We start from the raw sequence: 54359 nt of genomic DNA on the forward strand, positions 1-54359 counted from the left end.
GCGTTAGACTGTGTCATGACCTGCCTCCCTCAATAGTGGCTCTGCGTTTAGGTCCCTCCTCAACGTAACCCACGACGTTGAGGAGGGGCAGGTCAATCCATGATGTCTACGCGACACTCCCGCTGTTTTCACGCCGACTTGTGAAGAACCAAAAAAGTCCCCCGGGGGCTTGTCCTCGGCCTTCCATGAAGCTATATAGCCAGCAGGCAACGGTCGTTGCCTGCTGGCGCTTCAGGTTCCGCACCCGGGACGGGAAGCGATCGTATGCTCCGCCGGACCTTGCAGCGTTCGGCCCCGGGCCATGGGAGGACGTCGCATGAGCCATGAACCCCTTCTCGACACCACCGACGATGACGATCAGGACTATCTGGAAGCGGTCAATGACGACTACGGTCGCGTCCGCCCCAGCAGTCGTGCCGATACCCTGAGGGCCCGCCGACGCGTGGAGGCCCTCATCGAGGAGCGCCGCCTGCGCCGCGCCATCGAGGACGACTGGGCCCTCGAGGAAGAGGAAGAGTAACCCCTGCCCTCGGCCCGGGGACGCTGGCCTTTGGCGGCCCCGGGCTCTATCATCGTGGCCACTGAAACCCCCCAACAAAGTGGCTTTCCATGGCGCAATACGTCTACACCATGAACCGGGTGGGCAAGGTCGTGCCCCCCAAGAAGCAGATCCTCAAGGACATCTCGCTGTCCTTCTTCCCGGGCGCCAAGATCGGCGTGCTGGGCCTCAATGGCGCGGGCAAGTCGACCCTGCTGCGCATCATGGCCGGCGTCGACACCGAGTTCGAGGGCGAGGCGCGCCCCATGCCGGGTATCAACGTCGGCTACCTGCCCCAGGAACCGGCGCTCGACGACGACAAGAACGTCCGCGAGACCGTGGAAGAGGCCCTGGGCGAGATCAAGGAGGCCCAGGAGAAACTCGACGCCGTCTACGTGGCCTATGCCGAGCCGGACGCCGACTTCGATGCCCTGGCCAGCGAGCAGGCGCGCCTGGAGAACATCATCGAGGCCTCCGACGCCCACAACCTGGACCGCAAGCTGGAAGTGGCTGCCGAGGCCCTGCGCCTGCCGCCCTGGGAGGCCCGCGTCGGCCACCTCTCCGGCGGCGAGCGGCGCCGTGTGGCGCTGTGCCGCCTGCTGCTCTCCAGCCCCGACATGCTGCTGCTCGACGAGCCCACCAACCACCTGGATGCCGAGTCCGTAGCCTGGCTGGAACGCTTCCTGCACGACTACAGCGGCACCGTGGTGGCGATCACCCACGACCGCTACTTCCTCGACAACGTGGCCGGTTGGATCCTCGAGCTCGACCGCGGCCAGGGCATCCCTTTCGAGGGCAACTACTCGGGCTGGCTCGAGGCCAAGGAGAAACGCCTGGAGAAGGAGGCCAAGCAGGAGGCCTCGAAGAACAAGGCGATCAAGCAGGAGCTGGAGTGGGTGCGCAGTAACGCCAAGGGCCGCCAGGCCAAGAGCAAGGCGCGCCTCAACCGCTTCGAGGAAATGCAGTCCGGCGACTTCCAGAAGCGCAACGAGACCAACGAGATCTACATTCCGCCCGGTCCGCGCCTGGGCGACAAGGTCATCGAGTTCCACGATGTGGCCAAGGCCTTCGACGGCCAACTGCTCTACGAGGACCTGACCTTCACCGTCCCCAAGGGGGGCATTGTGGGGATCGTCGGCGGCAACGGCGCGGGCAAGTCGACCCTGTTCAAGCTGATCACCGGCACCGAGCAACCCGACGGCGGCGAGGTGGTGATCGGCGAAACCGTCAAGATCGCCCACGTCGAGCAGCTGCGCGACGCCCTGGATGACAAGCAGACGGTGTGGGAGGCGGTCTCCGACGGCCAGGACATCCTCAACATCAACGGCTACGAGGTCTCCTCGCGGGCCTACGTGGGCCGCTTCAACTTCAAGGGCAACGACCAGCAGAAGCGCCTGAGCGAGCTCTCCGGCGGCGAGCGCGGTCGCCTGCAGCTGGCCCAGACCCTCAAGCAGGGCGCCAATGTGCTGCTCCTCGACGAACCCTCCAACGACCTGGACATCGAGACCCTGCGGGCGCTGGAGGAGGCCCTGCTGGCCTTCCCCGGCTGTGCCCTGGTGATCTCCCACGACCGCTGGTTCCTCGACCGCATCGCTACCCACATCCTGGCCTTCGAGGGCGAGTCCCACGTGGAGTTCTTCGAGGGCAACTACACCGAGTACGAGGCGGACCACAAGAAGCGCGTCGGCGACGACACCCCGCACCGCATGAAGTACAAGCGCATCGACGCCTGACCGGCTTCGCCGGCGCGGTAAGCTGTAAGCCTGAAGCTGGAAGAAACCCCACGACCGCGAGGTGCGTGGGGTTTTTTTCATTTCACTTCCCGCTTCCAGACGTAGGCCCGGTAAGCGACAGCGCACCGGGCGAGTAGTGGCCAACTCACGCCACTGGAGGCTCCATAAGCCAGATGCGCCTTCGGCTTATCTGGCCTACAAACCCGACATCCGTCCATCAGCGTCAGTAGAACCCGGGCTCGCTCCTGGGTCGGGTCTTGAAGCGCCGGTGTAGCCACAGATACTGCTCGGGGTGCTTGCGAATGGCGGCTTCGATGAAGGCGTTGACCTTGGCCGCGTCGGCTACCTCGTCGCCGCTGGGGAAGTTCTCCAGCGGCGGCAAGTACTCCAGTGTGTAGGTACGGTTGTCCGGATTGCGGTGGAAGATCAGTGGCATGACGGGCGCCCCGGTCATACGGGCGATCTTGGCAGTGAGCTTGATGCTGGCTGCCTCAATGCCGAAGAAGGGGGCGAAGACGCTGACGTCGCGGCCGAAGTCCTGGTCCGGGGAGTACCAGACATGGTGCCCGGCCTTGATCCGTCGCACCACGCCGCGCAGGTCATGACGGTCGATGGAAATGCCGAAGATGCGGTTGCGCGCGCGGGTCATGAAGCGCTCGAAGAGCGGGTTGTCGTGGGGGCGATAGACCACATCCGCGGGGAAGAACAGCGAATGCAGGGCGCCGCCCAGGTCCAGGGTCGAGAAGTGCACACCGATGATCAGTGCCCCCTTCCCTTGCGCCTGCACCCGGGCCATGTGCTCCTGGCCCTTGAAGGTGACCCGGTGGCGCAAGTGTTCAGGGTCGCGGCACCAGCCGGTGGCGGTCTCCATGATCCCGATGCCGTTGGCGATAAAGGTCTCGCGGACCAACCTCTGATGCTGCTCGTCGTCCCGCTCGGGAAAGCAGAGCCGCAGGTTAGTCTCGGTGATATGCCGGCGGCGTTTCGCGAAGCGCCAGGCGGCCAGACCGATCGCCTTGCCGACCCAGAGCTTGAGGCGCCAGGGCAGCCAGGCGGCAACATGCATCGAGCCGATGGCCAGCCAAACCGGCCAGTAGCGGGGATGGGCGAAGGCGGTCTTGGTGGTAGCGTCCCTGGACATGCGGCTTCCCGTGCTGCGGTGATCAGTGCGCGCCATGATAGCGCCTGGGTACCCTCGGCAGCACCCCGGTGAGCAGGGTGTAGCTGATGGTGTCGCAATGGCGTGCCACCTCGTCCACGGACAGCAGTGCGCCGTTCGTGGCGCGCCCCCAGAGCACCACCTCGCTGCCGATGTCGGCCTCGGGAAGCTCGGTGAGATCCACCGTCAGCATGTCCATGGAGACCTTGCCGGCGATGGCCGTGCGTTGTCCGTCGACCAGCACCGGGGTGCCGTCGACCGCATGCCGGTCATAGCCGTCGCCGTAGCCGCAGGCGACCACGCCGATCCGCGAGGGGCGTGGCGCCCTCCAGCGCCCGGCATAGCCCACCGGCTCGCCCGGGGCGAGTTCGCGCACGGCGATGATTGCGGAGCGCAGGGTCATCACCGGCGCCAGGCGACGGCTCGCCTCGCTGGAGGCCTCCAGCGGGTCGCTGCCGTAGAGCATCACCCCCGGACGGTTCCAGGCGCCATGCGCCTCGGGCCAGGCCAGGGTGGCGGGCGAGTTGGCGAGGCAGGTGGGCGCCTCGAGCCGTATCGCCAGGTCGTCGAGCAGCGCGAGCTGGCGCCGGAAGTAGTCGGGCGCCAGGGCATCGGCGGTGGCGAAGTGGCTCATCAGGTGCAGGTCGCAGGCGCAGTCGGGCGCCGCGACGAGACGCGCCCAGACCACCTCGGCCTGTTCCGGCGGGAAGCCCAGCCGGTGCATGCCCGAGTCCACCTTGACCCACACCGGGATGGGGTGCGCGGGGCGATAGGCGAGCAGCGCCTCCAGCTGCCAGTCGGTGTGCACCGCGATCCACAGCCCCAGCGCCTCGACTCGCTCGAGCTCGGCGGCCTCGAAGATGCCCTCGAGCAGCACGATGGGCACCGTGATGCCCCCCTCGCGCAGGGCCTGCGCCTCCTCGAGGCAGGCCACGGCGAAGGCCGGCGCCAGGCCCTCGAGCGCCCGGGCACAGGCCACGGCGCCATGGCCATAGGCATCGGCCTTGATCACGGCGACGGCGCGGCTGTGGGGGGCCTGGTCACGGGCCAGGCGATAGTTGTGACGCAGGGCGTCGAGGTCGATGTCGGCGATCAGCGGCCGGGCCATGGTCGGGGTCCTGGGGCAGTGGCGTGCCGGTGCCGGAGGGGCCTCCGGCACGCGACGTCACTCGAAGATGGCATCCAGCGAGAGGCCCTGCTTGTCGAGCATTCGGCGCAGCTTCTTGAGCGCTTCCACCTGGATCTGGCGGACCCGTTCGCGCGTCAGGCCGATCTCCTCGCCGACCTGCTCGAGGGTCGCGGCCTCGTGGCCGCGCAAGCCGAAGCGGCGCACCACCACCTCCATCTGCTTCTCGGTGAGCTCGGCCAGCCATTCGTCGACATGCTGGCGCACGTCGCCGTCCACCAGGGTGGACTCGGGGCCCTGGTCGTTGTCGTCGGCCAGGGTCTCGATCAGCGGCTTGTCGCTCTCGCTACCCATCGGGTAGTCGACGGAGGAGACGCGCTCATTGAGGCCCATCATCTTCTTGACGGTCGCCACCGGCTTGTCGAGATGGTCGGCGATCTCCTCGGCCGTGGCCTCGTGATCCAGCTTCTGGGTCAGCTCACGGGCCGCCCGCAGGTAGATGTTGAGTTCCTTGACCACATGGATCGGCAGCCGAATGGTGCGGGTCTGGTTCATCAGCGCCCGCTCGATGGTCTGGCGGATCCACCAGGTGGCGTAGGTGGAGAAGCGAAAGCCACGCTCGGGATCGAACTTCTCCACCGCGCGGATCAGGCCCAGGTTACCCTCCTCGATCAGGTCGAGCAGGGTGAGGCCACGATTGAGATAACGCCGGGCGATCTTCACCACCAGGCGCAGGTTCGACTCGATCATCCGCGAGCGGCCCAGCGGGTCACCCTTGCGCGCCAGGCGCCCGAAGAAGACCTCTTCCTCCGGCGTCAGCAGCGGCGAGAAGCCGATCTCGTTGAGGTAGATCTGGGTGGCATCGAGGCTGTGACGCTGATGGCGATCCTCGCGACTCAGCGCCTTCTCGAAGGCCTCATCGTCGCCGACCACCGCCTCCTCGTCCTCGATGTCCTCCCGCTCATCCTCGCTCTCGACAGCGTCCTCGTTCGCCTCGTTGGCGGATGCCAGATGCACATCCTGAAGATCCCGTTCAAGCATGCTCATCGATTGCTACCCCATGGTTGCGACCGGGCGTCGTGGGTCCATGGCCGGACGATCGACGCGCGAAGTTATTATTGTGCGGTACCTCGTCCGTCCTACATCCGATGCTGGCCGACCGTCAGGGTCAGGGTCAGCGGGCAGGCAGAAACTCGAGGGGATCCTGAGGCTGGCCGTCCTTGCGCACCTCGAAATGCAGCCTGACATCCTCGGCATCACTGTCGCCCATGGTGGCGATGACCTCGCCAGCCTCGACCACATCATTCTCCTTGACGTTCAGGGTGTCGTTGTGGGCATAGGCACTCAGGAACTGGTCGTTGTGCTTGAGCAGAATCAGGTTGCCGTAGCCCCTGACGCCGCTGCCCGCATAGACCACGATTCCCGGGCCGGCTGCCTTGACAGGTTGCCCCTTTTGACCCGCGATATCAATGCCGGCGGTGATGCTTCCGCCCTCGCCGAAACGACCGACCACGTCACCCTCGAACGGCCACTGCCAGGCCACCTCATCCACCGGGGTGTAGCGGCGCCCGGCGCGCTGCTCGGCGGCCGGCTCGCCGGCGACCGAGGTCCCGGCATCAGCGCCACCGTCGTCTGTCTCCGACGACGCCCTGGCCGTCTGGGCCGCCTCGTCCTCGGCCGTGGCGTCGGGCGCGGCGCTCGGTTCGGTGCTGCGCTGTGCCGCCGCGCCGGTGGCCTGCTCTTCCTCCGCGTCCTCCGCGCGCGACACCCGTTCACGCCGTTCGGCCAGGTCGCGCTCGCTCAGGCTGCCGTCCGCTCCCGGGCTCTCGTAGCTGTAGACCGGTCCCGGCCCCTGGTCGGCGCCCGAGACGGCATCGGCGCTTTCCGTCGTTGATGGGCTGGCCACGGCCGCCTGACTGGCCCCCCGGGGCGAGTCGTCCGCCTCCTGACGCTCGGCCGAGAGGCGGCGGTTACGTTCGATGGCACTCTCGTCGGGCATCAGCCAATCGAGCTCCTCATCGCTCCCCGATGCCTCGCCGCCGAGACCGGTGGCCACGACCCCACGGCCGCCGGCCGCGTCCTCGCCGCCGCCCTGGCCGGAGGCCGCGGTGGCGCTGCCCTCGCCGCCCAGCACCAGCCGCTGACCGGGCTCGATGCGGTAAGGAGGGCCGATGCGATTGAGGCGGGCCAGGTCGCGGTAGTCCATGTCATAGCGCCAGGCGATGCCGTAGAGCGTGTCGCCGGCTTCCACGGTGTAGTCGGCGGGCGTCGCATCCGCGCGGCTGGCCGACAGGTCGCGGACCTGTACCGGCCCGCTCTCGCCCTGCTGGGCGGCACAGCCGGCGAGCGCCAGGGCCAGGCCAGAAATCAGAAATACCTTATGCATCGGAGCCTTCCTCCTTGTCAGCACCTTGTCGAGAACCGGATGTCGCCGGCCGATTGGCCCGGCTGATCAGCAGCACCAGGGCCGCACCGGCCAGCATCAGGGCCACCACCGCCGGCAGCCGGGCAGGGTCGCCGGTCAGCTCGGCGAAGTCGGCCGGGGTCAGGTAACGGTAGTCGAGGGGAATCATCTGGCCCTCGGAACCCAGTTGGTAGCGTACCAGTTCGCGCCATGGCCAGAGTACCGGCAGCGAACCGATGATGAAGCCGACCAGCAGCTGCAGGGTTGCGGTGTGATGGTGGCGCAGCAGCCAGGAGAGCAACCGCGAGAAGCCGAACAGGCCGATCAGGCAGCCCGCCCCGAACAGCCCGATCAACCCCAGGTCGAAGCCGCGGATGCCCTGCATCACCGTGCCATAGAGACCCATGGTCAGCAGCAGGAAGCTGCCCGACACACCGGGCAGCAGCAGGGCACTGATGGCGATGGCCCCGCCCACCACCAGCACCAGGTCGGGATTGCCGAGCTGGGTGACCAGCGGCATCAGCGACGGCAGGCCGTGGGCGAGCAGCAGGCCAGCGGCGAGCGGCAGCAGGTGCCACCATTTCCAGTCGGCCGGATGGCGGCTGACGACCACCGCCGAGGCGGCCACCAGGCCGAAGAAGAAGCCGTTGAGCAGCTGAGGGAAATCGTCCATCAACCAGACGACCAGGTGGGCCACGCTGAACAGGCTGATGGCGATGCCGGCCAGCAGCGGTAGCACGAAGGCCAGGTTGAGATGCACCACCAGCAACGCAAGGCCGCCGCGACGCCAGGCGACGAAGGCGCTGGGGCCGAACTGTTTGATGCTGTGGATCAGCTCCTCATAGATGCCGGTGACGAAGGCGATGGTGCCGCCGGACACACCGGGCACCGCATCGGCGGCCCCCATGCCGGCGCCCCTGAGAAAGATACCGAGATGACGCTTCAACAGCGGACTCCTTTCATCGAATGACGCCTTCCAGCAGCGGCACGAACCGCACCGCTTCCAGCCGCTGTGTCTCGAAGCCATCACCGCTGCGGCGCACACGGGTCAGGGATTGCCGGCCATCCGGCTCGGCCAGCGGCGTGATCAACACCCCCCCGTCGCCGAGCTGGGCGAGCAGCGGCGCGGGCAACTCGCTGGCACAGGCGGTCAGCAGGATCACGTCGAAGGGCGCCTCCTCCGGCCAGCCATGGCCACCATCGGCGAGGCGCAGCCGGGTATTGCGAACCTCGAGCAGGCGCAGGCGACCTCCGGCACGGCGATGCAGGGCATTGATCCGTTCCACCGACCAGAGTTCCTTCACCAGCCGCGACAGCACCAGGGTCTGGTAGCCAGAGCCGGTGCCCACCTCCAGCACCCGGGACGGCGCCTCCTGGATCACCAGCTCGGTCATGCGTGCCACCATCCACGGCTGGGAGAGGGTCTGGCCATGACCGATGGGCAGCGAGGTGTCCTCGTAGGCACGATGCGCCAGGGCCTCGTCGAGGAAGAGATGACGCGGCTCCCGGGCCATCACCTCCAGGACCCGTCGGTCATGGATCCCCTGGTCGGCCAGGCGGCCGATCATGCGGTCCCGGGTTCGCTGCGATGTCATGCCGACACCGCGCAGCAGTTCAGGTGAGTGCATCCAGCCAGTCCTGCACGTCGTCGCGCGCTGCATGCCGGGTCAGGTCGGTCTGCAGCGGCGTGATGGAAACATAGCCCGCCTCGACGGCGGCGAAGTCGGTGTCCGGGCCATCGTCGGCATTTTCGCCCACGGTGGCGATCCAGTAGCGCAGCCGGCCCCGTGGATCACGAACCTCCAGGGGGCGCGCTGCCGGGCCGCGATAGCCCATCCGGGTGACCCGAAAGCCCTGGATCTCGCTCCACGGCAGGTCCGGCACGTTGACGTTGAGCAGGCTGCGCGGCGGCAGCGAGAGCTGGTCGGCCGCCCCGACCAGGCTCGCCGCCACCCGTCCGGCGGTCTCGAAATGGCGCGCCCCCACCAGCGACATGGCGATGGCCGCCATGCCCAGGTTGCGCCCCTCCATGGCGGCGGCCACGGTGCCGGAGTAGAGCACGTCGTCGCCGAGGTTGCCACCGTGGTTGATGCCCGATATCACCAGGTCGGGCTTCTCGTCCCAGACGCCGTTGACCCCCAGGTAGACACAGTCCGCGGGCGTACCGTCGACGCTGTAGAAGCCGTTGTCGAGTGAGGAGAGCGCCAGCGGCCGGCTCAGCGTGAGGGAGTTGCTGGCCCCGCTCTTGTCGCGATCCGGCGCGACCACACGCAGCCGCGCATGAGGCAGCAGGGCATCGTGGAGGGCGCGCAGCCCCGGGGCATGCACCCCGTCGTCATTGGATAACAGCAGTCGACGCATCACAGGCTCCTGTCGGTAGGAGGGGCCCCAAGGAAGGGATGAGAGATCAGTTCCCGCAGCACGGCGGTGGCGAAGGCTCCCCGCGGCAGGCTAAAAGCCAGCCAGAGCTCGCCGTCGCCGCGTGTCAGCCGCGGCTCGCCCAGGCGCAGCCGCAAGGCCCGGCGGGCCAGGCGAACGCCGGCGCGTTCGAGCCCGCCACACAGCCCGGGGTAGCGCGCGACCAGAGCGGCCTCGTGGGCCCGGGCCGCGCCGGCGGCACGCGACGTGCCGACGCCCCAGAGTATTCCGGCGGGATGCAGGTCGAGGCGCCGGGCGCGCTCGCCAAGCTCGGCGGCATCGTCGGGCGCGACGTCGAACTGGCTGGCACTGCCGTCGAGCATCACCACCTCGCCGGGCAGCGGCATGGCCCAGCTGTGGTCGCGCACCCGGGCCGCCAGCAGCTCGTTGAACAGGAAGCTGCGGGCCGCCGAGAGCAGCATGCCCTCACGATCATCGCGCTTGCGCCAGCCGCGGGCCAGCACGGCCCGGGCACGCTGCAGGTTGCGCCCGTCCGCGCCGAAGCGCTGGGGGCCGACGTAGTTGGCGACCCCCGCGTCGCAGAGGCGCTGCCAGCGCGCCTCGAGCCCCGGGTCGGCCACGGCCGCCCCGGTGATTCGTAAGTGGAAGCGATTGGCCCGGTGCACGCCGCGCTTTAGCTTGCGCGGATGGCGGGCCTGGTCGAGCACCCGGATGCCACGCTCGGCGAGTCGCGCCACGAGCCCCTCGGGGGCCTCGCGGCCGGGCAACTGCACGGAGAGCCATTGGCGGGTCACGGCGACGCGGTCCTTCATGCCCGAGTAGCCGACCACTTGCGGCGAGACCTCGCAGAGCCGGGCCAGCTCTCGGGCCACCATGGCGGTGGTCAGGTCGCGCTTCTCGATGAACAGCCAGAGGTGCTCGCCCTCCCCTTCCGGGGCAAAGTCGAGGGCCTCCTCGACCCGGAAGTCCTCGGGAACGGCGCGGTAGTCGCCGGATGGCGGCACGCCGAACTCGCCCTCCAGCACCCGCGGCCAGGCCGGCGGCCAGTCGATGGCATCCTGGACGCCGGGGGAGCCGACCTCACTCACCGGCCGCCTCCCCGTCGCGACGCACCAGCAGCGCCACCGCCTCGGCGGCGATGCCCTCGCCGCGGCCGGTGAAGCCGAGCCGTTCGCTGGTGGTGGCCTTGACGTTGACCGCGCCTCGGCCAACACCCAGGTCGTCGGCGATATGTCGTGCCATGGCGTCGATATGCGGCGCCATCTTCGGCGCCTGGGCGATCAGGGTGGCATCCAGGTTGCCGACCCGATAGCCGGCCCCGTCCACCAGCCCGGCGACATGGCGCAGCAGGGCACGGCTGTCGGCGCCGGCCCAGGCCGGGTCGGTGTCGGGGAAGTGGCGGCCGATGTCGCCCAGCGCGCAGGCGCCCAGCAGGGCGTCGCAGAGCGCATGCAGCAGCACGTCGCCGTCGGAGTGGGCGACGAATCCCCGGTCGAAGGGAATGGCGACACCGCCGACCATCAGGTGGTCGCCCTCGCCGAAGCGGTGGACATCGAAGCCGTGGCCGATTCGCATCATGTTCGTTTTATACCTGTTGCTGGGCAGACAATATCAAGGCCGCCAGGGCCAGGTCCTCGGGATGGGTGATCTTGAGGTTGTCGCGACGCCCGCCGACCAGCCGCGGCGAGAGGCCCGCCGCCTCCACCGCCGAGGCCTCGTCGGTGACGGCGACGCCCCGCGCCAGCGCATCATTCAGGGCGCGACGCAGCAGGCCATGGCGGAAGCCCTGGGGGGTATAGGCGTGCCAGAGGCCCTCGCGGGCCTCGGTGGCCCGCACCCGCCCGGCGCCGTCGTCGCGCTTCATGGTATCGGCCACCGGGGCCGCCAGCAGCCCGCCCACGGGGTCGTCCACAATGGCCGCCAGCAGCCGCGAAAGATCGTCGACGGTGACGCAGGGCCGGGCCACGTCATGGACCAGCACCAGGTCATTCTCATCGGCCTCCGGGGCGATGGCCGCCAGGGCGTTGACCACCGAGTCGACGCGCTCGGCCCCGCCAGGCACACGCCGCCAGTCGGCGAAGGGCACCCAGCCCGGGTCGAAGTGGCCATCGTCAGGGTCGAGGCAGAGGCAGAGCCGGGCCTCGGGGAAGGCCGCGTGGAGGCGCGCCAGGGTGCAGGCCAGCACCGGCCGGCCGGCCAGCGGCAGGTACTGCTTGGGGCGGTCGGCGCCCATGCGTCGCCCCTGCCCCGCGGCAGGCACCACCAGCCACGGGCGACGGCTCATTGGCCAGCCTCGGCGCCGGATGCCGGCATGCCCACCAGGCCGGCATTGGCCTCGAGACCGGTGGTCTCCACCGCCACGCCGGGCACCCAGAAGAACTGCTCGTCGCTGCGCACCATGCCGATGTCGCTGCGGGCCCGCTCCTCGATGGCATCGAGGCCGGTCTTGAGGTCCACCACCTCGGCGGCCAGGCGCGCATTGCGGGCGCGTAGCGGCTGGTTTTGTTCCTCCAACACGGTCACCCGCTGGCGCACCTCGGTGAGCTCGCGCATGCCGCCCTCGCCGAGCCACAGCCGGTACTGCAGCAGCGCGAGCAGGATGATGAGCACGATGGCCAGCCACTTGAGCATGCAGGGAGTCCGTCACGAGGTTGCCGATGGCGGGCATTATGCCAGTTTCGCCGCCTATCGGCAGGGTTTAGGAGCCTTCCCGGAAGGGCAGCGCCGCCTCGGCCGCCCGGCAGTAGGCCTCGACATGGGCCCGCTCCTCGGCGCAGAAGCGCGCCACGGCGTCGCCCAGTCGCGGGTCGGCGATATGGTGCAGCGAGGTGAGCCGCCGCGGAGCGAAGCCCCGGGCGAGCTTGTGCTCGCCCTGGGTGCCGGGGTCGAAGGTGATCAGGCCGCGTTCGAGACAATGCTCGATGCCCTGGTAGTAGCAGGCCTCGAAGTGCAGGCAGTCGGCCAGTACCTCGCTGCCCCAGTAGCGCCCGTAGAGGGTGCGCGCGCCCTGCAGGCAGAGCGCGGCGGCCACCGGGGCGCCGTCGCATCGGGCCTGGATCAGCAGCAGCGACTCGGGCAGGGTGCGGCGCAGGCGCTCGAAGAAATCGAGGCCGAGGTAGCCGTGGCGGCCGCGTTCCAGGTGGGTGATCTCGTAGCAGCGGAAGAAGTGGGCCATCGCCGCCGCGTCGATGGCCTCGCCCTCCAGGCGATGCAGGGTCAGGCCCTGGTCGGCCACCAGGCGCCGCTCGCGGCGGATCGCCTTGCGCCGCTTCGCGGTCAGGGTGGCCAGGAAGCCCTCGAAGTCGCCGTAGCCGCGATCCTGCCACTGGAACTGCACGCCCTGGCGTGCCAGCAGGGACGGACAGGCCGCCTGCCAGGCCTCGACCTCGCGCGGCTCGGCGAACAGCAGGTGCCAGCTCGACAGCGCGCTTTCCTCCCAGGCCTGGGCCAGCACCCGGCGGGCGGCCAGGGGGTCGAGGTGCGGGGCCAGGGCCAGGCGCGGCCCGGGTGCCGGGGTGAAGGGAATCGCCGAGAGCCCCTTGGGGTAGTAGTCGCCCCCGGCGCGCTCCCAGGCCTCGGCCCAGCCCCAGTCGAAGACGTATTCACCGAAGGAGTGGTGCTTGTGGTAGTGCGGCATGACGCCGACCAGCGCCTCGCCCTGCCAGAGGGTCAGGTGGCGCGGTACCCAGCCGGTGGCGGGGCTCACCGCCCCGCTGGCCTCCAGGGCATGCAGGAACTCGTGGCGCAGGAAGGGATGGTCGTCGCCGACCAGCGCATTCCAGGCCGCGGCCGGCACCGCCTCGATGGCGGGCAGTTCGCTCAGGACCAGCTCCGACATGGGGACTCCCGGAGTAAAAAGGGGCCGGCGGCTGACAAGCCGTTGGCAGAAGGCCTACATTGTGCCCAGTGCCCGAGCCCCCTTCCATCCTCATCGACACACGGAGACGTGCATGACCGACGCCCGCGCCCTGCAGGCGCGCCTGGACCAGCAGCGCCACGCCTTCGCCGCCGAGCCCTTCCCCTCGGCGGCGACCCGCCGCGACCGCCTCGCCCGCCTGGCGCGCATGACCCGCCACCACCGCGACGAGGTCATCCAGGCGATCCACCAGGATTTCGGCCACCGCGCCGAGGCCGAGACGCGTCTGGCGGAGATCGCTCCGCTGCTGCTGGCACTCCGCCACACCCGCCGGCACCTGAAGCGCTGGATGGCGCCGCGCCGTGCCGCCGTGCCCTGGCGGCTGCAGCCGGCCCGGGCGCGCATCTATCGCCAGCCGCTGGGGGTCGTGGGCATCTTCGCCCCGGCCAACTACCCCTGGAGCCTGGCGCTGCTGCCGGCGGTCGATGCCCTGGCCGCCGGCAACCGGGTGATGATCAAGCCCAGCGAGCAGACTCCCACCACCAGCGCCCTGCTGGCCCGGCTGGTCGAGCGCTACTTCGCGCCCGACGAGCTGTGCGTGGTCACCGGCGACACGCAGACCGCCCAGGCCTTCGCCGCCCTGCCCTTCGACCACCTGCTGTTCACCGGCAGCCCGGCGATGGGCCACGAGGTCGCACGTGCGGCCGCCGACCATCTGACGCCGGTCACCCTGGAACTCGGCGGCAAGGCTCCGACCATCGTCGCCGATGATGCCGACCTGGCGCATGCCGCCCGGCGCATCGCCTTCGGCAAGTGGCTCAACGCCGGCCGGACCTGCATCGCCCCGGATCATGTGCTGATCGATGCGGCACGGCTGCCGGCCTTCATCGAGGCGATCCGCGAGGTGGTCAAGGCGTTCTATCCACGGGGCACCGCCAGCGACGACTATTCGGCGGTGCCCGGCGAGCCCTCGCGCCTGCGGCTCGATCGCCTGCTCGACGAGGCCCGCGATCACGGCTGCCGGGTGATCGAACTGGGCGAGCGTCTGAAGCTTGGCCGGGACACCAAACTGCCACCTACACTGGTAGTGGACCCGACCGCCAACCTGGCGATCATGCAGGAGGAGATATTCGGCCCCTGGCTGCCGGTGATCGGCGTGCGCGACTTCGACGCCGCCCTGGCCAGGGTCGCCGAGGGGCCTCGCCCCCTGGCGCTCTACGCCTTCACCGACGACCCGGGCCGTCGCCGGCGCCTGCTGGAGCAGACCCACTCGGGGGGCGTGGTCTTCAATGACACCCTGTGGCACTACGCCGTGCCCGCCCTGCCCTTCGGTGGCATCGGCGAGAGCGGTATGGGAGCCTACCAGGGCGAGACCGGCTTCCTGCGCTTCAGCCACCAGCGCAGCGTCTTCCTGCAGGCCCGCCACAACGCCGTGTGGCTGCTCGATCCGCCCTGGCGCCGCTGGTGGCTGCGCCTGCTAGGGCTCTAGCATGATCCGCCCGGTGCGCTGGCGCTTACCGGGCCTACGGCCGGGGCAAGGTTCACAGGGCAGTGGTAGGCCCGATAAGCCGGAGGCGCATCGGGCATGATCCGCCCAGGGCGCTGGCGCTTACCGGGCCTACGGCCGGGGCAAGGTTCGCAGGGCAGTGGTAGGCCCGATAAGCCGGAGGCGCATCGGGCATAGCCCGCCTGGTGCGCTGGCGCTTACCAGGCCTACAACTGGGGCTGTAATCCGGTCTCCCGCCAACAAAATCGCGGTAACAAAACTACAAATATTGCCAATTACCGGGTAGCATGGCGAATTATCCGGACGCTTTATTGGTAAGTTTACAAGACAACCGACACTCGATTCCGAGGTGACCCATGGCCAGCACGACCCCCGCCCTCCATCCCACCGTCGCCGACGTCACCCGCCGCATCCGCCAGCGCTCCGCCGAGCGCCGCGCCCTCTACGAGCAGCGCATGGCCGACCAGCACCGCCGCGGTGTGCACCGGGGCGAGCTCTCCTGCGGCAATCTGGCCCACGGCTTCGCGGCCTGCGGCGCGACGGACAAGAATTCGCTGAAGCTGATGAACTCGGCCAACCTCGGCATCATCTCGGCCTACAACGACATGCTCTCGGCCCACCAGCCGCTGGAGACCTTCCCCGAGACCATCAAGGCCGCCGCCCGCGCCATGGGCTCCACCGCCCAGTTCGCCGGCGGTGTGCCGGCCATGTGCGACGGCGTGACCCAGGGCCAGCCGGGCATGGAGCTGTCGCTGTTCTCCCGCGATGTCATCGCCATGGCGACTGCCGTGGGGCTCTCCCACAACATGTTCGACGCCGCCCTCTACCTCGGCGTGTGCGACAAGATCGTTCCGGGGCTATTCATCGCCGCGGCGCGCTTCGGTCATCTGCCGGCGATGTTCGTGCCTGCCGGGCCCATGCCCAGCGGCCTGCCCAACAAGGAGAAGGCACGCATCCGCCAGCTGTTCGCCGAGGGCAAGGCCAGCCGCGAAGACCTGCTCGAGGCCGAGTCGCAGTCCTACCATAGCCCCGGCACCTGCACCTTCTACGGCACCGCCAACTCCAATCAGCTGATGATGGAGATGATGGGCCTGCACCTGCCGGGCACCTCCTTCGTCAACCCCGGCACCGAGATGCGCGAGGCGCTGACCCGCTTCGCCACCGAGCAGGCGATCCGCAATACCGAGCCCAGCGGCGACTATCGCCCCTTCTACAAGCAGATCGACGAGCGCGCCATCGTCAACGCCATCGTCGGCTTGCTCGCCTCCGGCGGCTCGACCAACCACACCCTGCACCTGGTGGCCATGGCCGCCGCGGCCGGCCTCACTCTCACCTGGGAGGACTTCACCGACCTCTCCGCCGTGACGCCGAGCCTGATGCAGGTCTATCCCAACGGCCAGGCCGACATCAACCACTTCCAGGCCGCGGGCGGCATGAGCTACCTGTTCCGCGAACTGATCGGTGCCGGTCTGATCCATGGCGACATTCCCTCGGTGTTCGGCACCGACCTCACCGCCTACACCCAGGAGCCCTTCCTCGAGGACGGCAAGCTGGTGTGGCGCGAGGGACCGGAGCAGAGCCTCGACACCGAGGTGTTGCGCGGCGTGGCAGACCCCTTCGCCCCCACCGGCGGCCTCACGGTGCTCGACGGCAACCTGGGCCGTGGCGTGATCAAGGTCTCGGCCGTGGCCCCCGAGCACCGCGTGGTGGAGGCGCCGGTACGCATCTTCGAAGACCAGAACGACCTCAAGGGTGCCTTCGAGGCCGGCGAGCTGGACCGCGACGTGATCGCCGTGGTGCGCTTCCAGGGCCCCAAGGCCAACGGCATGCCGGAACTGCACAAGCTGACGCCCTATCTCGGCGTGCTGCAGGACCGCGGCTACAAGGTGGCACTCGTCACCGACGGCCGCATGTCCGGCGCCTCCGGCAAGGTGCCGGCGGCGATTCATATCAGCCCCGAGGCCCTGGACGGCGGCCCGCTGGCCAAGCTCAAGAATGGCGACATCGTGCGCCTGGATGCCGACAAGGGCAGTCTCGAGGTCAAGATCGACGCCCACACCTGGGCCGAACGCGAACTGCGGGTCGGCGATCTCGACCATTACCACGTCGGCCTGGGCCGCGAGCTGTTCGGCGGTTTCCGCCACCTGGCCATGCGCGGCGAGGAGGGTGCTGGGGTGTTCGGCGGTTTCGAGGCCGACGACCTGGCGCGCCAGGAGAGCCAGATCCACGAAGACGACGCCTGAGTCACTGCCAGAACAGGGCTACCGCAGTTGCACAGCGAGAAGCGCCGGGGACAGGTCGGAGAGGAGGTCCTACGCCAGGGATGGCGTCGGTAGCGCCCAGGGAGGGGTTCACAGCGCCCCCTCGCAGGCCTGTCACCGGAATAGCTTCGAGCGATTGCCATCTGCAACAGCCCTGACGGCCAGAAGGGACGAATTAACGATGACAAGACCCGCCCTGATCGGTGATATCGGCGGTACCAATGCGCGCTTCGCCCTGGTGACCCCGGGCGCCTTCACGCCCCGGGACATCCAGAGCCTGCCCTGTGCCGATTACCCGGGCCTGGTCGAGGCGGTCCGCGACTACCTCGGCCGGGTCGGGCTGACGGGCGAAGCCGCCCCCCGCGAGGCCTGCCTGGCCTTCGCCTGCCCGATCCGCGACGACCGGGTGAAGATGACCAACAACCACTGGACCTTCTCCCGGGAGGAGGTCCAGCAAACGCTGGGGCTCAGCCTCTTCAAGGCCATCAATGACTTCACCGCCCAGGCGCTGGGCGTGCCCCATGTGGCCGACAGTGACCTGGTGGACGTGCAGCGCGGCGAGGCGGTTCCCCATGCGGCACGGCTGGTGATCGGCCCCGGCACTGGCCTGGGCGTGGCCGGGCTCTTTCCCGGCCGTCACGCCTGGATCCCGCTACCCACCGAGGGCGGCCACGTGACCTTCGCGCCCACCGACGAGCGCGAGCAGAACCTGCTGCGGCATTTTCGTAACCGCTACGGCCGCGTCTCGGTGGAGCGCATCCTCTGCGGCCAGGGGCTGCTCGACCTCTACCTGGCCCACTGCTCGCTGAAAGGCGCCCCGCCGCGCCATGCCAGCCCGGCCGAAGTCACCCAGGCGGCCGCGGGCGGCGACGGCGTGGCCCGTGATACCCTGCTGCGGTTCCTGAAGATCCTCGGCGATGTCTGCGGCGATGCCGCCCTGACCTTGGGGGCCCGCGGCGGAGTCGCCCTGTGCGGCGGTATCCTGCCACGGCTGCTCGAGTGGCTGCCCGAGAGCCGCTTCCTCGAGGCCTTCACCGACAAGGGACGCATGAGCGCCTACACCCGGGCCATCCCGGTCCAGGTGGTCACCGCGCCCTGGACGGGCCTGCTGGGCGCCGCCGAGGCCCTGCACAACGAGGAGGTCGAATGACCCCGGAGGAGATCGAATGATTCCCGAGTCGCTTGCCCGGCTGGTCGAAGAGACCCGCGGCCAGCGCCGCGCCGAGTGGCACGGCCGCGAGGTGTGGCTGGCCAACGAGGCCTGGGGGGAACTCGCCGTCTCGCTCCAGGGCGCCCAAGTGCTTCACTTCCTGCCTGCGTCGCCCGGCCCCGCGACAGCTGAAGGCTCTCCATTCGCCGGCGCCCCGGACGCCCCCGAAGACGCGCGCGCTGGAGGCTCTCATCCAGCCGACGCCATGCCGGTGCCCGAGGGCATGGTGCCCGGTGGCTGGCTATGGGTCACCCCCACGCCCCAGGACCTGCCCGGCGCGATCCGCGGTGGCGTCCCGCTGTGCTGGCCGTGGTTCGCCGACGAGAACACCGCCGACGAGACGCCCGACCGCTCGGGACCCATGCATGGCCCGGCACGCAAGGCCCAGTGGCGCCTCGACGCCGTGGACGAGCACGAGGAGGGCGTGGAGCTGCACCTCTCGCCCGATGAGCGCCTGCACGGCCAGCTCACGCCCCGCGCGGTGATCCAGGCCAACGCCCGGCGCCTGCATGTGGAGCTGATCACCGAGCATGTCGGGGAGACGCCGGTGAAGATCACCGGGGCCCTGCACAGCTACCTGGCGGTCGCCGATGCCTTCGCCTGCCGCATCGAGGGCCTGGCCGGCGCCACCTACCTGGACAAGCTGGCCGACTTCGCCGAGCGGGACCAGCAGGGCGAGCTCGGCGTGCGCGGAGCGCTGGATCGCATCTACCGCAGCAATGCCGAGCTGTGCCTCGACGACGGCACGCGCCGCTTGCGGGTCGCCCGCCAAGGCAGCGATTCCGCGGTGGTCTGGCATCCTGGCGACGCGCCCCCCGGGGACACCTCGATCGAAGCCGCCCGCCACTTCCTGTGCGTCGAGTCGGCCAACACCCGGCTCGACCCGGTGTGGCTGGTCCCCGGCGCCCAGCACCTGCTGGGCACCACCCTGAGCCGTGAGGAGACAGCGACCCCATGACCCCCGTGATCAGCTTCGGCGAGGCCCTCGTCGACCTGCTTTCCAGCCGCCTCGGCGACGCACCGGACGGGACAGCGGATGCCCCGGAGACCTTCACCCCCTATGCCGGTGGCGCCCCCGCCAATGTGGCCGTGGCCTGCGCCCGCCTGGGCGTACCCAGCCGCTTCCTCGGCATGCTCGGCGAGGACCACTTCGGTGACTTCCTGGCCGCCGAGCTGGCCGCCCATGGCGTGGACACCTCCGGCGTGGTGCGCACCCGCGAGGCACGCACGGCACTCGCCTTCGTCTCCCGCGATGCCGAGGGCGAGCGCACCTTCGACTTCTACCGCCCACCGGCCGCGGATCTGCTCTATCGCCTGGAACACCTGCCCGCCGGCGTCTTCGCCGAGCCGGCTATCGTGCACTTCTGCAGCAACAGCCTGACCGAGCCCGAGATCGCCGAGACCACCCTGGCCATGGCCGAGATGGCCCGCCGCGCCGGCTGCCTGGTGAGCGTGGATGCCAACCTGCGCCACAACCTCTGGGAAGGCGGGGCCGCCGACATCAGCCTGGTCACCCGGTTGCTCGACGCCGCCGACCTGCTCAAGCTCTCGACGGACGAGCTCGACACCCTGCGCGCCGACCACCCCCGGGAGGGCTGGCTGGCCGAACGCTTCGCCGCCGGGGTCAAGGTCGCGGTGATCACCGACGGTCCGGGCGAGGTGATGCTGAAGGGGGTCGGCCTGGACGAGCGTATCACCCCACCCCGGGTCGAGGCGGTGGATACCACGGCAGGCGGGGACGCCTTCATCGGCGGCTTGCTGGCCGAACTCGCCGAGTACACCGCGGGGCAGGACCTCGACGGCGACTGGGCCCGGGACACGGCCTTCCTGCGCCGCGCGGTGGAGATCGCCAGTCGCTGCGGCGCCCACGCCGTGACCCGCCCCGGGGCCTACGCCTCACTGCCCACCCGCGAGGACCTGGAGCGACTGCAGGGCTGAGTCGCCACCCGTCGATCGGCCGGGCTCAGGCAAGCGCGGTCTCGATGACCGCCTTCTCGTGCAGGGTCCGATGCACGGGGCACTTGTCGGCGATCGCCAACAGGCGCTCGCGCTGCTCTTCGGTCAGCTCGCCTTCCAGGCGGATCTGGCGACGGAAGACATCCACCTTGTCGGGGGTCTCCTCGCAGTGTTCGCACTCCTCGCCATGGGCCTTGTTGTGGCTCACCTCCACGGCGACATGCTCCAGGGGGATCTTCTTGTGCCGCGCATAGAGCCGGATCGTCATGGCGGTGCAGGCCCCCAGTCCCGCGGAGAGGAACTGGTAAGGGGTCGGCCCCAGGTCGCTGCCGCCCACATCCTCGGGCTCGTCTACCACCAGCGAGTGCTTGCCGCCCACTACCACATCCTGACGTAGGCCCTCAGGGTCGGCCTCGGCGACGCGCACCAACCCTTCCGGAACCGCCTCGGGTGTGGGTTCGGCAGCCAGGTCCAGGTAGCGTGACGACCAGGAGACGATGACATCGGCAGCGTATTCGGCATCCGCCTCGCGGCTGATCAGGTGGTCGGCATCGTCCAGGGTAACGAAGGACTTGGGGTGCTTCGCCGCCTGGAAGATTGTCGCGGCATTGTCGATACCGACCAGGCTGTCGATGGGGGAATGCAATACCAGCAGCGCCGTTCCCAGGCGCGGCAGGGCATCGTCGAGGGAGCTGGCCTCGATATCCTCGATGAACTCCCGGCGAATCTCGAAGCGCCGACCGGCCAGGGAGACTTCCGCCGCCCCCTTGTCGCGGATCTCCTCCAGCGTGTCGCCGAAGTTCTTCAGCACGTGCTCCGGGTCGGCCGGTGCGGCGATGGTGACCAGCGCCTTCAGGCCGGGGATCTCGGGCGCCACCTTGATGGCGGCCGCCCCTCCCAGCGAATGGCCGATCAACAGCTGAGGGGCCATGTCTCGACCCTCCAGGTACTCCGCGGCCTTGACGAGATCCGCCACGTTGGACGAGAAGCCGGTATTGGCGAACTCGCCCCCCGAGTGGCCGAGGCCGGTGAAGTCGAAGCGCAGCACGGCGATGCCCCGCGCCGCCAGCCGGCCAGCAATGCGCCGGGCGGCGGGAATGTCCTTGGAGCAAGTGAAGCAATGGGCGAAGAGCGCCGTGGCACGGACCGGGCCTTCGGGCAGGTCCAGCCTTGCGGCCAGGGTCGAGCCTTCGTGCCCGCTGAATTCGATACGTTCGCTGTGCATGACGCCTCCTTATCGATGATTACCGCCGGTAGCCGAGTCGCGGCCGTCCCCCCGACAAAGCCTAGCAGGCCGCCGGCGGTTGGCGGGCCGGAAGCCCAGACTCATGCGAAATGCCAGATCATTGTCGTGCGGTCCAACGTGATATTTGTTAGACGGAATGCACGATGAGGCACACAAATGAACCAGAAAACCCGGCCAGGCGTCTGGGATGAAAGAGGAGTGACCGGCGGTCGAGAGAACACAGCGCTGCCGAGGCGGGCAACGCGCTCAGTGGTGAAAGCGCTCCGCCGCCTCGCGAGCCAGCAAGCGGATGGCGTCCCAGTCCTCGGCGTCGACCAGGGACTTGGGCGTGAGCCAGGAGCCGCCCACACACATCACGTTCTTGAGCGCCAGGTAGTCCTCGGCATTGTTGATGCCGATGCCGCCGGTGGGGCAGAAGCGCGCCTCGGGAATCGGGCCGGCGAAGGACTTGAGGGCCTTGATGCCGCCGCTGGCTTCGGCCGGGAAGAACTTGAAACGGCGATAGCCGTACTGCCAGCCGGTCATCAGCTCGGAGACGGTCGCCACGCCGGGCAGCATCGGCACCGGGCTGGTGACGCCGTAGCGATAGAGCGCCTCGGTGGTGCCGGGCGTCACCACGAAGTCGGCGCCCACCTCCTCGGCCTGGCGATACTGGGCCGGCGTGAGCACGGTGCCCACGCCGATGCTGGCCTGGGGCAGCGCCTCGTTGATGCGCTTGATCGCCTCCAGGGCACAGTCGGTGCGCAGGGTGATCTCCAGCACGGTCAGGCCGCCATCGTAGAGGGCGCGGGCCAGGGGCACGGCGTCCTCGATGCGCTGGATGGCGATGACCGGGATCACCTCGGCCTTGAGGCAGATGCTGTCCAGTTCGGTGGTACGGGTCGAGGGCAGCTGCTTGTCGATGCTCATGGTGTCACTCCAGAATTCAGGGGGCCCAATAGGTCGCCAGCGGGCAGGAAAGGAAGGCCCGGATCGGCAGCTCGCGGACGTCGTCACCGGTCAGCGCCCGGGCCAGCACGGCACGCTTGTCGCCGCCGGTGATGTGCAGCACATGGCGACGGGCCCGGTGCAGGCGACCGGCGCTCAGAGTGATGCGCGGCTGGGGCTGGCTGGGGGTACGGACCGCCACCGCCGCGGCATCGGTGGCCAGGGCCAGGTCGAGTTCGCGGCTGTCGGGGAACAGCGAGGCGGTGTGGCCGTCGCCTCCCATGCCGAGGATCACCACGCTGGCCGGCCAGGCCAGCCCGGCGATCCGCTCGGCTACCGCCTCCGCGCCTTGCTCCGGGGTCGCGTCGGCGGTGGTCAGCGGCACGAAGGTGGCGGCGGCGGCCGGCCCCTGCAGCAGGTGGGCTCGCACCAGGCGGGCATTGCTGTCATCCGCGTCCTCGGCCACCCAGCGCTCGTCGGCCAGCGTCACCTGGACGCGCGCCCAGGGCAGCTCGCAGGCCGCCAGGGCCGCGAAGAAGGGGACCGGCGTGGAGCCACCGGAGACCACCAGCAGGGCATTGTCCTGACGGGCCAGGTCGGCCCGCAGGGCCTCGGCCACGGCCTCGGCCAGCTGACGGGCCAACTGGTGGCGGGGGGAATCACTCATCTCGTCTCTTCCTCCAGGTAGGCCCGATAAGCCGAAGGCGCATCGGGCGTATTGTGCCCGGTGCGCTGGCGCTTACCGGGCCTACGCTCAAGCGGCTTTGATATTTTCTAATAATCCTCATACCAGCTGCGGCCATCCTGGGTGATCATGGCGGTCTTGAGAGAGCCACCGCCGGGTCCCTGGGGCCGCTCGCCGTGCCTCAGTAGTCTTCATACCAGCTGCGGCCATCCTGGGTGATCATGGCGATGGAGGCCACGGGCCCCCAGGAGCCGGCCGGATAGCGCCGCGGCGGCTCGTCGCGGTCGGCCCAGGCGGCGACCAGGCTGTCGCACCACTGCCAGGCGTGCTCGACCTCGTCGCGTCGCACGAAGAGATATTGCTGCCCCTTCATTACCTCGAGCAGCAGTCGCTCGTAGGCATCCGGGATGCGGGTCTTGGGGAAGGCGCTGCTGAAGTCCAGGTGCAACGGCCCGCGACGCAGGCGCATGCCCTTGTCCAGGCCACTGTCCTTGGTCAGCACCTCCAGCGCGATGCCCTCCTCCGGCTGCAAGCGGATCACCAGCTTGTTGGCGGCCAGCCCCCGCTGGTCGGGGTCGAAGATGTAGTGCGGCTGCTGGCGGAAGTGGATGATGATCTGCGAGAGCTTCTCCGGCATGCGCTTGCCGGTGCGCAGGTAGAAGGGCACCCCGGCCCAGCGCCAGTTGGCCACGCCGGTCTTCATCGCCACGAAGGTCTCGGTATGGCTCTGGGTATTGGCCCCCTCCTCCTCCAGGTAGCCCGGCACGGCCTGGCCATCCGTGGTACCGGCCATGTATTGGCCACGCACCACGTCGCGCCCCAGCATGTCGTCAGTGAAGGGCTTGAGCGCCTTGAGCACCTTGACCTTCTCGTCGCGGATGGCGTCGGCATCCAGGTTGGCCGGCGGGTCCATGGCGATCAGGCAGACCAGCTGCAGCAGGTGGTTCTGCACCATGTCACGCAGCTGGCCGGCCTCGTCGAAGTAGCCCCAGCGCCCCTCGATGCCGACCTTCTCGGCCACGGTAATCTCCACGTGAGAGATGTTGTTCTGGTTCCACTGGGTGCCGAACAGCGGGTTGGCGAAGCGCAGCGCGATGAGGTTCTGCACCGTCTCCTTGCCCAGGTAGTGATCGATGCGATAGACCCGGGACTCGGGGAACACCGCGCCGATGGCATCGTTGACCTCGGCGGAGGAGTCGAGGTCGAAGCCGATGGGCTTCTCGACCACCACCCGGCTCTGCTCGTCGAGGCTGCCGCTGGCCTCGAGGTGGCGGCAGATGTCGCCATAGATCTTGGCGCCCACCGAGAGGTAGACCACCATGGGGCGCAGCAGGCCCTGCTGGCGCCACTCGCGGATGGCGCCGTAGCCCTCGGGCTCGGTGAAGTCGAGCTGCATGAAATCCAGACGGGCCAGAAAACGCTTGAGCACGGCCTGGTCGAGCTCATCGGCCTTGACGTGGGTCTTGAGCGCCGTCTCGACCCTGGCCACAAAGGCCTCGCGATCGAGTTCCTGGCGTGCCAGTCCCAGCAGGCGGGTATCGGTATCCAGCAGGCCCTCGCGGTCGAGCTGGTAGAGCGCCGGATAGAGCTTGCGCTGGGCCAGGTCACCGAGAGCGCCGAACAGCGCCAGGTCGATCTCCGTGCCGCCGGCATCGGTGGGCTTGGCCTCGCCGGGTCGATTGCGTTGTGTCATGTCCGCCCCATCTGGTTAACTTACCTAAAAAATAGCGCATGAAGGGCAAGCCTTGCAAACTATTTGTGTAAGTTTACAACAAAATTGCCATCCGCTGGCAGCCTCCCTCCGCTCCCTTTGCGCATACCTCAGCATAGCCAGCATAATGTAGTTAAATCACCACATCACCCGTGTTTCACCCTCGCGCCGCCGATGGCGCCCCCGTCATCACGGAGACATCAACGCCCATGGTCCGACACGATCTGCTCGACCGCATCCGCCGGCAGCTCGACGAGCTCAACCGATCCGAACGCAAGGTGGCCGACGTCATCCTGGCCGACCCGACTTCAGCCACCAGCATGAGCATCGCCAGCCTAGCCCAGCTGGCCTCGGTCAGCGAACCCACGGTCAACCGCTTCTGTCGCAGCTTCGAGGCCAAGGGCTACCCCGACTTCAAGATCAAGCTGGCCCAGAGCCTGGCTGGCGGCACGCCGTACGTCAGCCAGGCGGTGGAACCCGGCGACTCCGCCGCCGAGTACACCAACAAGATCTTCGGAGCGACCATCGCCGCTCTGGACCAGGCCCGCCGCGAGGTGACCCCCGAGCGCATCGAGCGCGTGGTCGACTACCTGATCCAGGCCAGGCACCTGCACTTCTTCGGCCTGGGAGCCTCCGGCGCCGTGGCGCAGGATGCCCAGCACAAGTTCTTCCGCTTCAACCTGCCGGTCACTGCCTATGTCGACGTGCTGATGCAGCGCATGGTGGCAGCCGCCTGCCACACGGGTGATGTGGTGGTAGTACTCTCCTGGACCGGACGCACCCGGGATCTGGTGGACATCGCCCAACTGGCGCGGGAGAACGGCGCCGTAGTGCTCGGCATCACCGCCCCGGATTCGCCGCTGGCCGCCGAGTGCACCGAGACCCTGGAAGTCGCCACGCCTGAAGACACCGACTACTACATGCCCATGACCTCGCGGATGATTCAGCTCGCGCTGATCGATGTCCTGGCCACCGGGGTGACCCTGCGCCGCGGCGAGGATTTCCTGCCCCATCTCAAGAAGATCAAGGACAGCCTGCAAGCGACACGCTATCCCGTAAGTGGTCGCGACGACCAGCGCTGAGCCGCGACCGGACTTGCCAGGCCGGCGCCGAGCCACAACAATGGCCAGCCTATCACCCACTTCCGGAGACCGAGATGCGCTGGCTTGCCGCTTCCACCGTTGTTCTCACCCTGTTCGCCCAGAGTGTCGCCGCCGATACCTTCCGCTTCACCGCCATTCCCGACGAAGACCAGTCGCGGCTGGTCGAGCGCTTCTCCAAGGTCGCCGACTACCTCGAGGAGCGCCTCGACGTGGAGGTGGAGTACGTGCCGGTGAAGTCCTATGGCGCCACGGTCACGGCCTTTCGCAACGACCAGGTCCAGTTGGCCTGGTTCGGCGGCCTCTCCGGCGTTCAGGCGCGACGCCTGGTGCCGGGCTCCGTGGCCGTGGCTCAGGGCAGTGAAGACGCCGCGTTCAAGAGCTACTTCATCGCCCACCACTCCACCGGCCTCGAACAGGCCGAGGCGCTGCCCGCGGCCATCGAGGGCATGAGCCTGACCTTCGGCTCGCGCACCTCCACGTCCGGGCGGCTGATGCCCGAGCACTTCCTGCGTCAGCGCTTCGGTCAGGCCCCTGACACGCTCTTTTCGCGGGTCGGCTTCTCCGGCGACCATTCGCGTACCATCGCCCTGGTGGAGGCCGGCACCTGGGATCTGGGGGCGGTCAACTTCAGCGTCTGGGAGGCCGCGGTGGAGGACGGCCGGGTGGATACCGACAAGGTCGAGGTGATCTGGGCCACCCCGCCCTACCCGGACTACAACTGGACCCTGCGCGGCGATGTCGATGAACGCTTCGGCGAGGGCTTCAGCGACCAGGTCCGCACGGCCCTGCTCGAGATGGACGACCCCGAGTTGCTGGCGAGCTTCCCGCGGGAGGGCTTCATTCCCGCCGACAATGCCCTCTACGCCCCCATCGAAGACATCGCGGAAGAGCTCGGCCTGCTGCGCTGATGGGCGAGTCCCGCGACACCCTGCTCTCGCTTGCGGGCGTCGACCTGGTCCATGGCGACCGGGTGGTGCTGCCGGGACTGCACCTCGACCTGCGGCGCGACGAGCGGGTCGCCCTGCTCGGCCCCAGCGGGGCCGGCAAGTCCACCCTGCTCGGCGTCCTGCGCCGGCGCTTGGGCGACAGCGCCGCCTGGTGTCCCCAGCAGCATGGCCTGGTGCCTCAGCTGGCGGTCTATCACAACGTCTACATGGGACGGCTGGCCGAGCACTCGGCCCTGGCCAACCTGTGGAACCTGGTGCGCCCGCTGCCCGGACCCTGGCGCCAGGTCGCCGAGCTCTGCGACGCCCTGGGCCTGGAAGGACTGTTGCGCCGCCCGGTCGGCCAGCTCTCCGGCGGCCAGCGCCAGCGGGTGGCCATCGCTCGAGCCCTCTACCAGCAGCGAGAGCTGTTCCTCGGCGACGAGCCGGTGGCCAGCGTCGACCCCCACCAGGCGCTGCGCCTGCTGGCGCTGATCGAGGCGCGCCACGCCACCTCGGTGATTGCCCTCCACCAGCGAGAACTGGCGCTCAGCCACTTCGACCGGGTGTGGGGCCTGCGTGACGGCCGGCTGGTGATCGACGCCCCGGCCCGCGAGCTGACCCTGGCAGACCTGGACGGCCTCTACCCGGATGCCGATGGCCAGACCGGCGAAGCCCGCTCCCGGGGCCGGCCATGACCCTCGCCGACCATCGCACGCCGGCGCCCCGACCGGGCTGGCTGGCCGGGCAAAGCACCGGCGTGCGCCTGGCTCGCCATACCCTGACGCTGGTGGCCCTGGCGGTGGTGCTGGTGCCCTTCGCCGACCTGGCAGTCCTGACCCGCGACCCCTGGGCAGAGCTGGCGCGCATGGCCAAGGGGCTGGCCTGGCCCGCCTGGGGGGCGATGGAGTCACCGCTGGAGGCCCTCGGCCTGACGGTCGCCGTGGCCCTGTGGGGCACGCTGGGCGGAATAGTGCTGGGTTTCCCGCTGGCCCTGCTGTTCGCCCGCTCGCGGCTGATCCGCGCCGGCTGCGCCTTCGTGCGGGCGATCCATGAGCTGTTCTGGGCGTTGCTCTTCCTGCAGGTGTTCGGCCTCTCCGCCGCCACCGCGCTGATGGCCCTGGCGATCCCCTATGCCGGCATCTTCGCCAAGGTCTTCGCGGAGATCCTCGAGCAGATCCCCGGCGCGCCGCGAGACGCCCTGCCGCCCGGCGTCTCGCGGCTGTCGCGCTTCGTCTATGCGGAGCTGCCGCTGGCCTGGACGCGGCTCGCCGCCTACACCCGCTACCGCTTCGAGTGCGCGCTGCGCGCCAGCGTGCTGCTGGGCTTCGTCGGCCTGCCGACCCTGGGCTTCCAGCTCGAGACCGCCTTCCGCGAGGGGCGCTACCATGAGGCCGGGGCGCTGCTGTGGCTGTTCTACCTGCTGATCGCCAGCCTGCCCTGGTGGGGCCACCGGCGGCTGATGCCGCTGCTAGTGCTCGGCGGGGCCCTCCTGCTGGGCCCCTGGCCGGCGGTGGATGGCGGCCTCTTGTGGCGCTTCGTCAGCCAGGATATCTGGCCGCCAGCGCTGCTCGAAGGCGACTGGCGAGGCCTCATCGACTGGCTGGCACGCATCCCCGACCTGGCCCCGGCCATCGGCAACACCCTGCTGCTCGGCCTGCTGGGCAGCGTGGGGGCGCTGCTGGTGGCCCTGGCGCTATGGCCGCTGGCCTGTCGCCACTTCGGCAACCCGGTGACCCGCCTGGTCGGCCGGGGGCTGCTGCTGTTCCTTCGCTCGACCCCCGAGCTGATGCTGGCCTTCTTCTTCCTGCTGCTGCTGGGGCCGTCGCTGCTGCCCGCCTGGCTGGCGCTGGCGCTGCACAACGGCGCGCTGATCGCCTTCCTGGTGGCACGCCACGCGGACGCCATCACCCCCGGCATGCCGGGGGTGAACGCCCCGGGCCGGTTGGCCTACGAGCTCCTGCCACGGCTCTATCCGGGCATGCTGGCGCTGCTCTACTACCGTGCCGAGGTGATCCTGCGCGAGACGGCCATCCTGGGCATGCTGGGGGTGGCCACCCTGGGCTACTACATCGATGCGAACTTCGAGTACCTGCTGTTCGACGTCGCCTTCTTCCTGCTGCTGGTCACCGCGGCCCTCAACATCGCCGTGGATGCCCTCTCGCGACGGCTGCGCCCGCGAGAGACCGCCATCATCGACGACCCCTGCCAGCGCTAGGGATCGTCGCCACTCCCGGCGCCGGGCGTCACTCGGCGCAATCGATGCACTTCAGCACCAGGGGGTCGCCTTCCAGGCGCCTGGTGCCGATCCATTCACCACACTCGATGCACTCGCCATACTCGCCCTTCTCGATGCGCGCGAGGGCCCCCGTGATGCGCCGCAGGGCCAGCTGGCGACGCTGCTCCTCGGCCTTGGCCATGGCCTGCCCCTGCATGGCATCCATGCGCGACAGCCGCCCTACCGAGGTCTGGTCCAGCATCACGGTGTCGCGGGAATCGCGACTGGCGTCGCTCAGCTCGAGCAGTTCGGCGCGCAGCGCGTGCAACCGCCTCACCACGGCGTCCATATCCAGCTCAGGATGGTTCATCATCGCCTCCATTTCCGGAATCTTTAGATCAGCTCGGCACGCCACCGTATGCACTCAAGCTGATATCCTGGGTCGCTTTCACCGGCAGGGCCGCCATGACTCCATCTTGCCACCGCGGCCCTGCCGTCGCACTCCCGTCTTGCCATCCAACACTCACCGGAGGTCACCATGGGTTACCGCACCCTGCTGCGGGATCATCGCGGGCTGCTGGGTATCGCCTTCCTGGCGATGTTCACCTCGAGCCTCGGCCAGAGCTTCTTCATCGGCCTATTCCAGGCACCGATCAGCACGCACCTGGGACTCTCCGCCGGGCAGTTCGGCACTGCCTATGCCGGGGTGACCCTGGTCGCAGGGTTCGCCGTGCTTCGCCTGGGCCCCAGCATCGACTGGGTCGCTCCGCGACGCTTCGCGCTGGTGGTACTCGCTGCACTGCTCGCCGGCATCCTGCTGTTGACCGCCGCCCCCTGGTGGGGGCTGGGGCTTCTTGGCCTGGGGCTGGTGCGCTTCTGCGGCCAGGGCATGATGACCCACCTGGGCAACACCCTCGCCGGGCGGGAGTTCGTCACCATGCGCGGCCGCGCCCTGGGCCTGGTCAGCACCGGCATCATGCTCGGCGAGACGGCCCTGCCACCGCTGATGGCGGCGATGCTGGTGTGGCTGGGATGGCGGGAGCTGTGGTGGCTGCTGATAGTCTTCCTGGCGCTATTCTGGGTGCCACTAATGCTTCGCGGCCCCTGGCCGAAGGCACCGGGCAAGCGCCCGGCGCGTGGCCAGCGCCGCCAGGGTCCGCGCCCCTTCCGCGAGGCGCGCTTCTGGCAGTTGCTGCCGCTGCTGATGATCCTGCCGGTGACCATGACCGGGCTCTTCATCTACCAGGCACGCATGACCGACGACCTGGGCAGTTCGCTCACCGTCTATGCCCTGGCCCTGACTGGCATGGGACTGGCCAAGCTGCCCGGTGCCCTGCTGGGTGGGCGTTGGGTCGACCGGCTCGGCCCGGTACGCCTGGCAAGGCTCTACCTGCTGCCCTACGCGCTGGCCCTCGTGGTGGCCATCAGCGTCGGCGGTCACGCCGGCGTCTGGGCGCTCATGGTGGGCGGGGGGCTCGCCATGGGGGCCCAGGAGTCCATCGCCACCAGCCTGCTGGTGCGCCTGTGGGGCGCCGAGCACCTGGGCACGGTGCGCGCCACCCTGAGCGCCGCCATGGTCTTCTCCACGGGCATCGCTCCGGCCCTGCTGGGCATCGCGCTGGACCTGGGCGCGTCCTTCTCCCATGTCTTGGTCGGCATGCTGGCGCTGCTGGTCATCGGCTGGGCGCTGGCCCAGGGCGTGCTGGCGAGCCCCGAGGCCCGTAGGGCTTGACACGACGACGCTGGCCCCGGGGCCAGCGTCGCGCGGCGCTGCCGATGGCGATCAGCGTAACAGCAGCACCGGGCCGTTGGCCTTGCGCAGCATGGTGGTGGTGGTGCTGCCCACCAGCAGATGGCGGATGCGCGAGTGGCCATAGGCGCCCATCACCAGCAGGTCGATGGCATGCTCCTCCTGGTAGGTGTGGAGTGTCGCCTCTACCTCGCCGGCGCGGATGGCGCCTTCGGCTTCGTGGCCGGCGTCGCGCAGGGTCTTGAGCGCCCAGTCGAGCTGGGAGCGGTTATCGCCGGTCTCGGCGCCGACGATTACCACGTGCACCGGGATACCGTCGAACAGCGGGCTCTTGGCCAGCATCTCCACGCCCTTGCGGGTGGTCTTGCTGCCGTCGAAGGCAAGCATCACCTTCTCGGGTGTCTTGTAGGTGTCGGGCACCATCAGGATCGGCCGGTGCAGGGTACGCACCGCCCGCTCGAGGTTGGAGCCCAGGTGGTCACTGGCCTGATGCGCGCCCTCGCCACGCTTGCCCATCACCAGCAGGCGGATCTCATCGACCAGTTCCTCCAGGGTCTCCACCAGGGTGCCGTTACGCTGGCGACCGGCGGGCTCGGTCACGCCGTCCTCGACGGCCCGCTCGCGGGCCGCCTTGAGCATCAGCCGGCCCTGCTCCTGGGCCACCTTGGCCCGCTGCTCGTCCAGGTGGGAGAGCTCCTCGAGCAGGTGCTCCCTGGCCCCGAGCCCGATATTCCCGGAGAGATCCGCTTCGGCGGTCTGAGGATGGTTGTCGTTCACATGCAGGAAGGTCAGCGGGGCACCCAATGCCAGGCTGGCCCAGGCGGCGTAGTCACACACTCCTTCCGAGAACTTCGAGCCGTCGATGGCGGCCATCACCTGTTCGGTCATCGTCTTGTCCTGAAGCTGGCGTTTATGATCATCTCTTCACCTTCTACATCATCCATGCGGGGGTCAATGGCCGCCCATCAGCTTCTCGACGGCCTCGGGGTCGTCATGTACCGCATAGCGGTCGACGATGGTGGCGCTGGCCTCGTTGAGGCCGATCATCTCCACCTCGGTACCCTCGCGGCGGAACTTGATCACCACCCGATCCAGGGTCTGGACGGCGGTGATGTCCCAGAAGTGGGCCCGCGACAGGTCGATGGTGACCTTCTCCACCGTCTCCTTGAAGTCGAAGGCCTCGCCGAAACGCTCGGAGGAGGCGAAGAACACCTGTCCCACCACGTTGTAGATGCGACGGCTGCCCTCGTCGGCCTCCTCGCTGCCGATGTAGAGGATATTGCCCACCTTGTTGGCGAAGTTCATGGCCGCAAGCAGCACGCCGACGAAGACGCCGATGGCGAGGTTGTGAGTCACCACCACCACCACCACGGTTGCCACCATCACCATGTTGGTGCTCATGGGGTGCTTCTTGAGGTCGCGGATCGACGACCAGCTGAAGGTCCCGATGGCGACCATGATCATCACCGCCACCAGGGCCGCCATGGGAATCTGGGAGACCCAGTCGGCCAGGAACACCACCATCATCAGCAGTGCCACACCAGCGATCAGGGTGGACAGGCGCCGGCGCCCCCCGGACTTGATGTTGATCACCGACTGGCCAATCATCGCGCAGCCCGCCATGCCACCAAGCAGGCCGGCGCCGATGTTGGCGATGCCCTGCCCCTTGCACTCGCGGTTCTTGTCACTGCGGGTGTCGGTCAGGTCGTCGATGATGGTCGCGGTCATCATCGACTCCAGCAGGCCCACCACGGTCAGCATCAGTGCGGTGGGGAAGATGATCATCAGCGTCTCGAGGTTGAGGGGCACCTCGGGCCACAGGAACACCGGCAGGCTATCGGGCAGCTCGCCCATGTCACCGACGCTGCGGATCTCCATGCCGGTCATCATGTAGACGGCGGTGAGCACCACGATACAGACCAGCGGAGAGGGGATGGTCTTGCCGATCACCGGTACCAGGGGGAAGCCGTAGATGATCGCCAGACCGGCCAGAGTCATGGCGTAGACGTGCCAGGTCACACCGGTAAGCTCAGGCAACTGGGCCATGAAGATCAGGATCGCCAGGGCGTTGACGAAGCCGGTGACCACCGAGCGCGACACGAAGCGCATCAGCTCAGCGAGCCTGAGATAACCGGCGATGATCTGCAGTACCCCGGTAAGCAGGGTGGCGGCCAGGAGGTACTCCAGGCCATGCTCCTTGACCAGGGTGACCATCAGCAGCGCCATGGCCCCGGTGGCCGCCGAGATCATGCCGGAGCGTCCGCCGGTGAAGGCGATGATCACGCAGATGGCGAAGGAGGCGTAGAGCCCTACCTTGGGGTCGACCCCGGCGATGATGGAGAAGGCAATGGCCTCGGGGATCAGCGCCAGGGCGACGACGATGCCCGCCAGGGTGTCGCCCTTGAGGTTGGAGAACCAACTCAGTTTCATTTTTTCGTACATGCTGCTGTCCAGTCAGGGGAGATGGATGGGCCGTGAGGCGTCGGGATCCTGTCGTGCGCATGCCCTTCCCGGCACCCCGGTCGGGCACTGTTGCCAATGGCAGATTCAGGAGATGGCGATGATCGCAAGCACGGGGGCGACAGGGACATCGGCGCGATGTCGAGCGATGACGCACCGGTGACGGTGGCATCGCCGGGAGATGGGGAGGGTGCGCTAGGGCGGCGTGGCCAGCCCTGCCAGGGGAGTCATCACGTGCTGTCGTTTCCCTTGCTCGGCTTCAGTGGGGCATCACGCGACGAAAGTCTGATGCATGCACCCGACAAGAGCGCGGAAGTCTAGCAGAGATACCCTGGCGCTGCATCCGGCCCGCCAGGGCAAGGGAGGCCACGACCGGCTGGCCGTGGCAGGGCGGGCTCAGGAGGCGTCGGCATCATCCGGTGCGGCCCCGCCGGTGCGCGCCTGGGCCGCGGGCGAGGCCTTCATGTGCTTGAAGGCCTCCAGAAGGTCCATGGGCATTGGAAAGACGACGGTGGAATTCTTGCTCCCCATGTCCCCCATGGTCTGCAGGTAACGCAGCTGCAGCGCCGCGGGGTTGGCAGACAACACATGGGCCGCCTCGACCAGCTTCTGCGAGGCCTGAAGCTCGCCCTCGGCGTGGATCACCTTGGCACGCCGCTCGCGCTCCGCCTCGGCCTGGCGGGCGATGGCGCGGATCATGCTCTCGTCGAGGTCGACGTGCTTGATCTCCACGTTGGCCACCTTGATCCCCCAGCTCTCGGCGGAGCTGTCGATGATCTCCTGGATGTCGTCGTTGAGCTTGTCGCGCTCGGAGAGCATCTCGTCGAGGTCATGCTTACCGAGCACCGAGCGCAGGGTAGTCTGGGCCAGCTGGCTGGTGGCGTTGACGAAGTTCTCCACCTGGATGATCGCTTTCTCCGGGTCCACCACCCGGAAGTAGAGCACCGCATTGACCTTGACGGTGACGTTGTCCTGGGAGATGACGTCCTGCTCCGGCACGTCCATGGTGATCACCCGCAGGTCGACTACCTGCATCTTCTGGATGCCGGGAATGATGATCAGCAGGCCCGGCCCCTTCACCCCCTGGAAGCGGCCGAGGAAGAACACCACCCCGCGCTTGTATTCGGGCAGGATGCGGATCGACGCCGCCAGTAGTATGACCAGCAGGACGACCGGAACGAGATAGGAAATCAACATGGCTTGCTCTCCTTAGATGTGTCCGGCGACGGCAGGCGCCGGGAAACGTGCCGGGGCCTCAGGACGAGTCGTCGAGCGGCTCCACCTCCAGGGTCAGGCCGTCGACCGCCGTCACGCGGACCGTCTGCCCCCGGGTCAGCGGCCGAGTGCTGTGGGCATTCCAGCGCTCCCCCATCAGCCGCACATGGCCTTGCCCCGCGAAATCCTCGAGGGCGGTGGCCTCGCTATCGACGAGCTCCTCCTGGCCGGTCCGGGGCACGCGACGCCGCAGACCGATGAAGCGGGTCATCACCCACAGCATCAGGCCCGCCGCCAGCAAGGCGATGCCGCCGATCATCGGCAGCGAGATGTTCAGGGTGTCCGCGTCCATCAGCATCACCGATCCGATCACGAAGGCGACGATGCCGCCTATCCCGAGAATGCCGAAACTGGGCATCAATGCCTCGCCCACGATCAGCCCCAGCCCCACCAGGATCAGCGCCAGGCCGGCGTAGTTGACCGGCAGTACCTGGAAGGCGAACAGCGCCAGCAGCAGCGAGATAATGCCGATGGTGCCCGACACCAGGCCGCCCGGGTTGGACAGCTCGAAGATCAGCCCGTAGAAGCCGATGATCATCAAAAAATAGGCGACGTTGGGGTTGGTGATCACGGCCAGCAGCTTGGTCCGCCAGCCCGGATCGAAACGCTCGATGACCAGATCGGCCGTGGCCAGGGTACGCTCGCCATCCTCCATCACCACCGTGCGCCCGTCGATCTGGGTCAGTAGGTCGTCCAGGTCAGTCGCCACTACATCGGTGACGTTCTGCTCCAAGGCTTCCCGGGCGGTGAGGTTGACCGCCTCACGCACGGCCTGCTCAGCCCAGTCGGCATTGCGGCCGTGGCGTTCGGCGAGCGAGCGGATATAGGCCACCGCGTCCTCCAGCACCTTGCGCTCCATGGCCGTCTCGCCACGACGTTTCTCGGGGGTGCCCGAGTCGCTGGATGCTCCGTTGTCCTCTGCCTGCTCGGTGTCGTCAGAAGCCGCCTTGTCATCCGACGCTGGCGTCTCGCCATCATCCGTTGGCTGAGCTGGATCATCCATTCCCGGCAGACCACCACCGCCCAGTTGCACGGGCGTGGCAGATCCGAGGTGGGTGGCCGGCGCCATGGCCGCCACATGGCTGGCGTAGAGCAGGTAGGTCCCGGCGCTGGCCGCCCGGGCTCCCGCCGGGGAGACATAGATGGCAACCGGCACCCTCGAGGACAGCATGGCGCGGATCATCGAACGCATCGAGTCAGAGAGACCGCCGGGGGTGTCCATCTCCACCACCACCAGCGCGGCATCACGCTCCTCGGCGAGTTCCAGGCCACGCTGGAAATAGTCGCTGATGGCCGGCCCGATGGCATCGTCGATCGTCATCACCAGAGCGGTGCGTTCACCCTGCTGCGCCTGTACCTGCCAGGCCAGCAGCGCACCGAGAGCCAGACACAGCAAACTTGCCAGCATCAGGATGCGCCCGGCCCTGCCCCTGCGATCTGGATTCGTCATCTCGTGCCCGCCCTGCAGTGCCTGTCCCTGAGAGCCTCATCGGAGGACAGTGGTTCAGTCATTACCGATATCAGGGTAGGCAGTGGACCCGGGGGCGGCAACAACCTGCCTTCGGTCGAAGGGAAGGAGACGCCCTCGTCGCAAGCAGCCGGGCCCGCCAGCTGGCGGGCCCGGGGACGATGGCAGAGTGCCGAGGGAAGAGATGAACGCGTTCAGCCCCGCCGGCCGGACTCAGAGATCATGTGGCTCTCCCGCGACGCGCTTCTGCACCTCCACCACGTAAGCCGCCAGCGAGGTCAACTCCTCGCCACCCCACTCGAGCGGCTCGGCCGCCATCGGCGTTACCATGCAGATCTGCACCATCTCGTCGGCATGCACTTCCGCCATGCCGAACTGGTTGGCGCCCATCGCTACCCGATGGGGGAAAGGCTGTTCGAATGTCGGGTTGTAGCCCATGTCCTGACCGTCACTGCCGTGGCAGCTCGCACAGGCCAGGCCGTTGCTGCTCAAGGAGGTGTCGTAATAGAGCGCCTCGCCTCGGGCCAGCATCTCCTGGGGATTGTCGCCGGTCTCGCTGTAAGCCGGCGAATACCCTTCGGGCCTTGCCACGGCGGCGCTATCGCCTCCCTCCGCCTCACCTTCGGCTTCACCCTCTGCCTCACCTTCCGCTTCACCCTCTGCCTCACCTTCCGCTTCACCCTCTGCCTCTGCCTCGCCCTGGGCTTCTCCCTGCGCCTCGGCGGCCCCCTCTGCGTGGTTGCTGGCCAGCATCAAGGACGCATTGGAGGGCGAGGTAAAGTCGGCAATGGCCGCGTCATCGCCTGCCGAGGCCTGAAGGACGGTGCCCCCCGCCACCAGGGCAAGCAGCGGGGCCGTGTAGGCCAGTCGCCGATTCAGGCGGCCCAGGAGCTTACGGCGTTGTTCGTCATGCTGTGACATATTGTTCACCTTCGCTTGTGTTCATCCAGAAGATATCCGGAGCCCTCGCTCCACCGTGTCGCAACAACGGTTCCCTTATGTCGATGACGATGCCCCAGGCTTACAGCTGGCCGACATGCAGCAGGTCATCGGGGAGACGCCGATATGTAAGGAACGCCTTGCGCCGCACGACCCTCCATTATCGACCGTAATAACATCACCCGAGGAGCGACATGCCGGATATCGCCGTTCGCCCTGCTTTGCCAGAGGCCCGACCGGATCTCTGCCATCCCCTGGCAGTGGCCCTGCGCCACGCCGGTCATGACGCGGACATACAGGCCATGTATCCGATGGCCGATACGGGCCTGGCCCATCACCATGTGTGGCTCGAGCGACAACAGATCGACTGGGTGGCACGATTACCCAAGCAGAGCCAGATGCGACTCGACCCCGCCGCCAACCTCGACTACCAGGCGGCCTGCTTCTCCCGCGCCAGCCAGGGCGGCCATGCCCCCTCGCTGCACGGTCTGCTGCCGCCGAGCCCGTCGCTGCCGCGTGGCGGGCTGCTGGTCAGTGCCATCCGGGGTCGCCCGGCGCGACTCCCGGATGACCTTCCCGACATCGCCGAGGCGCTGGCCAGCTTCCATGTACTGGACGTGCCCGATGCCGAGGCGCGCCCGCCATTGCTGTCACCCGCCGACCCCTGGACGGCGATGCTCGAGGAGGTCAGGGACCAGGCACGCTTCCTCGTCCGGGCCGGGCTCGAAGCGGACGCCCGAGCGCTGATCGAGGCCGAGCTGGACGCCCTGCCGGAACGGCTGCCTGCCGGGCCTGGCGCCGAGCCGCGACTGATCAGCTTCGATGCCCATCCCGGCAACTTCCTGGTCACCGAGTCCGGACGCGCGGTGCTGGTGGACCTGGAGAAATGCCGCTACGGCCTGGCAGGCTTCGACCTGGCTCACGCCAGCCTCTACACCTCGACGACCTGGGACCTGCAGAGCCGCGCCGAACTGCTTCCCGCCGAGGTCGCCGCCTTCTACCGTCACTGGATGGCCGCCACGGGCTTCGACGGCGACACCGATACGCTTCTGGCATGCCGGCGAGCCATGTGGCTCTGGTCGCTGACCTGGTGCGCCAAGTGGCGAGCCAGTAACCTTCACTCCCGGGATGCCCATGCCCGCGGCGAGGACTGGTCCGCCGAGCTGAGCGACGATGCCCTGATCGCCCACGTTCGAGACCGGGTCGACCACTACCTTTCCGTGGCCGTGATCGAGCATGTACAGCGAGAGTTTCGCACTCTCGAGCAGGTGCTCGACGGCTGATAGCGAAAGTCAGATAGCGCATCACCGAGCGTATTCCACCCCAACATTGCCCATCACCAGAGAGGAACCCTAGATGCCGATTCGCCTGTTGGCTGCCGCCACGCCCATCGCCCTCCTGCTCTCCGGTCCTGTCGCCGCGGGCCCCGATCCAACCGACTGGGAGGCGGTGCTCGACGAGGCCCGAGGCCAGACGGTCTACTGGTATGCCTGGGCGGGTGAACAGCGCACCAACGACTATATCGATTGGGTGGCCGGGCGGGTCGAGGAGCAGTTCGATATCGAACTCACCCATGTCAAGATCGGCGACACCGCCGAGGCGGTCTCCCGGGTACTGGCCGAGAAACAGGCCGGCAACCATGGCCAGGGAAATGTCGACCTGATCTGGATCAACGGCGAGAACTTCGCCACCATGAAGGCCAACGACCTGCTGTTCGGTCCCTTCGCCGAGTCGCTGCCGAACTTCGCGCTCACCCACCCCGAGCACAACCCCGAGGTCGTCACCGACTTCACCCTGCCCACCGAGGGCTACGAATCCCCCTGGGGACGGTCGCAGATCACCTTCTACTATGATAGCAACGAGCTCCGCGGGGATAACCAGCAGGTGGCGGCGCCTCCACAAGACATGTCTGCCCTGCTGGAATGGGCCGCGGCCAACCCCGGACGCTTCACCTATCCGCGGATCCCCGATTTCACCGGCAGCACCTTCCTCAAGCAGGCCCTGATCGAGCTGAGCGACGAGGACAAGGCCCTCTATGCGCCGGTCGAGGAGAGCGACTTCGCGGCCGTCACCGCCCCGCTGTGGGACTACCTGGACGCGCTACACCCTCACCTGTGGCGCAGCGGACGGCAGTTCCCCGCCACCGGACACGAGATGCGCAGCCTGATGGGTGACGGTGAATTGTCGCTGGCCTTCACCTTTACGCCCTCCGAGCCGGCGGCGGCAGTCGCCGACTTCGAACTGCCGGAAAGCACCCGCAGTTATGTGCCGCAAGGCGGTACCCTGGGCAACGTGCACTTCGTGGCCATTCCCTTCAACTCGCCCCACAAGGCCGGTGCCCTGGTGATCGCCGACTTCCTGCTCTCGCCAAAGGCCCAGGCCCACAAGCAGGACCTCGACGTCTGGGGGGATCGCACCGTGCTCGACGTGGCGCGTCTCGATGACGACAGCCGGGCCCTGTTCTCCCTGGACGAGCGCAACCCGGCAATGCTGCCGCCCGGCGCCTTGCAGCGCACGCTGCCCGAGCCGCATCCCAGCTGGATGACAGCTCTGGAGGACGCCTGGAAAGCCCGCTACATCGGCAACTGATGGCGAGGCACCACGCCCCGACCACTCCCGCAACGAGGCGCGCTCGATGATGCTGCGCCTGGCTCCGGTACTGATCGTGCTGCTACTGGTCGCGCCGATCCTGGCCGGCCTGGGCATGGTCTTGCTGCCGGCCTTCGGCTACCTGCCGGCGCTGGGCGGGGAGAGCCTGACGCTCGCCCCCTGGCAGGCCCTGTTTGCCGAGCCAGGCATCTGGCGCTCGGTTACCATCAGCCTCGCCAGCGGACTGCTCGCCACCGCCATCTCGCTGGCAGTGGTCTTGCTCTACCTGGCCGCCGCGACCGGCAGCCGGCTCGACCGTTGGATCCGGCGACTGGTCTCGCCACTACTCTCCATTCCCCATGCCGCCGCGGCCTTCGGCCTGGCCTTCCTGATCTCCCCCTCGGGGCTGGTCGCACGTCTCGCCTCGCCGGGGCTGACCGGCTGGGAGCGCCCGCCGGACCTGCTGATCGTCCACGATCCCTGGGGGCTGTCGCTCATCGCGGGGCTGGTCATCAAGGAGATTCCCTTCCTGCTGCTGATGAGCCTGGCGGCCCTGCCTCAGCTCGATCCCGAACGGCGAATCGCCATGGCCCGCTCACTGGGCTACCGCCCGACCCTGGCCTGGTGGAAAGTCGTCGCGCCATCGCTCTATCCGCTGATCCGCTTGCCGGTCTACGCGGTGATCGCCTACGCCTCGTCGGTGGTGGATGTAGCGATGATCCTCGGCCCCACCCTGCCCCCTACACTTGCCGTGTCGATACTTACCTGGTTCAGCGACCCAGATCTCGACAAGCGCTTCCTGGCCTCGGCCGGCGCGATCCTGCAACTCGGCGTCACCGCCGCGGCACTGGCGATCTGGTGGGGACTGGAGCGGGCCGCAAAGCGGCTGATGGGTCTCTGGATCGAACGCGGCGAACGGCATCGGGGCGAGACGTGCCTGCATCTCGCCGGCAAGCTGTGGATCCTGCTGGCCACGGTGATCGCCTTCGTCGGCATCGCCGGCCTGGCGATCCACTCGGTGGCCGGCTTCTGGCGCTTCCCCGAGGCCCTGCCGGAAAGCTTTACCGCCGCCCACTGGGCCCGGGTCCTGCCCTCACTTGCCGGGCCGGTCGCCTCGACGGCGCTGATCGCCCTGTGTGCGACGCTGCTCGCCATGGCCCTGGCCCTAGCGGCACTCGAACACGAGCAGCGCAGCCGCCGGCCCCCCTCTCGGGCCCTGTGGCTGCTCTACCTGCCGCTGATCGTGCCACAGGTCGCCTTCCTGTTCGGCCTGGTGGTAGTGATGGAGCAGCTCGGCATGCGACCGACCCATGCACTGGTCGCCTTCGGCCACCTACTGTTCGTGCTGCCCTACGTGTTCCTCTCGCTCTCCGAGGCCTACCGGCGCTTCGATCCACGCTGGTCGCGGCTGGCCCTGACGCTCGGGGCCTCGCGCAACGGGGCCTTCTGGCGGATACGCCTGCCGATGCTGCTGGCACCGATCCTCACCGCCCTGGCCGTGGGGCTGGCGGTCAGCATCGGCCAGTACCTGCCCACCCAGCTGCTGGGGGCAGGACGCATCACCACCGTCACCACCGAGGCGGTCTCGCTGGCTGCCGGCGGTAACCGTCATGTCATCGGCGTCTGGGCACTGGTCCAGGCCTGCCTGCCCCTGGCAGGCTTCATCATCGCCATCGGCCTGCCCAGATTGCTATGGTCGCGGCGACGCGGCATGCAGGGAGCTCCATGAACGCCACCCATCGCCTCGAACTTCGTGACATCTGCCTCCAGCTGGGCGACCAGGTCCTGGTGGAGCTGGATGCCGAGATCGCTCCCGGTGAGGTCCTCACCGTCATGGGGCCTTCCGGTTCGGGCAAGTCGACCCTGCTCGCCTACCTCGCCGGCTTCCTCGCTCCTGCGTTCCAGGCTCGCGGCCGGGTGATGCTCGACGGCCGCGACATCAGCGGCCTGCCGGCCGAACGGCGCGGCATCGGCCTGCTGTTCCAGGACCCGCTGCTCTTTCCCCACTTGTCGGTGGGCGGCAACCTGCGCTTCGGCATGCCCGGGGCCAGCGCCGACAAGGCCGCGCGGGTCGAGCAGGCCCTGGCAAACATCGGCCTTGCCGGCTTCGGTGCGCGCGACCCGGCCACCCTTTCCGGCGGCCAGAAGGCCCGGGTGGCGCTGATGCGCCTGCTGCTGTCGGCCCCCTGTGCGGTACTACTCGACGAACCCTTCTCGAGGCTCGACACCCATCTGCGTCACGAGATGCGCCGGCTGGTGTTCGACCGCCTGCGCGAGGCCGGCTTGCCCAGCCTGCTGGTCACCCACGACGCTGAAGACGCCGAGGATGCCGGTGGGCGAGTGATCGAGCTGTCTCACTGAGCCTCTGGGCCCCTGACCCAAGACGGGCTCAGGCTGGTTCCTGCCAGTGCAGCTTGTGGGGGTCGAACCCCCCTATCAGCGCGGGCTTGACGACCTCGAACCAGGGGGAAAGATCGAAATCCCGCGGGGTGAACAGCGTATAGTGGCGACGCTGGAATACACTCGCCTCGCCCGCAATGGGGATCGGCAGGATCGGATAGCGAATCGACTGGAAGGCCTCGGCGATCAGGGTCGAACAGATGGCCCGGGTCGGATCACCGCTACCCAGCCCGAGCATGCGTCGCCGCCAGGGGGTGGGTATGGGGGGCAAGGGCAGCAGGTAACGGGCCAGGTCGAGGATGTTGCGCAGGTCATAGCGGTGGCCCACGCGCCCACAGGCAAAGGCGATCAGTCGTTCGAGGTCCTCACGACCCAGGCCAACCGGCCGGCAGATGCGCAGCGGATAGCCCTCGAATTCCTCGAACCCCACCACCCGCACCCCCTCCGCCAGATCTGCCTCGACAAAAACGCCGCCCTGGGGCGAGGCGGCTACCCCGGGACAGCTGTTATCGCCGACATAGAGGGCGGCATGGGACCAGGTGGACTGCGTCAGGTACTTGATCACCGTGCTGATCCTCGAGGAGCCCTCGACCAGCAGGACATCACCAGGCTCGAGACATGACCGGACACCCTCGTCGACGGGCAACAGGGGGCGGTGCCAGGGCCTGGGACAAGACAACCAGCATCCGAGCCCATAACCGCAGCGCTCAAGCATGTTGGACATTGATGGATCCCTCCGGCGACTCAGGAGATGGATAACGCCAGGGCCATGGCCGGTGACGCTGAGAGCAGTAACGCGGTCAGTGTCACCAGGATGCTGCGCGCCCCTTTCATCGCTATCCCCCTCCGCACCGGCGGACTCATTGACCAATACCGCCAGCCTATCGGCGCCTCTGCGTTTCTGTCGTATCGTCAAAGGACGCCTTACAGGCCCGACAGCCACCGCCATATTGTAAGGCTGAGATGGATGATCCGACCCAAGGCATCACCGCACCGATATGCGCATCAGGAGGACCGTCGGCATGACGGACATACCGAGGCTCAGCATCATCATTCCGACACTGGATGAAGCGGCCACCATCGAGGAGCTGCTGACCCGACTGACGCCATGGGAGGCCGACGGCGTAGAGGTAGTGGTCGTAGACGGGGGTAGCCTCGACGATACGGTGGCCCGGGCACGCCCTCTGGCATCAACAGTGATCGTCCGAGCGCCCGGCCGAGCCCGTCAGATGAATGCCGGGGCTGGCGAGGCCCGCGGACATCACCTGCTGTTCCTGCATGCTGACACGCGACTCCCCCCGCGCGCCGACCTGTCGGTCGAGACGGCCCTGTCAGGCCAATGCGTGTGGGGCCGATTCGATGTCCGTCTGGAAGGGAGGCATCCGCTGCTGCCGGTCATCGCCGGCGCCATGAACCTGCGCTCGCGTCTGACGGACATCGCCACCGGCGACCAGGGGCTGTTCATGACCCGCGAGGCCTTTGTCGCCGCGGGTGGCTTTCCCGACCAGCCGCTGATGGAGGACATCGAGATGTCGCGGCGACTCAAGCGGCAATCGCCACCGACCTGTTTGACGGAGAAGGTGACCAGCAGTGGCCGGCGCTGGGACCAACAGGGCGCCTGGACCACCATCCGCCTGATGTGGCGACTGCGCTGGTGCTACTGGCGAGGCGCGGCGGCGGATGACCTGGCCCGGGCGTATCACCATGTCCGCTGACGCTCACGGCTCCTTTCCCTTAGCGATACTGACCAAGGCACCGATTCCCGGACAGGTGAAGACGCGTCTGATGCCGGTCCTGGGCGCCGAGGGCGCCTGTCGGCTGCACGAGCGACTGCTGCGCCATGCGGTGGCTACGGCCCTTGCGGCGACCTCGCCGCAGTACATCACCCTTTGGACGGCACTGGATCACGCCCATCCCATGTTCCGGGAACTAGCCGATCGGCATGGCCTGAGGCTTCGCGCCCAGCCAGAAGGCGACCTGGGGGAGCGCATATACGTGGCCCTGCAGGCCATGGACGCACCGGGAGTGCTGATCGGCAGCGACTGTCCCGCGCTTACCCCGCCCCTGCTCTGGCGTTGCCAGGCGGCCCTGACGGACGCCGATGCCGTCTTCCTGCCGGTCGAGGATGGCGGCTATGCGCTGGTCGGGGTCCGACGGAACGACCGCCGCCTCTTCACTGCCATCGACTGGGGCACGAACCGCGTCATGGCACAGACGCGCGACCGCACCGATGGGCTGGGCTGGCAGCTGGCCTGCCCCGCCCGGCTCTGGGATGTGGACCGGCCCGAGGACCTTGACCGACTGTCGAATCATCTCGACCTGATCACGGTGCCGGGAGGCTGTTGCCGATGACATGGCCTTCCCGACCCATACATCGGTGTGGCAGTGCGCCTTGATATCGCCTCATGTCTCCCCTGCAGATCGAGATGACATTCCTGTCAAGAGTGGGCAAACCTCATCAAAAAAACCAGCAAATCCATCGCAATCTTCTTGCCAAAACGCCGCCCTTCCCGCATCAAGTTTCGGAGACGATACACAGATAAATCATCAGACTTTCTGATATCACTGATATCGTAGACGCTATAATTCCTGTCGATAACCCTGAGCATCCTGTAAGGAAAGTCTGGCTTGAACGACTCAATCGAGAGACCCTATACCCTGGCTGATACCAACTGCTAGACTTTGCCTGAATCTGGTCCAAGCATCGGCACAGGGAACGAGGGTCTCTTAGATGAACGGAAAAGAAGATAGATTACAAAGACTTACGGCTGTCAGGCCACGTCTGGTCTCCTTTGCTCTCATGCACTTGCGTGATCGGAGCCAGGCCGAGGATGCCGTACAGGAGGCCATGATGTCCGCCATCGAAAAGAATGAAAGCTTCGCTGGGCGATCCGGCTACGAGACCTGGGTCTTCGGCATCCTCAAGTACAAGATCCTCGACGCCATGCGCGTCCAGAAACGTCATAGAAGATGGCAGCCTCTCGAGGATGAGGACGATGACGACGCCATCGACCGGCAATTCCAGCAGAATGGCCGCTGGCAGGAGAGTGCTCGCCCCTCCAGCTGGGGAGAACCCGAGGCAGCCTTCGAGACCGAAAACTTCTGGCAGGTCTTCGATGCCTGCATGATCGCCCTGCCGGACAACGCCGCTAGGGTATTTTCCCTGCGCGAGCTGATGGGGCTCTCCACCGACGATATCTGCCGGGAGCTGGACATCAAGGAAAACAACTGCTGGGTGATACTGCATCGCGCCCGGCTGCGACTCAGGGCCTGCATCGAGAAGGGCTGGCTGAAGGAGGAAACGGCATGATGATGTGCAAGGAGGCGACCCGGCTTATGTCCCTCAGGCAGGACCGCCCTCTCACCTTCCAGGAACGGGTGTCCCTGAGGTTACACCTTTCCATGTGCGGCGCCTGTAGAGAATGCGACAGACAGTTCACGCTGCTTCATGAGGCCGGCAGGCGATTCGGCCCGGAACATGACGCCGAGCAGGACGATGACGGACACTGAAGGCCTGCCACTCCTTCACAGCCGTGATCTCACTGGCCTACGGCAGCGTTTGCCACGCCCTCTAGTACACCGGCGACCTTGTCCAGTGGCAGGTCGCACTCCTCCAGGGAGTGGCGCTCGGCCAGGTAGTGTGGCGAATTCCACTCTAGCCTGACGCCCTCGTCGGTCTCCCGTACTACTATCTTCTGGGGCAGGTCCAGCGCCATGCTTCCTTGGCACTGCATCATCGGCGTACCCACCTGCGGATTGCCGAAGATGAAGGTACGGGTCGCCGGCAACGAGAGCCCCACGCCCTCCGCATTAGCGGTGTGATCGACAACGGTCATCAGGGTCAGTCCCTTGTCCTCGATAGCCTCACGAAGCCGCTCCTCGACACGCTGGATATCGTCGCTCGACTGCAGGTGCATCACCCCGTGCTCTTCCGCCTGCACTACCAGCGGTATAACCATGAACATAGCCATGGCCGTCCCAGTCAGCGTCTTGCGCATGGTATCTCCTCCCTCTGTCCAGCGAATATCCTGTCAGGATGGCCAAGACCCCAGCACAAGGCAAGAAACCCGGGCCTGAGGGATCAGGTCCGGGGTGTTCGCTCCCGTTGGACCACTGCATCCTTAAGAACGATTCGACGTAAAACACCCCCTATCCACGGCAATGAATGGAGTAATCTACCCGATGAGCCGATCCCTTATCCCCTGGTGTCTGATGACATTGACGACCCTGGTGGCAGAACCTGTCATCGCAGCGGGTGACCTGACGTTCTCGCCGGACGATATACTCGCCTGGCCGACACGCAGCTTCGAGGGCGAGACCGAGTACCGGGTCATCGCGCGGGAGGGCATGCGACTCCTCCAGGCCAGCGCCCGGCAACAGGCCTCGGCGAAATACCTGGAACGCGAGGTCGACCTTATCGAGACGCCCTACCTGCAGTGGTGCTGGCAGGTATCGGGGATTCATGAGGGTCTCGATGAGACACAAAAGTCAGGGGACGACTACCCTGCCAGGGTCTATGTGGCCCGCAAGACGGGGCTGCTCCCCTGGCAGGTCGAGTCGGTGAACTATGTGTGGGCCTCGAGCCAGCCAGCAGGATCGGACTGGCCCAATGCCTTTACCTCACGCGCCCAGCTGATGGCCCTGCAGAGTGGCGAGGCCCGCGTAGGAGAATGGGTGGCGGAAGTGCGGGATATCCGCGAGGACTATCAGCGACTCTTCGGGAGCCGCCCGGACCACATCAATGGCCTCGCCCTCATGAGCGATGGCGACAATGCCGGGGTGGATGCCACGGCCTGGTTCACCCACTTGGCCTTCTCCGCGAGTCCCGAGCCGCCCGACTGTCCCTGAACCCGGACGGCGATACTCGACCAATGGCCGGGTATCGCCACTCATCAGCTACAGTGACGACGTGCTTCCCAGCTGACCGGGCCCGGGCGCTGCCTGGCGGCATCCAGGGACAGCCGATCCTCTTCACGGAAGGCCATCGCCAAGAGACTCGCGGCGAAGATGATCAAGGAGGGGTAGAACAAGGCATTGGTACCCTCAAGGTACCATCCCCAGGGATCAATGACCGAGGCACTGACGGCTACCAGCGACGCACCGTTCAGTAGCAGCTGCAGCGGATAGGTCCAGCGGCGTGCCAGACCGATGACGACCAGCAGGCCAACCAGCATTTGGCCGGCACCCGCTAGTGGCAGCAGGGCCTCGACCGATAGAAATCCGAAATAGAAGTTGTCGACAATGGCCTGGCTGTAATCGGTATTGACGATCTTGTTCACCCCCCAGACCAGCAACAATCCGCCCAGTGATACCCTTAACAACAGCAGGCTCAACGTCTTAGTCATCTTTCCTCCTCGATACTCCATGGTGGATTCCACGTTCCTGACATGACACGCCGCCACTCGGTCGCCGGGATCGGTATGTCCTTACGCAAAGAAGTCGGACGGACCGGGGCAAGCGTCCGATCGTCCTGGCTCGGGGTCAGGAGATGAAAATGCGATGGCGCAATTACCGCTGAAGGATATGGCCGACTCGCCGGCATGACCGTCCCGGAGGAGCGGCCGCAGTTGACCAAACGGGGGTGGGGGTTGTTGCGACGGGTCAGCGCCTCAAGTGCCTGAGGTGACGCTCGATGCAGTCACTCCGATTCCTCGGTGGCACGCTTTGCAATGGCAGCGAACAGGGTGTCGAGCTCGCGGCCCACTGTTTCCAGTTCCTCGCCGGCCGTGTCCACGTAGGGTTCGAGCAAGTGAGTCGGTGTCTTCCAGGAGAGGGTGGCACTGCCGTCGTCATTTTCGGTGACATAGAAGCGCATGGGGGCTTCGATCATCGCCGGGACGCTCAGCCGCAGGATCCGAACCGCATAGTCGTTGCGAAACACGCCGACGACCCGGTTGCCGGGGATGGTGATCCCCCGGTTCGCAGCGGCCACGGTGGGCCCTGCCTCGGTGACCACGAACATGCCCTCGGCCTCGACCGCCTCCTGCAGAGCCTCCAGCAGGTTGTCGTAGGAAAGCGAGGTGGGCGTGACCTGCCAGCCCTGGTCGGGCCAACGGGGTTCGGCACTCACGGGGGCCGCCACGACCAGCACCAGCAGCCAGGTCGCCAGTATCATGCGCATCATCAGGCACTCCTCCGCGAAAGTGGTGAGAGCGGCACCTGCTCCTCAGACGCCCGCTGCCAGTGTCGAAGCGTAGAGGGATGCACCCCGAAGGTCTCGGGCAGGTGGATACCCGACTGCTCGGCCAGCAGGGCAATGATCGCCATGTGATGAATGCTGTGACTGGTCAGGAAGGCAAGCTCTCGGTCCAGGCTTGACGCCAGGGAGAGCCTCTCCTCATCCAGGGGATAGGCCAGGGTCAGCGCGGCCGACGACGGCTCGCCGCCCAGCACCGACAGCCTTGACTCGATGCCGACCAGATGACTCGCCGCTTGCTGCGGCCATTGCTCGAGGGCCTCGTCGCGTCGGCGCTGTTCGTAGTCGATGACCTCCCCTCCTCGGTCGAGCCCCTCGAGGAGGGCATCGTAATGATCGATGATGTGACGCACATGCTTGCCCAGGGTGTGGCGCCCGTGTTCGCCGAACGCCTGCTGATAGATGTCGGGTGAAAGGGACCCGACCATGTCCTTCAGCTGGGCAAGGGTCAGCCGGTTTTCCTCGACGAGACGCGCGGTGTCGGGAGACGGCCGGGAGTGGCGTGATGTCATGACGGGGTGTCCTGTGAGTTCCGCTTTGGGTTACGTTATGGGTTACGTTATGGGATCGCTGTGAGGCGGCAGAGGGGAAGAAACCAGACCGCCACCGTGGTGACGGACCTGGTTTCCCGCTGGTAGGGAAGGAAGGGCTCACCCCTCCCCTTCGCCCTCACCTTCTGCTTCACCCTCGCCTTCCGCTTCGCCTTCTGCTTCACCTTCGGCCTCGGCGCCACCTTCGGCGTGGGCCTCGGCAAGCATCAGGGGAGCCTCCTGGCCATTGGTATAGCTCAGATCGGGGGACGTCTCGCTGGCCACGGCCTGGAACGCAGCGCCGCTGGCGACCAAGGCGAGCGCCGGCGCCGTGTAGCCCAGCTGACGGCTGAGGCGACTCAGCAGGCTACGGCGCTTTTCGTCTTGCAGTGTCATAATCATGATCTCCTTGATACAGATTGGGCGACATGCCGGACATGTCGTGTTGTCTTGACGCCGGCCAGGGGCCGACATCTTCATCGGTGATGCCGGAAGGCATCACCGTATGCTCGTGCTCCTGTCATCGTCTCGCCATGGCGAGACGATCGACCGAAGGGGTGGGGTCTACCCGCGTATCCAGCCATTGGATCAGTGACGCGGCATCCGGCGCATCTGGCCCCGCCCTCACCGCACTCAAGACCAGGGTGGAGAGCCAGTCGCCTAGAACCGTCACGCTCTGGGCATCCAGCGCCTGGCCATCAACGGTCAGGCAATTCGGCAGCAGATCGCCAAGCACCTCCAGCATGGCAACCGGGGCAAGAGCCTGGTCGGCAGACGTCTTGGCCGGCAGCAGCATACCGCGGAGAGCCACGGTAGCGGGCAACCCGCTCGAGGCTCCGGCGACGCCCGGCAGGGGAAAGTCCAGGGGGTCGGCGATGCTCGGATCCGAGAGGTCCAGCCGTACGCCGCGCGTCAACATACCGCCCGATGCTTCCCGCAGCCGCTGCAGCAGGGCGCGGCTCTCCTCCCCATCGGGGAGCAGGCAGAGCACCCCGCAGCCCTGCGGTGTGACCAACAGGGCCGCGTCGACCACCGGGCGGCCGGGCATCGTGGCCTGGCGAATCAGGTGCGATGTCAATACCGGACCCAGCTGCGCAAGCGTTAGCCGCGATGCCAACAGCCGGTCATCGGTGGCCAGGGCATAGCCGCCGGACTCCTGCAGTACCGCCAGCCGCGGCAGCCGGCGCGCCGCCTCGGCGTCAAGCGGCGAGAGCCGCTCGCCGAACCATGTCGCCAACCGCGCCATGGCAGGGCCACTGGCCACGTCCAGGGCCCAGTCCAGTTGGAGCCTCATGGCCCGCCCCGTCAGTGAGAGTGGCGCCTGGTCAGGGACCTCACGCGCCTCCGGCGACGCTACCGGCGTGGTGCCTTGCTGACAGAGCAGGCCGGCACGGCACCAGTCGCGCAGGGTGTTCCACACATCGTCCCGCAGCGCCGAGATCTGTGCCGGTGCTCCCGCCTCGGAGGTGGCGCGCGCCAGCTCTTCGGCGATGGCATCGGGGTCCAGCCCCTCGGTCGCCAGCAGCCAGGTCAGGGAGGCCGTGTCGTTGGGCCGGTAGTAGCGACCACTGCGCGTGTCATAGAGGGCGAGACGCTCCTCGTCGACCAGTTCCGCCACGTGGCGCCGCTGCAACCGTAGGGGCGGCAGGGGTCGCCCCGTCAGGGCCTCGGCCAGCCGGAGATCGGCCGGGGTGGGCAAGGCGAAGTAGGGCAGGTAGCGCTCGGGGTCCACGGCCGGCAACAGCCACAGGAAGCCGCCGGCGCGTGCCTGCTCGGCCTCTGCCTCGGCGACCAGCTGCGGGGTGACATCCGGTTCCTGAGCGGCAGTGCCGGCCTCGGACAGGGCCCGTCCGGGGAGATCGACCAGCGCGACCATGTCATGCACCAGCCCGCCCTTGACGGCCTCCTCGACGCGACCCCCCGTCTCCGGGTCGGCACAGATGCCCAGCGAGGGGCTAAGGTTGCACTCCAGGATCCACGGTTTGAGGGAGTCGTCCACCAGGCAGTCGAGTCCCAGCAGCTCGTAGCAGCCACGGGGATCAGCGCCGGCCTCGGCGGTGCGAGCGCGCATGGCGTCCACGGCGGAGATCACAGTGAGCGCCACCAGGTCCTCGATGCGCGCGAAGAGGGCCTCGTCGTCGTGCCCCTGATCTCTCAACCAGGCCCGGTATCGCTCCAGGTCGATAAACTCCACCGGCACCTCGGCGTGGCTGTTCAGGGCATTGATGTCCGGGTTGGTGAGCTGGCTGTAGGGGTTGTCGGCATCCTCGGGATCCCAGGGCTCCGAGGCCAGCTTGGCGAAGCCCTGGCGATAGAGATAGACGCGCAGCGGCGAAAGCGAGGTGATCAGCACATAGAGCCGCAGGACATATTTGTGGCCGCGAATGGTATGGGGATTGGCCACATACTCCTGTACCAGCCAGTCCCGCGCGAGAGGCGCCTCGGCGACATCCTGCAGCACCCGCACGCCCTTACCCTTGGAGGCATTGGTGGGCTTGAGGATCCAGCGCTGCCCGGGGTCGGCCTGGGCGGCCTCCTGCAGCGCATGGTAGTCACCGGGCATCACGTAGGCTCGGGGAAAGAACGCCAGCCGCCGGACAAGCTCGTGATCCGCCCCATGGCTCTCCCGCATGCGCTCGCGAAGGGTGGCGAGGCTGTCATGGAGTCGGCTCTTGACGGTGAGCGCCGCATTGCCCGGGAAGTGGTTCATCTTGCGCGTCGGCGAGACACGCCGGAACTGTGCAGCATCCGGCATGCCGGTGATCCAGCCGGCGTCCCAGTCGTGCTCGTCGCCGAGCTGCCAGCCCAGGGGTTCCAGGGCCTCACGGAAGAACCGGTCCTGCTCGGCAGCGCGCTTACCGCCCAGCCAGAAGCGCCTTGTCGGCGAATGCTGCTCCGTCATGCTCGGGATCTCCTGTCGGCCATGGTAATCGTGCGACTGTTGATTATGGTATCTGGTTGCTTTGTCGACGCCGCGACTCGCTCCTTACAGCGATAGCAAGTGGAGTGAGATCTGTCGCCCCTTGAATTATGGAACGATCGATACTAAATTGGCTGACATGACACGAGGACGCCCCATCGCATTCAGCCCGGACGAGGCTGCCAACGCCGCCATGCAGGTCTTCTGGGCACGAGGCTACGAGAGCGCCTCGACCCGGGACCTGCTGGAGGCCATGCGCCTATCTCGCAGCAGCCTCTATCAGGCCTTCGGCAACAAGGAACAGCTGTTCCTCGAATCCCTGAGGCGCTACCGTGAGTCCCTGGTGGGCAGTCTGGGTCGCCGCCTTGAGGCGGCATCTTCGGCCATGGCCTTCCTGGCGGCCCTGTTCCGCGAGACGGCACAGGAAGCCGGCAGTGATCGCGCTGCCCTAGGCTGCCTGATCTTCAACTCCGCCAGCGAGCTGGGCCAGCACGATGGTCTGCCCTCGCAGCATGCCCGCCAGAGCATCGCCGCCATCACGGCACTCTTCCAGCAGGCAGTGATGCGGGGCCAGGTGGAGGGTGACATCGCCCCGGAACGGGATGCAGCAGCTCTGGCCAGCTACCTGACGATGAGCATGGCCGGGCTCAGGACCCTCTTGAAGAGCGGGGCGGACACCGAGCAGGCCGGACAGGCGGTAGAACTGCTCCTGGACGCCCTGCGACGCTGATGACTACTTTTTCTCGCCATTTGTGGAACGATCGATCCATAAATGGCGCAATGGCAGCACCCACGACCACGAAGGAGGCACATACCATGTCCGCCGACTATCAGATGCAACTTCCCCCCCAGACCCTCGACAACGCCGATGCCAAGGCGAAGCCGCTGCTCGAGCAGGCCAACGCCAAGCTGGGCTTCGTGCCCAACATGTATGAGGGCATGGCCAAGGCACCGGGCGTGCTGGACACCTACCTGCACGGCTATGATCTGTTCCGCAATGACTCAGGCTTCGCACCGCCCGAGCAGGAGGTGGTCTTCCTGACCATCAGCCGCCTCAACGGCTGCGGCTACTGCATGTCCGCCCACAGCATGCTGGCCGACAAGATGTCCCAGGTCCCTGCCGACGTGCTGGAAGCGATCCGCAACGGCCAGCCGATTCCGGACGAACGCCTGGCGGCCCTCGCCGAGTTCACCCGGGTCATGTTCGAGACCCGGGGCATGCCCGGCGAGGCAGACGTCAAGGTGTTCCTGGATGCCGGCTTCGAGGAGCAGCAGGTGCTGCAGATCGTGCTGGCCCTGGCGGTCAAGACGCTCTCCAACTATGCCAACCACGTCAACCACCCGGAACTCGACGAGGCCTTCGCCGGCCATGCCTGGAAGGGCTGAGCGTATTCCCCTCACATCGGCGCCGGAGATAACGGCGCCGTTTTTTTATGCACCAATGGAATAATTTCGTCAGAAAGGGTTCTTGCCACCAGATTGCCCTGCCGGAAGGGCACGCCTAGCATCGTGTCATCCCTGATGATGGAGGACGCCCCATGAAACGTACCCTGTTAATGGCCGCCGGCACCCTGGTCCTGGCTGGTCCGGCCCATGCCCTGCACCCCGCTCCGCTGGTCGAGGCCGAGTGGCTCGACCAGCAGTTGGGCAGCGACGACCTGGTAGTACTTGACGTCCGCTCCGCCATCGATGACGGCGGCGACCGGGCGAGCTTCGAGGCGGCTCGCATCCCCGGCAGCCGTTACAGCAGCTATACCAATGCCGGCTGGCGCGAGGACCGCGACGGCGTCGCCGGCCTGATGCCCGCGGTGGATGACCTCGAGGAACTCATCGGTGGCCTGGGCATCGACAACAATGACACCGTGGTCGTCGTCCCGGCCGGCACCGGCCCCACCGACTTCGGCAGTGCCGCCCGCATCTACTGGACCTTTAAGGCGCTGGGGCACGATGAAGTGACGATCCTCAACGGTGGCTTCGCCGGCTGGGACCAGCAGGGCTTCGAGGTCACCAGCGGCACGGCGAGCGACCCCGAGGCGGTCGATTTCTCGGCCACGCTGCAGGAGCGGCTGCTGGCCACCACCGAGGAGGTGGAAGCGGCACGTGACGCCGACGAGACGACGCTGGTGGATGCCCGGCCGCCGGCCTTCTACAGGGGCGAGACCCAGTCACCCGCCGCCCGCGTGCCGGGCACCATCCCCGGCTCGGTGAACCTGCCCCATGATGGCAGCATCGAGGAGCACGACGGGGCCTACTACCTGCAGCCAGAATCGCTGAAGGCCCGCATCGACGAACTCGACCTAGACCACGAGGCACCCACCGTGGCCTTCTGCAACACCGGCCACTGGGCCGCCAGCGGCTGGTTCCAGCTCAGCGAAATCGGTGGGCTGGAGAACGTCACCATGTACGACGGCTCCATGGCCGCCTGGACCCGTGACGACGATCACCTGGTGCAGCTGGCCGACCGGGGCACCGTCAGCGTCGGCGAGCTGGCCGAGTAGTCTTGCCGCCTGAAGCCCCTACCACAACGCCCCGCGGCCGACCGCGGGGCGTCGTCTTGTCGTTGCTAGCTCAGCCGTTCGGCCAGGGCGTCGAGGTCGGGCACGGTGAGGTCCGGATCGATGCCCCAGGGATCGAAGGGGGCATCCGGGCTGCGCCGCACCCAGGCGGCATGCAGGCCGGCGTGGCGGGCGCCGATCACGTCGAAGGCGTTGCTGGAGATCAGCCAGGTATCGCCCGGCTCGCTCTCCAGCCGGTAGCGCAGGTGGGCGTAGACCGCCGGGTCGGGCTTGAAGCGCTTGACCTCATCGACGCTGACCACCGTCTCGAAGCGCGCGCGGATCCCGGCCTGCACCAGCAGCCCCTCGACCGCCTCACGGCTGCCGTTGGAGAA

General features: G+C 67.5%; 54 protein-coding genes (1 of these 54 running past the window's edge). 24 read left to right on the forward strand and 30 right to left on the reverse strand.

What is annotated here, in order from left to right:
* The first annotated feature begins 316 nt into the window (after positions 1-316).
* Positions 317-520 (forward strand): hypothetical protein, encoded by a 204-nt coding sequence (locus OP497_RS09050; RefSeq protein ID WP_280547878.1) that lies wholly within the window; start codon positions 317-319, stop codon positions 518-520.
* Positions 521-609: 89 nt separating this feature from the next.
* Complete coding sequence (gene ettA, locus OP497_RS09055) at positions 610-2271, forward strand: energy-dependent translational throttle protein EttA (protein ID WP_280547879.1); 1662 nt, start codon at positions 610-612, stop codon at positions 2269-2271.
* 223 nt (positions 2272-2494) lie between these two features.
* Here the strand turns inward: ettA and lpxL are convergent, their stop codons facing one another.
* From lpxL to OP497_RS09115, 12 genes are all read right to left on the reverse strand, one after another.
* Positions 2495-3412 (reverse strand): LpxL/LpxP family Kdo(2)-lipid IV(A) lauroyl/palmitoleoyl acyltransferase, encoded by a 918-nt coding sequence (lpxL, locus tag OP497_RS09060; RefSeq protein ID WP_280547880.1) that lies wholly within the window; start codon positions 3410-3412, stop codon positions 2495-2497.
* A gap of 22 nt (positions 3413-3434) precedes the next feature.
* The gene (alr, locus tag OP497_RS09065; protein WP_280547881.1) at positions 3435-4538 is read right to left on the reverse strand and encodes an alanine racemase; all 1104 of its coding nucleotides are present in this window, start codon (positions 4536-4538) and stop codon (positions 3435-3437) included.
* A gap of 57 nt (positions 4539-4595) precedes the next feature.
* Positions 4596-5603, reverse strand: coding sequence for an RNA polymerase sigma factor RpoS (rpoS, locus tag OP497_RS09070; protein WP_280547882.1), 1008 nt, complete (start codon positions 5601-5603; stop codon positions 4596-4598).
* A 127-nt stretch (positions 5604-5730) separates the two neighbouring features.
* Positions 5731-6942, reverse strand: a complete 1212-nt coding sequence (locus OP497_RS09075) for a peptidoglycan DD-metalloendopeptidase family protein (RefSeq protein ID WP_280547883.1) — start codon at positions 6940-6942, stop codon at positions 5731-5733.
* Positions 6935-7909, reverse strand: coding sequence for a DUF368 domain-containing protein (locus tag OP497_RS09080; protein ID WP_280547969.1), 975 nt, complete (start codon positions 7907-7909; stop codon positions 6935-6937). Before OP497_RS09080 ends, OP497_RS09075 begins: the two co-directional genes overlap by 8 nt.
* 10 nt (positions 7910-7919) lie before the next feature.
* Entirely contained in the window at positions 7920-8588 is a 669-nt protein-coding gene (locus tag OP497_RS09085) for a protein-L-isoaspartate(D-aspartate) O-methyltransferase (RefSeq protein WP_280547884.1), read from the reverse strand.
* Positions 8575-9321, reverse strand: coding sequence for a 5'/3'-nucleotidase SurE (gene surE / locus OP497_RS09090; RefSeq protein WP_280547885.1), 747 nt, complete (start codon positions 9319-9321; stop codon positions 8575-8577). The genes OP497_RS09085 and surE overlap by 14 nt, the downstream gene beginning before the upstream one ends.
* Complete coding sequence (truD, locus tag OP497_RS09095; RefSeq protein WP_280547886.1) at positions 9321-10427, reverse strand: tRNA pseudouridine(13) synthase TruD; 1107 nt, start codon at positions 10425-10427, stop codon at positions 9321-9323. Before truD ends, surE begins: the two co-directional genes overlap by 1 nt.
* Positions 10420-10914: a 2-C-methyl-D-erythritol 2,4-cyclodiphosphate synthase gene (ispF, locus tag OP497_RS09100; protein WP_280547970.1), complete on the reverse strand. Its 495-nt coding sequence runs from the start codon at positions 10912-10914 to the stop codon at positions 10420-10422. Before ispF ends, truD begins: the two co-directional genes overlap by 8 nt.
* A 10-nt stretch (positions 10915-10924) precedes the next feature.
* A complete protein-coding gene (gene ispD / locus OP497_RS09105; protein ID WP_280547887.1) occupies positions 10925-11623 on the reverse strand; it encodes a 2-C-methyl-D-erythritol 4-phosphate cytidylyltransferase in 699 nt (232 codons plus the stop codon).
* A complete protein-coding gene (gene ftsB / locus OP497_RS09110; RefSeq protein WP_280547888.1) occupies positions 11620-11970 on the reverse strand; it encodes a cell division protein FtsB in 351 nt (116 codons plus the stop codon). Before ftsB ends, ispD begins: the two co-directional genes overlap by 4 nt.
* A gap of 67 nt (positions 11971-12037) precedes the next feature.
* On the reverse strand, positions 12038-13177 hold the full coding sequence (locus tag OP497_RS09115) for a GNAT family N-acetyltransferase (RefSeq protein ID WP_280547889.1): 1140 nt from the start codon (positions 13175-13177) through the stop codon (positions 12038-12040).
* A 112-nt stretch (positions 13178-13289) separates the two neighbouring features.
* Here OP497_RS09115 and OP497_RS09120 point away from each other — a divergent pair, with 112 nt between their 5' ends.
* From OP497_RS09120 to OP497_RS09140, 5 genes are all read left to right on the forward strand, one after another.
* Complete coding sequence (locus OP497_RS09120; protein WP_280547890.1) at positions 13290-14684, forward strand: aldehyde dehydrogenase family protein; 1395 nt, start codon at positions 13290-13292, stop codon at positions 14682-14684.
* Positions 14685-15058: 374 nt separating this feature from the next.
* Complete coding sequence (edd, locus tag OP497_RS09125) at positions 15059-16945, forward strand: phosphogluconate dehydratase (protein ID WP_280547891.1); 1887 nt, start codon at positions 15059-15061, stop codon at positions 16943-16945.
* Positions 16946-17144: 199 nt separating this feature from the next.
* The gene (gene glk / locus OP497_RS09130; RefSeq protein WP_280547892.1) at positions 17145-18113 is read left to right on the forward strand and encodes a glucokinase; all 969 of its coding nucleotides are present in this window, start codon (positions 17145-17147) and stop codon (positions 18111-18113) included.
* Positions 18114-18129: 16 nt separating this feature from the next.
* Positions 18130-19131, forward strand: coding sequence for a D-hexose-6-phosphate mutarotase (locus tag OP497_RS09135; protein ID WP_280547893.1), 1002 nt, complete (start codon positions 18130-18132; stop codon positions 19129-19131).
* Positions 19128-20111: a carbohydrate kinase gene (locus OP497_RS09140; RefSeq protein ID WP_280547894.1), complete on the forward strand. Its 984-nt coding sequence runs from the start codon at positions 19128-19130 to the stop codon at positions 20109-20111. Before OP497_RS09135 ends, OP497_RS09140 begins: the two co-directional genes overlap by 4 nt.
* Before the next feature lie 25 nt (positions 20112-20136).
* Here the strand turns inward: OP497_RS09140 and OP497_RS09145 are convergent, their stop codons facing one another.
* The 4 genes from OP497_RS09145 to zwf all read right to left on the reverse strand — a co-directional run bounded on the left by OP497_RS09145 (position 20137) and on the right by zwf (position 24680).
* On the reverse strand, positions 20137-21354 hold the full coding sequence (locus OP497_RS09145) for a bifunctional alpha/beta hydrolase/OsmC family protein (protein WP_280547895.1): 1218 nt from the start codon (positions 21352-21354) through the stop codon (positions 20137-20139).
* Between the two features lie 267 nt (positions 21355-21621).
* Positions 21622-22284, reverse strand: a complete 663-nt coding sequence (locus OP497_RS09150) for a bifunctional 4-hydroxy-2-oxoglutarate aldolase/2-dehydro-3-deoxy-phosphogluconate aldolase (RefSeq protein WP_280547896.1) — start codon at positions 22282-22284, stop codon at positions 21622-21624.
* Between the two features lie 16 nt (positions 22285-22300).
* Positions 22301-22969 (reverse strand): 6-phosphogluconolactonase, encoded by a 669-nt coding sequence (pgl, locus tag OP497_RS09155; RefSeq protein WP_280547897.1) that lies wholly within the window; start codon positions 22967-22969, stop codon positions 22301-22303.
* A gap of 199 nt (positions 22970-23168) precedes the next feature.
* Positions 23169-24680, reverse strand: coding sequence for a glucose-6-phosphate dehydrogenase (gene zwf / locus OP497_RS09160; protein WP_280547898.1), 1512 nt, complete (start codon positions 24678-24680; stop codon positions 23169-23171).
* 227 nt (positions 24681-24907) lie between these two features.
* Here zwf and OP497_RS09165 point away from each other — a divergent pair, with 227 nt between their 5' ends.
* From OP497_RS09165 to OP497_RS09180, 4 genes are all read left to right on the forward strand, one after another.
* Positions 24908-25780 (forward strand): MurR/RpiR family transcriptional regulator, encoded by an 873-nt coding sequence (locus tag OP497_RS09165; RefSeq protein ID WP_280547899.1) that lies wholly within the window; start codon positions 24908-24910, stop codon positions 25778-25780.
* 74 nt (positions 25781-25854) lie between these two features.
* The gene (locus OP497_RS09170) at positions 25855-26709 is read left to right on the forward strand and encodes a putative selenate ABC transporter substrate-binding protein (RefSeq protein ID WP_280547900.1); all 855 of its coding nucleotides are present in this window, start codon (positions 25855-25857) and stop codon (positions 26707-26709) included.
* Complete coding sequence (locus OP497_RS09175; RefSeq protein ID WP_280547901.1) at positions 26709-27422, forward strand: ATP-binding cassette domain-containing protein; 714 nt, start codon at positions 26709-26711, stop codon at positions 27420-27422. The genes OP497_RS09170 and OP497_RS09175 overlap by 1 nt, the downstream gene beginning before the upstream one ends.
* A complete protein-coding gene (locus OP497_RS09180) occupies positions 27419-28942 on the forward strand; it encodes an ABC transporter permease (protein WP_280547902.1) in 1524 nt (507 codons plus the stop codon). Before OP497_RS09175 ends, OP497_RS09180 begins: the two co-directional genes overlap by 4 nt.
* A gap of 28 nt (positions 28943-28970) precedes the next feature.
* Here the strand turns inward: OP497_RS09180 and OP497_RS09185 are convergent, their stop codons facing one another.
* Complete coding sequence (locus tag OP497_RS09185) at positions 28971-29312, reverse strand: TraR/DksA family transcriptional regulator (RefSeq protein ID WP_280547903.1); 342 nt, start codon at positions 29310-29312, stop codon at positions 28971-28973.
* A 168-nt stretch (positions 29313-29480) separates the two neighbouring features.
* On the opposite strand from OP497_RS09185, the gene OP497_RS09190 reads away from it, so the two are divergent.
* On the forward strand, positions 29481-30674 hold the full coding sequence (locus tag OP497_RS09190; RefSeq protein WP_280547904.1) for an MFS transporter: 1194 nt from the start codon (positions 29481-29483) through the stop codon (positions 30672-30674).
* Between the two features lie 51 nt (positions 30675-30725).
* Here the strand turns inward: OP497_RS09190 and OP497_RS09195 are convergent, their stop codons facing one another.
* From OP497_RS09195 to OP497_RS09215, 5 genes are all read right to left on the reverse strand, one after another.
* Positions 30726-31580, reverse strand: coding sequence for a universal stress protein (locus OP497_RS09195; RefSeq protein WP_280547905.1), 855 nt, complete (start codon positions 31578-31580; stop codon positions 30726-30728).
* A 63-nt stretch (positions 31581-31643) separates the two neighbouring features.
* Complete coding sequence (locus tag OP497_RS09200; RefSeq protein WP_280547906.1) at positions 31644-33134, reverse strand: SulP family inorganic anion transporter; 1491 nt, start codon at positions 33132-33134, stop codon at positions 31644-31646.
* A gap of 414 nt (positions 33135-33548) precedes the next feature.
* On the reverse strand, positions 33549-34349 hold the full coding sequence (locus tag OP497_RS09205; RefSeq protein ID WP_280547907.1) for a slipin family protein: 801 nt from the start codon (positions 34347-34349) through the stop codon (positions 33549-33551).
* A gap of 58 nt (positions 34350-34407) precedes the next feature.
* Complete coding sequence (locus tag OP497_RS09210) at positions 34408-35835, reverse strand: nodulation protein NfeD (protein WP_280547908.1); 1428 nt, start codon at positions 35833-35835, stop codon at positions 34408-34410.
* 273 nt (positions 35836-36108) lie between these two features.
* Positions 36109-36816 carry a hypothetical protein gene (locus OP497_RS09215; RefSeq protein ID WP_280547909.1) on the reverse strand — a complete coding sequence of 236 codons (708 nt, stop codon included), beginning with the start codon at positions 36814-36816 and terminating at the stop codon, positions 36109-36111.
* A 212-nt stretch (positions 36817-37028) separates the two neighbouring features.
* Between OP497_RS09215 and OP497_RS09220 the strand changes: the two genes are divergently transcribed.
* The 4 genes from OP497_RS09220 (at position 37029) to OP497_RS09235 (ending at position 41784) form a co-directional block, all read left to right on the forward strand.
* Positions 37029-38117, forward strand: a complete 1089-nt coding sequence (locus OP497_RS09220) for an aminoglycoside phosphotransferase family protein (RefSeq protein WP_280547910.1) — start codon at positions 37029-37031, stop codon at positions 38115-38117.
* Between the two features lie 73 nt (positions 38118-38190).
* The gene (locus OP497_RS09225; protein ID WP_280547911.1) at positions 38191-39423 is read left to right on the forward strand and encodes an ABC transporter substrate-binding protein; all 1233 of its coding nucleotides are present in this window, start codon (positions 38191-38193) and stop codon (positions 39421-39423) included.
* A gap of 49 nt (positions 39424-39472) precedes the next feature.
* The gene (locus OP497_RS09230) at positions 39473-41152 is read left to right on the forward strand and encodes an ABC transporter permease subunit (RefSeq protein ID WP_280547971.1); all 1680 of its coding nucleotides are present in this window, start codon (positions 39473-39475) and stop codon (positions 41150-41152) included.
* Positions 41149-41784: an ATP-binding cassette domain-containing protein gene (locus OP497_RS09235; RefSeq protein ID WP_280547912.1), complete on the forward strand. Its 636-nt coding sequence runs from the start codon at positions 41149-41151 to the stop codon at positions 41782-41784. The genes OP497_RS09230 and OP497_RS09235 overlap by 4 nt, the downstream gene beginning before the upstream one ends.
* A 28-nt stretch (positions 41785-41812) precedes the next feature.
* On the opposite strand, the gene OP497_RS09240 is transcribed toward OP497_RS09235, so the two are convergent.
* Entirely contained in the window at positions 41813-42547 is a 735-nt protein-coding gene (locus OP497_RS09240; protein ID WP_280547913.1) for a YiiX/YebB-like N1pC/P60 family cysteine hydrolase, read from the reverse strand.
* A 298-nt stretch (positions 42548-42845) separates the two neighbouring features.
* Between OP497_RS09240 and OP497_RS09245 the strand changes: the two genes are divergently transcribed.
* The 4 genes from OP497_RS09245 (at position 42846) to OP497_RS09260 (ending at position 45333) form a co-directional block, all read left to right on the forward strand.
* Positions 42846-43538 (forward strand): TIGR04283 family arsenosugar biosynthesis glycosyltransferase, encoded by a 693-nt coding sequence (locus OP497_RS09245; RefSeq protein WP_280547914.1) that lies wholly within the window; start codon positions 42846-42848, stop codon positions 43536-43538.
* Entirely contained in the window at positions 43528-44175 is a 648-nt protein-coding gene (locus OP497_RS09250) for a TIGR04282 family arsenosugar biosynthesis glycosyltransferase (RefSeq protein ID WP_280547915.1), read from the forward strand. The genes OP497_RS09245 and OP497_RS09250 overlap by 11 nt, the downstream gene beginning before the upstream one ends.
* 379 nt (positions 44176-44554) lie before the next feature.
* The gene (locus OP497_RS09255; protein ID WP_280547916.1) at positions 44555-45133 is read left to right on the forward strand and encodes a sigma-70 family RNA polymerase sigma factor; all 579 of its coding nucleotides are present in this window, start codon (positions 44555-44557) and stop codon (positions 45131-45133) included.
* Between the two features lie 2 nt (positions 45134-45135).
* Entirely contained in the window at positions 45136-45333 is a 198-nt protein-coding gene (locus OP497_RS09260) for a zf-HC2 domain-containing protein (RefSeq protein ID WP_280547972.1), read from the forward strand.
* Between the two features lie 29 nt (positions 45334-45362).
* Here the strand turns inward: OP497_RS09260 and OP497_RS09265 are convergent, their stop codons facing one another.
* On the reverse strand, positions 45363-45821 hold the full coding sequence (locus OP497_RS09265; RefSeq protein WP_280547917.1) for a DUF302 domain-containing protein: 459 nt from the start codon (positions 45819-45821) through the stop codon (positions 45363-45365).
* A gap of 184 nt (positions 45822-46005) precedes the next feature.
* Between OP497_RS09265 and OP497_RS09270 the strand changes: the two genes are divergently transcribed.
* Complete coding sequence (locus OP497_RS09270; protein WP_280547918.1) at positions 46006-46671, forward strand: DUF3047 domain-containing protein; 666 nt, start codon at positions 46006-46008, stop codon at positions 46669-46671.
* A 44-nt stretch (positions 46672-46715) separates the two neighbouring features.
* Here OP497_RS09270 and OP497_RS09275 read toward each other — a convergent pair whose 3' ends face one another.
* From OP497_RS09275 to OP497_RS09295, 5 genes are all read right to left on the reverse strand, one after another.
* The gene (locus tag OP497_RS09275; protein ID WP_280547919.1) at positions 46716-47168 is read right to left on the reverse strand and encodes a DoxX family protein; all 453 of its coding nucleotides are present in this window, start codon (positions 47166-47168) and stop codon (positions 46716-46718) included.
* A 293-nt stretch (positions 47169-47461) separates the two neighbouring features.
* Entirely contained in the window at positions 47462-47947 is a 486-nt protein-coding gene (locus OP497_RS09280; RefSeq protein WP_280547920.1) for a DUF302 domain-containing protein, read from the reverse strand.
* On the reverse strand, positions 47947-48531 hold the full coding sequence (locus OP497_RS09285) for a DinB family protein (protein ID WP_280547921.1): 585 nt from the start codon (positions 48529-48531) through the stop codon (positions 47947-47949). Before OP497_RS09285 ends, OP497_RS09280 begins: the two co-directional genes overlap by 1 nt.
* A gap of 138 nt (positions 48532-48669) precedes the next feature.
* The gene (locus OP497_RS09290) at positions 48670-48945 is read right to left on the reverse strand and encodes a hypothetical protein (protein WP_280547922.1); all 276 of its coding nucleotides are present in this window, start codon (positions 48943-48945) and stop codon (positions 48670-48672) included.
* A 124-nt stretch (positions 48946-49069) separates the two neighbouring features.
* Positions 49070-51451 (reverse strand): PqqD family peptide modification chaperone, encoded by a 2382-nt coding sequence (locus OP497_RS09295; protein ID WP_280547923.1) that lies wholly within the window; start codon positions 51449-51451, stop codon positions 49070-49072.
* A 157-nt stretch (positions 51452-51608) separates the two neighbouring features.
* Between OP497_RS09295 and OP497_RS09300 the strand changes: the two genes are divergently transcribed.
* The 3 genes from OP497_RS09300 to OP497_RS09310 all read left to right on the forward strand — a co-directional run bounded on the left by OP497_RS09300 (position 51609) and on the right by OP497_RS09310 (position 53967).
* Positions 51609-52199 carry a TetR/AcrR family transcriptional regulator gene (locus OP497_RS09300; RefSeq protein WP_280547924.1) on the forward strand — a complete coding sequence of 197 codons (591 nt, stop codon included), beginning with the start codon at positions 51609-51611 and terminating at the stop codon, positions 52197-52199.
* 86 nt (positions 52200-52285) lie between these two features.
* Positions 52286-52855 carry a carboxymuconolactone decarboxylase family protein gene (locus tag OP497_RS09305; RefSeq protein WP_280547925.1) on the forward strand — a complete coding sequence of 190 codons (570 nt, stop codon included), beginning with the start codon at positions 52286-52288 and terminating at the stop codon, positions 52853-52855.
* 152 nt (positions 52856-53007) lie between these two features.
* Positions 53008-53967, forward strand: a complete 960-nt coding sequence (locus OP497_RS09310) for a sulfurtransferase (RefSeq protein WP_280547926.1) — start codon at positions 53008-53010, stop codon at positions 53965-53967.
* A 65-nt stretch (positions 53968-54032) separates the two neighbouring features.
* Here the strand turns inward: OP497_RS09310 and OP497_RS09315 are convergent, their stop codons facing one another.
* A protein-coding gene (locus OP497_RS09315) for a haloacid dehalogenase type II (protein WP_280547927.1) crosses the window boundary here: on the reverse strand, positions 54033-54359 show its final stretch. Its footprint extends 357 nt past the window's final position; 327 of the gene's 684 nt are visible here — the last part of the coding sequence; its start codon lies beyond the right edge, outside the window; the stop codon is at positions 54033-54035.

Source organism: Halomonas sp. 11-S5, from assembly GCF_029889825.1.
Taxonomy (GTDB): domain Bacteria; phylum Pseudomonadota; class Gammaproteobacteria; order Pseudomonadales; family Halomonadaceae; genus Halomonas.

Excerpts from the sequence above, each read along its gene's own strand:
- OP497_RS09210 (WP_280547908.1), bottom strand. The coding sequence starts at position 35,835 with ATGCTGGCAAGTTTGCTGTGTCTGGCTCTCGGTGCGCTGCTGGCCTGG.
- OP497_RS09115 (WP_280547889.1), bottom strand. The coding sequence starts at position 13,177 with ATGTCGGAGCTGGTCCTGAGCGAACTGCCCGCCATCGAGGCGGTGCCG.
- OP497_RS09250 (WP_280547915.1), top strand. The coding sequence starts at position 43,528 with ATGTCCGCTGACGCTCACGGCTCCTTTCCCTTAGCGATACTGACCAAG.
- OP497_RS09280 (WP_280547920.1), bottom strand. The coding sequence starts at position 47,947 with ATGATGCGCATGATACTGGCGACCTGGCTGCTGGTGCTGGTCGTGGCG.
- OP497_RS09205 (WP_280547907.1), bottom strand. The coding sequence starts at position 34,349 with ATGTTGATTTCCTATCTCGTTCCGGTCGTCCTGCTGGTCATACTACTG.
- OP497_RS09150 (WP_280547896.1), bottom strand. The coding sequence starts at position 22,284 with ATGAGCATCGACAAGCAGCTGCCCTCGACCCGTACCACCGAACTGGAC.
- OP497_RS09075 (WP_280547883.1), bottom strand. The coding sequence starts at position 6,942 with ATGCATAAGGTATTTCTGATTTCTGGCCTGGCCCTGGCGCTCGCCGGC.
- OP497_RS09200 (WP_280547906.1), bottom strand. The coding sequence starts at position 33,134 with ATGTACGAAAAAATGAAACTGAGTTGGTTCTCCAACCTCAAGGGCGAC.
- OP497_RS09245 (WP_280547914.1), top strand. The coding sequence starts at position 42,846 with ATGACGGACATACCGAGGCTCAGCATCATCATTCCGACACTGGATGAA.
- OP497_RS09120 (WP_280547890.1), top strand. The coding sequence starts at position 13,290 with ATGACCGACGCCCGCGCCCTGCAGGCGCGCCTGGACCAGCAGCGCCAC.
- ftsB (WP_280547888.1), bottom strand. The coding sequence starts at position 11,970 with ATGCTCAAGTGGCTGGCCATCGTGCTCATCATCCTGCTCGCGCTGCTG.
- OP497_RS09300 (WP_280547924.1), top strand. The coding sequence starts at position 51,609 with ATGACACGAGGACGCCCCATCGCATTCAGCCCGGACGAGGCTGCCAAC.
- ispF (WP_280547970.1), bottom strand. The coding sequence starts at position 10,914 with ATGCGAATCGGCCACGGCTTCGATGTCCACCGCTTCGGCGAGGGCGAC.
- OP497_RS09235 (WP_280547912.1), top strand. The coding sequence starts at position 41,149 with ATGAACGCCACCCATCGCCTCGAACTTCGTGACATCTGCCTCCAGCTG.
- surE (WP_280547885.1), bottom strand. The coding sequence starts at position 9,321 with ATGCGTCGACTGCTGTTATCCAATGACGACGGGGTGCATGCCCCGGGG.
- OP497_RS09215 (WP_280547909.1), bottom strand. The coding sequence starts at position 36,816 with ATGTCACAGCATGACGAACAACGCCGTAAGCTCCTGGGCCGCCTGAAT.
- OP497_RS09165 (WP_280547899.1), top strand. The coding sequence starts at position 24,908 with ATGGTCCGACACGATCTGCTCGACCGCATCCGCCGGCAGCTCGACGAG.
- OP497_RS09135 (WP_280547893.1), top strand. The coding sequence starts at position 18,130 with ATGATTCCCGAGTCGCTTGCCCGGCTGGTCGAAGAGACCCGCGGCCAG.
- OP497_RS09085 (WP_280547884.1), bottom strand. The coding sequence starts at position 8,588 with ATGCACTCACCTGAACTGCTGCGCGGTGTCGGCATGACATCGCAGCGA.
- OP497_RS09050 (WP_280547878.1), top strand. The coding sequence starts at position 317 with ATGAGCCATGAACCCCTTCTCGACACCACCGACGATGACGATCAGGAC.
- OP497_RS09230 (WP_280547971.1), top strand. The coding sequence starts at position 39,473 with ATGCTGCGCCTGGCTCCGGTACTGATCGTGCTGCTACTGGTCGCGCCG.
- OP497_RS09295 (WP_280547923.1), bottom strand. The coding sequence starts at position 51,451 with ATGACGGAGCAGCATTCGCCGACAAGGCGCTTCTGGCTGGGCGGTAAG.
- OP497_RS09275 (WP_280547919.1), bottom strand. The coding sequence starts at position 47,168 with ATGACTAAGACGTTGAGCCTGCTGTTGTTAAGGGTATCACTGGGCGGA.
- OP497_RS09220 (WP_280547910.1), top strand. The coding sequence starts at position 37,029 with ATGCCGGATATCGCCGTTCGCCCTGCTTTGCCAGAGGCCCGACCGGAT.
- OP497_RS09190 (WP_280547904.1), top strand. The coding sequence starts at position 29,481 with ATGGGTTACCGCACCCTGCTGCGGGATCATCGCGGGCTGCTGGGTATC.
- edd (WP_280547891.1), top strand. The coding sequence starts at position 15,059 with ATGGCCAGCACGACCCCCGCCCTCCATCCCACCGTCGCCGACGTCACC.
- OP497_RS09240 (WP_280547913.1), bottom strand. The coding sequence starts at position 42,547 with ATGTCCAACATGCTTGAGCGCTGCGGTTATGGGCTCGGATGCTGGTTG.
- glk (WP_280547892.1), top strand. The coding sequence starts at position 17,145 with ATGACAAGACCCGCCCTGATCGGTGATATCGGCGGTACCAATGCGCGC.
- lpxL (WP_280547880.1), bottom strand. The coding sequence starts at position 3,412 with ATGTCCAGGGACGCTACCACCAAGACCGCCTTCGCCCATCCCCGCTAC.
- OP497_RS09145 (WP_280547895.1), bottom strand. The coding sequence starts at position 21,354 with ATGCACAGCGAACGTATCGAATTCAGCGGGCACGAAGGCTCGACCCTG.
- rpoS (WP_280547882.1), bottom strand. The coding sequence starts at position 5,603 with ATGAGCATGCTTGAACGGGATCTTCAGGATGTGCATCTGGCATCCGCC.
- ettA (WP_280547879.1), top strand. The coding sequence starts at position 610 with ATGGCGCAATACGTCTACACCATGAACCGGGTGGGCAAGGTCGTGCCC.
- OP497_RS09175 (WP_280547901.1), top strand. The coding sequence starts at position 26,709 with ATGGGCGAGTCCCGCGACACCCTGCTCTCGCTTGCGGGCGTCGACCTG.
- OP497_RS09170 (WP_280547900.1), top strand. The coding sequence starts at position 25,855 with ATGCGCTGGCTTGCCGCTTCCACCGTTGTTCTCACCCTGTTCGCCCAG.
- OP497_RS09225 (WP_280547911.1), top strand. The coding sequence starts at position 38,191 with ATGCCGATTCGCCTGTTGGCTGCCGCCACGCCCATCGCCCTCCTGCTC.
- OP497_RS09270 (WP_280547918.1), top strand. The coding sequence starts at position 46,006 with ATGAGCCGATCCCTTATCCCCTGGTGTCTGATGACATTGACGACCCTG.
- OP497_RS09290 (WP_280547922.1), bottom strand. The coding sequence starts at position 48,945 with ATGACACTGCAAGACGAAAAGCGCCGTAGCCTGCTGAGTCGCCTCAGC.
- OP497_RS09265 (WP_280547917.1), bottom strand. The coding sequence starts at position 45,821 with ATGCGCAAGACGCTGACTGGGACGGCCATGGCTATGTTCATGGTTATA.
- OP497_RS09285 (WP_280547921.1), bottom strand. The coding sequence starts at position 48,531 with ATGACATCACGCCACTCCCGGCCGTCTCCCGACACCGCGCGTCTCGTC.
- alr (WP_280547881.1), bottom strand. The coding sequence starts at position 4,538 with ATGGCCCGGCCGCTGATCGCCGACATCGACCTCGACGCCCTGCGTCAC.
- OP497_RS09185 (WP_280547903.1), bottom strand. The coding sequence starts at position 29,312 with ATGAACCATCCTGAGCTGGATATGGACGCCGTGGTGAGGCGGTTGCAC.
- OP497_RS09260 (WP_280547972.1), top strand. The coding sequence starts at position 45,136 with ATGTGCAAGGAGGCGACCCGGCTTATGTCCCTCAGGCAGGACCGCCCT.
- OP497_RS09180 (WP_280547902.1), top strand. The coding sequence starts at position 27,419 with ATGACCCTCGCCGACCATCGCACGCCGGCGCCCCGACCGGGCTGGCTG.
- OP497_RS09140 (WP_280547894.1), top strand. The coding sequence starts at position 19,128 with ATGACCCCCGTGATCAGCTTCGGCGAGGCCCTCGTCGACCTGCTTTCC.
- zwf (WP_280547898.1), bottom strand. The coding sequence starts at position 24,680 with ATGACACAACGCAATCGACCCGGCGAGGCCAAGCCCACCGATGCCGGC.
- OP497_RS09255 (WP_280547916.1), top strand. The coding sequence starts at position 44,555 with ATGAACGGAAAAGAAGATAGATTACAAAGACTTACGGCTGTCAGGCCA.
- OP497_RS09195 (WP_280547905.1), bottom strand. The coding sequence starts at position 31,580 with ATGACCGAACAGGTGATGGCCGCCATCGACGGCTCGAAGTTCTCGGAA.
- ispD (WP_280547887.1), bottom strand. The coding sequence starts at position 11,623 with ATGAGCCGTCGCCCGTGGCTGGTGGTGCCTGCCGCGGGGCAGGGGCGA.
- OP497_RS09310 (WP_280547926.1), top strand. The coding sequence starts at position 53,008 with ATGAAACGTACCCTGTTAATGGCCGCCGGCACCCTGGTCCTGGCTGGT.
- OP497_RS09305 (WP_280547925.1), top strand. The coding sequence starts at position 52,286 with ATGTCCGCCGACTATCAGATGCAACTTCCCCCCCAGACCCTCGACAAC.
- pgl (WP_280547897.1), bottom strand. The coding sequence starts at position 22,969 with ATGAGTGATTCCCCCCGCCACCAGTTGGCCCGTCAGCTGGCCGAGGCC.